The sequence below is a fragment of the Oceanobacillus sojae genome, from assembly GCF_007991515.1.
In the GTDB taxonomy this organism is placed as follows: Bacteria; Bacillota; Bacilli; order Bacillales; family Amphibacillaceae; genus Oceanobacillus; species Oceanobacillus sojae.
Map to the genome: position 1 here is coordinate 173,015 of NZ_BJYM01000004.1, position 57,671 is coordinate 230,685.

The window sequence follows — 57,671 nt, forward strand, 5'->3', positions numbered from 1 at the left end:
ATGATTCGCAAACATTGTACTTTTTGATCTCAAATAAAACATTGTTTGCGGACTATTTGATCGCCCTTATTCACTGAAATGTATACGATCCAATGGCCAGTAGACGAATCTTGCTTTTCCAACAACCTCATCCATTGGTACAACGCCAATAATCCGGCTGTCTGTTGAGTTGCTCCTGTTATCGCCCATCACGAAAACACTGTCCTCAGGAACTACTTCATACCCCTCTTCTAATTCTTCCAACTTAAAATCATTCGTATAGATCTGATCGTTTAGAAAAGGCTCATCTATAGGCTCTCCATCTATATATAATACATTATCCTTTACTTCTACATGCTCTCCAGGCAAACCAATTACACGCTTGATAAAATCATTTTGCTCAGGAGCATGAAAAACAACAATATCAAAACGATCCGGTTCCCCGAGTGTATAAGTAATTTTATTAACAATCATTTGATCGCGGTCATGCAGGGTTGGAAGCATGGAAGGCCCTTCTACAACGATAGGCGCAAATAAAAACATCCGTACGATGAATACAAAACCAACAGCAATCAGTATTGCTTTTATCCATTCCAACCATTCATTTTTTTTCTTTTTTTGCTCTTTCTCTGTCATCTGACTTCCTCCGATAACTTCAGTCTACTTTTTATTGTAGCTAGTAACCATTAGATAAACAACTTCTAAGTATTATTAATTTTTCTGAAGAGAAAAGAAAAATTGATAAACTGTTCTTTAAAAGGTGCTGGATAAGCACAATATTATCTAAACTCTATTTAGCATCTGCTCTGATTATATTTTCCTTTACAATGAAAAAGAGCTACTGTCAATATTGACATAGCCCCTTTTTATTAGTTTCATATTTCTCACTCGTTGATTAACGACGTTCTTTAATACGAGCTGCTTTTCCACGAAGGTTACGCAGATAGTAAAGCTTCGCACGACGTACGATACCGCGACGAGAAACTTCAATTTTATCAACTCTTGGTGAATGTAATGGGAAAGTACGTTCAACACCAACACCGTAGGAAATTTTTCTTACTGTGAATGTTTCGCTGATTCCACCGTTTTGACGCTTAATTACAACACCTTCAAAAACCTGGATACGTTCGCGAGTACCCTCAACAACCTTAACGTGAACCTTTAAAGTATCACCAGGCCGAAAATCAGGATGATCTGTACGTAATTGATCTTTTGTTACATCAGCAATAATTTGTTGCATGATTTTCACTCCTTCCAAACTAATGCTCATGCCCTCATTTGAACAGCGGAACATCGTTCTACATGCTTATACGCATATAAGCACAATTAATAATATAGCATATCCTATCGTAAAGCACAACTATTTTTAGTCATTTTTTATTTCCTGAAGTATTTTTTTATCTGCTTCATTCAGCTCATGATTTTCTAATAAATCAGGCCGTCTTTGGGCAGTCCGCTTCAAGGATTCCTTCCTTCTCCAGGCTTCAATATTGGCGTGGTTTCCTGATAATAATACATCTGGAACCTTCATTCCGCGAAAATCAGATGGACGGGTATAATGAGGGTGCTCCAATAATCCAGTCGAAAAAGAATCCTGTTGTGCTGACTCTTCATTCCCCAACGCTTCTGGTAACAGCCGGACAACACTGTCAATAATAACCATTGCCCCTAACTCTCCACCTGTCAGAACATAATCCCCAATAGAAATTTCATCTGTTACAAGGTGTCCACGAATCCGTTCATCGTAACCTTCATAATGCCCGCAGATAAAAATAAGATGATCTTCCTTTGCCAGTTCCTCTGCTTTTCTCTGTGTGTATGTCTCTCCTTGAGGACACAATAAAACCACACGGGGTTGTGATGCTTTTTCTTTTCTCACTGCTTCAACAGCATCAAACACAGGCTGCGGGGTCAGTACCATACCAGCTCCCCCGCCATAAGGATAATCATCCACCTTCTTATGTTTATGAGTGGAGTAGTTACGGAAATCAACAAGCTGATATGAAAATTGTTCCTTCTCTTTTGCTTTTTTTAAAATAGAACTCTCCATAACACCATGAAACATCTCTGGAAAAAGGGTCAGAATATCAATATGCATCTAATCTAACATCCCTTCCATTAATTCCACGGAAATTGTACCTGTTTCGATATCTACGTTTTTAACTACATCTTCAATATAAGGCAATAACAAATCTTTCTTACCGGGTCTCTGTACTACCCATACATCATTTGCTCCAGGAGACAATATTTCTTTTATTTTCCCTAAAGACTCACCTTCCGTTGTCTCAACCCTGCATCCGATAATTTCATGATAATAATAAGCATCTTCTTCCAATTCTTCAGCCTGATCCTTATCAATATACAAATTCATACCCTTCCACTTTTCAACATCATTAATATTTGAATATCCTTTAAATGTAATCAAATCAAATCCTTTATGGATACGGTGTGAATCAATCGTTAAAATGATATCCTTTTGTTCAGATGTAATAATCACTTCATTTCCTGGTGTAAAACGCTCTTCAAAATCTGTGATTCGCAAAACCTTTACCTCGCCGCGAATTCCATGTGTATTAACGATTTTACCAATTTTTAATTTCTCTGTATTCATATCTCTCACCTATTCTACTCATCAATTCGGATAACTTTATCATCTTTAATTACGATAGCCTGCTCTTTCATAATATGATTCCAATCAGAACCGACTTCGACCTCAACAAGAGCTTCAACCTCTTTTTCAACGATTTCGCTACCCATTTTTAACTCATCCAGCTGTTCTATTTTAAAATCCAATAGCTTCATTTTTTCCTGTCGATTTTTAATTTCCTGGTTAAACCGTGTTTCCATATCTGAACGAACATTAACACTTTTATTTTTTAATTTTCGTATTTCAAATTGGAGTTGTTGACACTCTTGTTCAAGACGTAATTTATGATTATTAAAATTCTGGCGGATCTTTTCTTTACTATCTTCTGTCACTACTAGCTTGATGGGAACTTTTTTTATTAATTTCATTCAGATTCAGCTCCTGCCTGATAGATTCGAGTAACAAATGTGTAAAAAAGGGAAAGTTGAGCCCCTAAAAGCAGGGTCAGCTTTCCCTTTACCAGTTTATTCAAAAAGACCGGATATATCAGCTTTTTGAATACGAACCTTACATAATATCCAAAAAAATGCGTTTATTACCACCAGTGTTCGCTGCATATACAACCGTACGTATCGCTTTAGCAATACGTCCATTTTTGCCAATGACTTTTCCGACATCATCTGGATGAACTGTTAAATGATAAATAACCTTCGAATCTTCTTCGGTTACTTTAATAACAATATCATCTGGATAATCTACTAATGAGGTAACAATCGATTTAATCAGGGCTTTCATGATATCACACTACTTATTTAGAATTTTTTTGTTCGTGAAATTTTTTCATGATGCCTTCGTTAGAGAATAAATTACGTACTGTATCGCTAGGTTTTGCACCTTTTGTCATCCAATCAAGTGCTTTTTCCTCATCTATTTTAACTTCAACCGGATTCACTACAGGATTGTACGTACCGATTTGTTCGATAGAACGTCCATCACGTGGAGAACGAGAGTCCGCTACTACAATACGATAGAATGGATTTCTTTTTGAACCCATACGTTTTAAACGAATTTTTACTGCCATGCTTTGCACCTCCAATAATTATGTTATCACAAGAATTGATTTTAACAGATAGTTTTTAGTCTGTAAAGTATTTTTCCATTACAAGCATATTTTATTATAAAAATACGCAAGAATCAACCCTTACATGAAAGGAAATTTAAATCCGCCTTTACCTTTTTTCCCTTTTTGCATATTGGTCATTTGCTTCATCATTTTTTTCATCTCTGAAAATTGCTTTAATAGGCGGTTTACAGCCGCAACAGATGTTCCTGAACCTTTTGCAATACGTTTTCTTCTGCTTCCATTAATGATAGCAGGATCTTGACGTTCTTTCTTCGTCATGGATTGAATAATTGCTTCTACTTCTGTTAATTGACTTTCATCTAATTGCGCATTTTTCAACCCTTTCATTTTGTTAGCACCAGGAATCATTGCCATTAAGTCATCCAGCGGTCCCATTTGGCGAACCTGTCCCATTTGCTCCAAGAAATCATCAAATGTAAAGGACATCGTACGCATTTTTTCTTCTAATTCTTTTGCCTGCTTCTCATCAACATTAGTTTGTGCCTTTTCAATTAAGGAGAGAACATCACCCATGCCCAGAATTCTGGACGCCATGCGCTCAGGATGAAAAGCCTCTAATTGATCCAGTTTTTCACCCATCCCGGCAAATTTAATCGGCTTATCTGTAACTGCTTTGATAGAAAGTGCAGCGCCCCCGCGGGTATCTCCATCTAATTTTGTAAGAACTACTCCTGTAATATCAAGCTGTTCATTAAAGCTCTCTGCTACATTGACAGCATCTTGTCCCGTCATAGAGTCAACCACTAAGAAAATTTCATCCGGTTTGACATCTGTTTTAATCTGCTGCAATTCTTCCATAAGATTCTCATCAACATGAAGACGGCCTGCTGTATCAATAATGACATAATCATTATGATCTTCTTTTGCCTTGGCAATCGCCTGATTGGCAATATCAACAGGATTCGCCTCTATACCTAATGAAAACACAGGCATATCCAGCTGTGTTCCAAGTGTTTCCAGCTGTTTAATTGCCGCCGGACGATAGACATCACATGCAACTAATAAAGGATTGCGATTGTGCTTCTTACGTAAATGGTTAGCCAGCTTTCCGGTTGTCGTCGTTTTACCGGCACCTTGTAAACCAACCATCATAATAACAGTTGGTGGACGGTCGGCTACTGCAATTTTACTTTGTTCTCCGCCCATTAAATTTGTTAATTCATCTTTTACAACTTTAATAACCTGCTGTCCCGGAGTTAAGCTCTCCATCACTTCTTGCCCGACAGCTCTTTCTTTTATCCTGGCAATTAACTGTTTTACAACTTTGAAGTTTACGTCTGCTTCTAAAAGTGCCAGGCGGACTTCTCTTGTCATCTCTTTTACATCTTGCTCAGAGACCTTACCCTTACCAGTAATTTTCTTTATCGTACCCTGGAGACGGTCCGCTAATCCTTCAAATGCCATAGAAGGTATCCCCCTAATCTAAATCTTGTAATTGTTGAACATACTTCTTTACTTCCGGGCTTGTTACAGCTTCCGAAAGCTTTGAGATAATTTGCGTACGTTTTTCAAACTTCGAAAAAAGATGAAGCTTATCCTCATAGGACTCTAACATTTTTTCCGTTCTTTTAATATTATCATATACAGCTTGTCTGGAAACTTCAAAGAGCTCGGAAATTTCGCCTAAAGAATAATCTTCGAGATAATACATTTCCATATAACTGCGCTGTTTTGGTGTTAACAGCGGTTGATAAAAGTCAAACAAATAATTTATCCGATTCGTCTTTTCCAGCACCGGGTACACCTCTTGTTAAGTGATTTTCCTTTACATTTATCATATCCAACAAAATCAGCAATTGTCAAGTAGACGAGCAGCTGTCGCCTATTTGTCTTCCTCTACTTCTTCATTTATTCCTAAATCAGAAAACAGCCCATATACAAATGCATCTGCATCAAATTGCTGCAGGTCGTCAATTCCTTCACCTAAACCGACAAATTTCACAGGAATCTGCAGTTCATTACGAATAGCTAACACAATTCCTCCTTTGGCAGTACCATCTAATTTTGTTAATACAATGCCTGTTACATCTGTTGCTTCTGAAAAAGTGCGTGCCTGCGTTAATGCATTCTGGCCTGTAGTCGCGTCCAAAACAAGCAGAACCTCATGGGGCGCACCAGGAATCTCACGTTCGATTACACGTTTTACCTTGGCAAGCTCATTCATCAGGTTTACTTTATTTTGAAGTCTTCCGGCAGTGTCACAAATCAGAACATCCGCTTCACGGGATTTAGCAGCCTTAATTCCATCATAAATCACTGCTGCCGGATCGCTTCCTTCACTATGCTTAATCACCGGAACATCGGCGCGCTCTCCCCAAACCTCCAGCTGTTCAATTGCTCCGGCACGGAAGGTATCCCCAGCTGCTAAAATGACGTTCTTGCCGCCTGCTTTCAACTGGTGCGCAAGCTTACCGATGCTCGTTGTCTTCCCGACACCATTAACACCAACAACAAGAATAACCTGCAATCCCTCTCCATCCAGCTGTAAATGCTGGATGGACTTATCTTCTTCACCATAATAAATTTCTACGAGTTTCTCCGAGATAACATCCTTTATCTCAGAAGAATCCTTAATTTTTTGACGTTTCACTTCCATTTTCAGTTCCTCGACAAGATCCATAACTGTCGAAACACCTACATCTGCTGTAATTAAAACCTCTTCTAACTCTTCAAAGAAGTCCTCGTCTACTTTACGATAACGCGCAATTAAGTCATTTATTTTCCCTGAGAAGGTATTTCTTGTCTTCGCCATACCTTCTTGATATTTCTCAGAAACTTCCTTTGTCTCTTCATTTTGCTTAAAACGAGCTTTAAGCTTATCCATAAATCCCATATTGATATCCCCCTACGATTGAATCAATTCTTTTGTATCCTCTAAACGGACAGAAACAAGTCTTGATACGCCTGATTCCTGCATTGTTACACCATAAAGAACATCGGCTTCCTCCATGGTCCCTTTACGATGTGTTATTACGATAAACTGCGTCTCACTGCTGAATTTCTTCACATACTTAGCAAAACGCACTACATTTGCTTCATCTAACGCTGCTTCTACTTCATCCAATATGCAGAAAGGAACTGGCCGGACACGCAAAATAGAAAAGAGAAGTGCAATTGCAGTTAAGGCCCGCTCTCCTCCTGATAAAAGACTTAAATGCTGCAGTTTTTTACCTGGCGGCTGTGCGATAATGTCTACGCCGGTTTCTAATAAATTTTTAGGATCTGTTAATTTCAACTCTGCGTGACCTCCGCCGAATAAATGCATAAATACTTGGGAGAACTCTTCCTTTATTTTTGAAAAGGTTGACTCAAATCTTTCTTTCATTTCCGTGTCCATCTCTCCAATAACAGTATATAGCGTTCTCTTTCCTTCTACAAGGTCATCTCTTTGTTCCTTTAAAAACTGATATCTTTCAGAGATACGATCGTATTCACCAATAGCTCCCAGATTAATCGTGCCTAATTGGTTGATTTTATCTTTTAAGCTGCTGACAACTGTTTTTGCCTCTTCCATGTTTTCAACCTTAGGATAATCCCGTTTCGCCATCTCATATGTCATCGTATACTCTTTTTCAAGCTGATGCAGACGGTTATCAAGCTCTACATCCATGCGATTGGATTTCACTTCCTGCTTTTGGTAATGCTCATTTGTAATGGCATACTGCTTCTGGGCTTCTTTCAGCTTCTCTTCAAGAGTCTGCTGGATATCGGAGCTTTCTTTTCTTTTTTTTCGGAGCCTTTCAATGCTTTCAGTTATTTCTTGTTTGGAGCTTCTGGTGCGAATAATTTTTTCTTCTATTTCTTCCTCGGTCTCTTCTTGATTTTTAATTGCTGTTATTGTTTCAAGCTCTTCTTCTACCTGCTTCTTTTCAAGCACAGCCCGTTCAAGCTGTGTCTGCAACGCTTTTGTATTAGCCTGCTGATATTTAAAACGTTCTTCCTGCTCTGCTAATGCTACTTTAATTTCGTAGAATGAATCCTGTAATTTTGCACGTGTTTCTTTTAATTTTGATTCTTCTTCTGTTAAATCATCTACTTCTTTTTGTACAATTTGAAGCTGCTTACTAATTTTTTCTAATTCCTTTGTCAGCACTTCATTTCGGTCTTCTAATTCTGTATGACTCTTTTCATTCTGCTTTTTATCCATATCATAGATGGATAAATTATCATTTATAGATGTCAGTTTTGCCTGCAGCGTTTGAAAATCAGCTTGACTGTCCTGAACATCTTTTTGCATTTTCTGTACAGCTTGTTCAGTGAGATTTATTTTTTCATCTAATTCCCTTAAATAATCTCTTTTTTGTTGTACGCCTTTTTCGAACTGCTCTGTTTTTTGCTTGTATTCCCCTAATCTCATGTGCAGCTCTTGTAAATCTTTTTCACGGGTAAACAGAGATTGATTTTGCTTCTTCTGCGCCCCCCCTGACATAGACCCGCCCGGATGCACCATATCTCCATCTAAGGTCACAATCCGGTATCTCCTATGCAGTTTTATTGCAATATCATTCGCATCACGTAATGTTTTGGCAATGACAACATTTCCGATTAAATGCTGTACAGCTTTTGCATATTTTTTTGCCTTTGGGCGTACTAATTCAGAAGCAATCCCGATAAAGCCGGGATGATTTTTTAATTCCTGCTTTCCTTCACTTGATAAAAAGCGCGGCTGGATAGACTGCAGCGGCAGAAATGTTGCCCGTCCGCTATTGTTTTTTTTCAGCCAATTAATAGCTGCTCTTGCTGCCTGATCTGATTCCACAACAATATGCTGTGCCTGGCCTCCTAATACTGTTTCAATCGCTGTAATATAGTCCTTAGGGACATCAATCAGTTCAATTACTGCTCCTTCAATATCGGTTAATTTCCCTTCTTCTCTTGCCCGTAAAACCTGACGGACACCCTGAAAGAAGCCTTGGAAATCTTCCTTCATTTCTTCAAGCATTTCTTTTTTTGATTTTACCTTTTCAATATATTGATAACCTTGATAAAGCTTTGATTGTGCATCTTCGTATTTTGCCCGTTCCGACTGCATTTCAAGCTTTAACGTCTTTAGTTTCTGATTTTTAGCTTCTAAATTTTTCTGATGTGACTGCAGAATTGCTTCTACTGACGTTTGTTTATCCTCCAGCTCATTTCTTTCCGTGAGCATGCCTTTAAACTTCATTGATTGCGAAACATTTTTAGCATCAATTTGTTCCTGCTGCCGATTGACTGATTGCTTTTCATTTCGGTAAGCTGCCTGCTGATTCAATAATTCAATATACTCCGCCTTTAAATCCTCAATTCGATTTGCAACGTCTTCCGGGCTTATTGCTAAATTCTTTTCTATTTCTTTTTTTTGGGTTAAGGTATCTGTTTTTTCTGCTTCCAGCTGCTCCAGCTTGTTCTGCTCTTTTGCTTTTTGCTCCTCGAGCACTTTTACATTAGAGATAACCCGATCTAATTGCTGAGCAAGTTTTTCTTTATTTTCGTCTGCATGCTTGGAGCGTTCTTCAAATAACTGTTTTTTGCCTTCAAACTTCTCCAATCGTTCTGTTACATCTAATAAGTTTGACTGCTGCAGTTCTATCTCTGCTTCATACTGCTGTGCGAGTTCTTTTTCTTTACCTAAATCTTCTTCGATAAGACGAATTGTTTCCGATTGCTCTTTCTGTTTCCTCTCATTCACTGCTAAATTTTCTAAAACCTGCTGCCATTCATTATGAATCTGCTCCATTTCGGTAATTAACACTGAAATCTCTGTTTCTTGAAGCTCGGCCTGTAAGGTCTGATATTCTTTTGCTTTTTTAGATTGCTGTTCAAGCGGCTCCAGCTGCTGTTCTATTTCATGAACAATATCCTCGACACGGTTCAGATTTTCCTGTGTTTCAGCCAGTTTATATTCGGCTTTTTTCTTACGCTGTTTATATTTTAAAACGCCTGCTGCTTCTTCAAAAATGACACGGCGCTCCTCCGCTTTTGAGCTGAGAATCTCTTCTACCCTGCCCTGACTGATGATAGAAAAAGCTTCTCTGCCCAGCCCCGAGTCAATAAACAAATCAACAATATCCTTCAGACGGCACGCCTGCTTATTTATATAAAATTCGCTTTCTCCAGAACGGTAAACTCTCCTGGTCACACTGACTTCCTCATAATCCAGCGGCACACGCTGGTCTTTATTATCTAATACAAGTGTTACTTCAGCGATATTTAAAGGAGATCTTGAGTCGCTCCCCTGGAATATAATATCTTCCATTTTTGATCCGCGAAGGGATTTCATAGATTGTTCTCCCAGCACCCAGCGTATCGCATCCGTAATATTACTTTTCCCGCTGCCATTTGGGCCTACTACCGCTGTCACACCAGGTACGAAATCTACACTAATACGCTCTGCAAAGGATTTAAATCCAACACTTTCTAATCGCTTTAAATGCATAATCATTCTCCTAAAACTTACTAATCTTTATAGTTATTAAATCTATCGTACATGTTCAAAAAGTCGGTAAATCAGAAACTAGAAGACCACAAAATACTTATCATTCGGAACTCGGACTGTAGTTATCGATATTATCCGGTTAATGAAATGAGTTTTGATGGTAATACACTAACTAACGTAGTATTATTCTGTAGCGGTCTCCTTAACATGAGAACATCGATGTAGTTACTCGTCCATCCGAAATCATTTGATGACTTTTTGTACAACTTCTTATATGATTGTCTTTCAAATTCTATGTAGAACATAATATGTTTTTCTATCATTTCCCGAATTCTTTAGCTAATATATTTTATCATATTATGTCACTTTAGCCTATGTGTTGCACGCTATTAATTAAGAAACCGGTCTTTAACGATTTAGAAAAATTATGCTATAATAAATTCTGAACTAGGGACAGATATAAGGAGGACATCATGCAATTAGAACAGCCAAGTATAGAAAATATGGAATACATGCTTCAAGAATTAGCTGAAAAGCTGCAAGTAGTAAATCGTTCTATTATGGATGCAGAGGATTACAATATCGAAAAATATGAAGATTTAAAATGGATGTATGATATGGTCGTAAGTAAAGGCCGTTTAAGCGCCTCAGAAACGCAAGCTTTTATTAATGAATTAGCGGCTATACGAAAATAAAGATTTAGTAAAAAACGTTACGCAAGAACAAGCAACCAAATTACTCTTGCGTAACGTTTTTTGAGTTTTTTTCAAGATAAGGAACTCTTTTTTATTTTGGAAGTTTTTTCTCCAATGCTGCTTTCGCTGCCTTTTGCTCTGCTTCTTTTTTCGTTCTTCCATTCCCTTTTCCTGCCGGTTCTCCCTGAATCATAACCTGGGCAATAAACTCTTTATGATGAGAAGGACCCTGCTCACTAATAATTTGATATTCAATTTTTCTGTCTTTCTGCTGCTGGACAATTTCCTGCAGATGGCTTTTATAATCCATCACACTTGTTGATGTATCTACTGTTAATGTGGGGAAAATATGTGTGTTCAAAAAGTTCAGCACTGCATCAAAGCCTTGATCCAAATAGAGTGCTCCTAAAAAGGCCTCAAAAGCATCGGCTAAAATTGCCGGTCTTTGTCTCCCACCGGTCTTATCTTCTCCCTTCCCTAAAAGGATGTACTGTCCAAAGTTAGATTGCTTTGCGAAGACAGTTAAAGATGCTTCACAAACAATGGCCGCCCGTAATTTGGTCATTTCTCCTTCAGGCATATCGGGATTATTTCTATACAAATATTGTGAAACAGCTAATTCAAGCACTGCATCACCTAAAAATTCCAGCCGTTCATTATCCTTCAGCTTACTTTTTTTATATTCATTGACATAAGAAGAATGTGTAAATGCTTCTTTTAATAAATCCTTTTGTTGAAAGGTTATTCCTAATTCCTGTTCCAGCTGACTTAAGTCCATATTAACCTCCTTTATTGTGTAAGAAAAAACAAGAAAATTATTTGGTCTTTAAAATACTGGTGTTCTTGCCGAGGGGATGTCCGCTGCGGAAAGTCGCTTTCCGCGGGCAACGCCTCAGCCCCCGGAAAGCGTAGTGTATTTCTGGGGCCTAAGATTAATCACCCCATGAAATCCGTTGCGGCGGCTATCTCCAGCATTTTTTATACTTCTTTATACTTGCTTATTCTTATAAATATTTACTTCCTCATAAACAATACAAGGAAAGCCTCTTTCAAAGAAGCTTTCCCCTTAGCCATTTATTCATTAAGATTTGCTGTTTATGTAATCCACAGCATCACCTACTGTATTAATCTTTTCAGCATCTTCATCAGCGATTTCAATATCAAACTCGTCTTCTAATTCCATAACAAGCTCAACAACGTCTAATGAATCTGCTTCAAGGTCATCTTTAAATGAAGCTTCTAAAACTACTTTTTCTTCGTCTACATCAAGACGATCAGCAATAATTGACTTTACTTGTTCAAATACGTCTGCCATTCCCGTTCACCTCCTTTCAAGAATATACCATTATTTTTTGTTTTTATTTTTGTTCTGCAATTGTATTACATCACCATTCCACCGTCAATATGAATGGTCTGCCCTGTAATATAATTCGCATCCTCGCTTGCTAAAAAGCGGACAACTCTTGCTACATCTTCCGGTTTTCCTAAACGCTCAAGTGGTACCAATTGTAATAAAGATTCTTGCTGTTCTTCACTTAATTGATCGGTCATATCTGTAGAAATAAAACCTGGAGCAACGGCATTCACCAAGATATTGCGGGAGGCCAGCTCCTTTGCTGTCGTTTTAGTCAAACCGATTACACCGGCTTTTGCTGCAACATAGTTAGCCTGTCCAGGATTTCCACTCACTCCGACAATAGATGCAACATTAATAATACGTCCTGCTTTTTGTTTCATCATTTGACGGCTGACTGCTTTTGTACACAAGAATGTACCTTTAAGATTTGTTTGAATCACCTGATCAAATTCATCTTCCTTCATTCGCATCAACAAATTATCTTTGGTAATCCCGGCATTGTTAACCAGAATATCTATCGAACCGAATTCTTTAATTGCCTGCTTCATTAATTGCTTTACAGACTCTTCATCAGCAACATTTGCCTGAATTTTAACTGCTTTTACACCAAGATCCTGGATTTCTCCCACAACCTCTTCGGCTTTTGCTTCACTTCCTGAGTAATTTACAATAATATTGGCTCCATTTTTAGCCAGCTCCAAAGCAATTGCTCTGCCAATTCCCCTGGAAGCTCCTGTTACTACTGCTGTTTGACCTTGTAACATTATTCTTCCTCCTTATACCAGCGAATAAACGCTTCGAGTGATTCCTGATCCTGGACAGCAAACGTTTTTGTTTTCCGGTCAATTTTCTTTAATAATCCGCACAATACTTTACCTGTACCCACTTCAACAAATGCATCAATATCTTCTTTTAACATATTTTGAACAGATTCTTCAAATCGAACTGGTGAGTATAGCTGCTGTACTAATAGTTCTTTAATTGTTTCCTTCGAAGTGACTGCTCCTGCAGAAACATTTGCATAAACAGGTATTTTGGCATCTTCTAAAGCTGTGTCGCTTAAATAAGCTGCAAAACCTTCGTTCGCCTGCTTCATCAATCTGGAATGGAATGGGCCACTTACATTTAGCGGAAGTACACGTTTTGCTCCAGCCTCTTTTAATAATACTGTTGCTTGTTCAACTCCTGAAACGGAACCAGAGATAACGATTTGACCCGGACAGTTTAAATTTGCCATATCTACAATTTCATCCGTTACTTGATTCAGAGCTTCCTGGACTTTGTCCTGATCAAGACCTAAAACAGCAGCCATCGTTCCTTGCCCTTTAGGAAATGCCTGCTCCATTAAACGGCCTCTTACTTTAACTAGCCGGATGGCATCTTGCCACTTGATTGCACCAGCTGCCACAAGTGCGCTGTACTCTCCTAAACTATGTCCGACAACCATAGAAGGCTGAATGCCGTTTTCCTCTAAAAGCTGAGAAACAGCAACACTGGATAGCAATAATGCAGGCTGTGTGTTTTCTGTCTCTGTTAATGTTTCTTTAGGACCCTCAAACATCAGGGTCTGTAAATCCATATCCAGAACTTCATTTGCTTCTTTGTACAATTCTTTCACCTGCGGGTAAGCATCATACAAGTCTTTCCCCATACCTACTGCTTGCGACCCTTGACCCGGGAACATAAATGCAATACGTTTCATTTATTTCTCCTCCTCGTTATTCATCATCTCAATCGTTTCTTGAATCGTTGCTGTTACATTATTGTCAACCATATAAACAGCTTGTTTTACAGCATTTGTTACCGCTCTGCTTTTTGAGGAGCCATGCGCTTTAATAACAGGCGCACGGAGCCCAAATAAGCCGGCACCGCCATATTCCGAGTAATCTAAACGATCCTTTATGCCTTTCAAGTCTTTTTTAACAAGCGTCGCAGCAATTTTTGTCTTCGTAGAGGACATAAACGCACCTTTTAAAAGTGAAAAGATAGTTTCAGCAACACCCTCCATTGTTTTTAATGCTACATTTCCGCTAAACCCATCTGTAACAACAACATCGGCAACACCGTTTAATATATCTCTCGCCTCTACATTACCAACAAAATGGATTGGAGCATTTTCTAAAAGCTGAAATGCCTTTTTAGTTAAATCATTCCCTTTTCCATCTTCAGTGCCTACATTTAATAATCCAACCCGAGGGCTTTTGATATTTCTTACCCTCTCTACATATATCGAACCCATAATAGCATATTGAAGCAGATGCTCTGGTTTCGCATCCACATTTGCTCCAACGTCCAGCATCAGGAACCCTTGTCCATCTACAGTGGGGAAAGTAGGACTTAACGCTGGACGGTCAATTCCAGGTATACGCCCCACGACAAATAAACCAGCGCTCATTAAAGCTCCTGTATTACCAGCAGAAATACAGGCGTCTGCTTCGCCATCTTTGACAGCCTTCGCCATTAATACAAGAGAAGAATTCTTTTTGCGGCGTACAGCTTTCACAGGCTCGTCCTCTGATGTAATTTTTTCATCTGTATGTATTATTTTGATTTGTCGATTATCCGTTAAAATTGGTTTAATCTGTTTCTCATCACCATAAAGTGTTATTTGTAAATCCTTATTTTCTTTTACAGCATCCATTGCACCTAAAACAATTTCTTTTGGTGCATGGTCGCCTCCCATTGCATCAATTGCTAATCGCATTCATCTATTCTCCTTTACTTTCACTGGAATGAAACATGAAAAATTCACCCGTAAGTACAGGTTCATTATTTACGAAGCTGTTTACTTCTACAATCGTGTGTCCGCGGTTATCCTTGCCTTTAACAACAGCTTTTGCAACCACTCGCTCTCCTTCTTTCACCTGTCTTTTAAAGCGCAGGTTAGACTTGGCTGTCAAAGCAAGTTCATCGTTAATTACAGCTACTGCCAATGAATTAGCCTGGGCAAACAGATGATGCCCTCTGGCAATCTTATTTCTGGAAAAAACAAACTCTGATGTTATATCAAGCATAGATATTGCCCGCTGATCCAATTCCAAATCTATGATATCTCCAATTACTTCTTCGACTGGCAAGGCTTTTACAGTCTCATTCCATTGCTTTGTAGCAACATACTTTATCCGTTCACGGAGTTCAGGAATAGATAGCTCCATACGGTCCAGCCGGATTGTTTGTATACTCACCTGAAAATCCTTCGCAAGCTGCTCATCTGTTACAAATGGAGAGTCTTCTATTTTTTCTCTTAATAACGATTGTCGTTCTGCTTTTGAGCGTCTCATTTTTACCATCAAACTTTCATTTAATATTTTTCAGAGAGTCAATTCAATTTATCAAAGTATAATTATCCGTCATTCCCCTATGGAAGTTCGAAGGAAACAATGCGTATAAATGGGGAAAACAGTCAGTTTATCTCCTGATTAGCTCAGGTTTCCGCAGGGAAAGAACCCAACCCCCATCAGAGGGAAGCATCGCTTTATGACTTGGTACTAATAGTAATATATAATAGCAGCCTTTTTTATGCAAGTAATCTATTAATTAATCGGTACACAAAGTAATACATTTTAACAGAAAGAAATCACTGTTGAGTAAACACATTCCCGGAGAAAATTCATAATAATAATGGTGTTTCATGCCTAATAGGTCAAAATTAAATTTCTAATATAGAGTCTGTCGTAAGATGATTCTTCACGATAGCCCGACTATACTTTTATTTAGTCCAATTTTTCCAAAAGACCTTCTTCATCTGCTAATATTTCTTTCAATTGCTGATAGTCTTTGGTTTGCAGTAAATTGTTCTCAACAATATTTTGGGCATCCTGCCGTGCGGTTTCCAGTGCTCGGTAGTCGTGCACCATATCAGCTACTTTAAATTCCGGCATACCGCTTTGTTTTCTGCCAAAGAAATCTCCCGGTCCGCGTAACTGCAGGTCTTGTTCAGACAGCTCAAATCCGTCACTTGTTTCTGACATGATGCGCATACGCTCCTTGCCGACCTCTCCTTTAGGCTCTGCAATCAGAATACAATAGCTTTGTTTATCTCCTCTTCCTACTCGTCCCCGAAGCTGATGCAGCTGTGATAAGCCGAAACGCTCGGCATCATAGATAACCATCACCGTAGCATTGGGAACATTTACCCCTACTTCAACAACAGTAGTTGATACTAAAACTTTTACTTTATTATCAGCAAAATCACGCATAACCTCATCTTTTTCTGCCGAAGATAAACGGCCGTGCATTAAACCAATTTCCATTTCATTATCGTAATAAGCTGATAACTGATGGTACAGATCAACAGCATTTTGAATATCTAATTTATCCGATTCTTCGATTAGAGGACTTATAATATATGCCTGCTCACCCTGTTTAACCCGCTCTTGAATAAAATCAAGAATCCGCTCAAACATATTTTCCTTGACCCATAATGTTTCTATCTCTTTTCTCCCGGAAGGAAGCTGATTAATGATAGAAACGTCCATATCACCGAAAGTTGTAATTGCAAGTGTCCGGGGAATTGGTGTAGCTGTCATAAATAATACATCAGGGTCCAGTCCTTTATCCCGCAATGTTCTGCGCTGCGCAACACCAAAGCGATGCTGCTCATCAACAATTGCTAAGCCGAGATTTTTAAACAGGACATCTTCTTGGATAAGTGCATGTGTGCCGATTACGATATCTATTTCCTGATTTTCAATTTTCTGTGTCAGCTCTTTGCGTTTCTTCCCTTTCACAGATCCGGTCAGCAAAGCAATGCTCGCTCTTTCCCCCAGCATAGACTGAAAAGATTGATAATGCTGTTCTGCTAAAATTTCTGTGGGTACCATTAATGCCCCCTGCTTGCCTGCAGTAACAGCAGCGTATAAACAAATTGCTGCCACAGCCGTTTTCCCAGAACCAACATCACCCTGGAGGAGCCGATTCATTCGATAGGCACTCTTCATATCTTTTAAAATCTCTGTCAACGCTTTTTGCTGTGCCTCTGTGAGGGTGAAAGGGAATGAGGCGATAAAACTATCTACCTTGTCCGTCTGAAACGCTTGAGCATTTCCTTTTGTTGATTCACGATTTATTTTTCTAATTAATTGCATTTTCAACTGAAACAGTAAAAATTCTTCATAAATAAACCTGCGCCGTGCATGTTTTAAAGCAACTCTGCTCTCGGGAAAATGCATCGTTTTTACTGCTTCTTTCCGTTTCGGAAGCTTATAATTTTCTAGATAAGAGACAGGAAGAATCTCCGTTACATCTTCTTCATGTGAGTCAAAGATCTGCTTTAAAAGCTTGTGAAATTTATAGGAAGTCAACTCTCCCTTCAACGAATAGACAGGAGTAATCGAATCATTTTCTTCCATTTTCCCTATTTTATATTTGCTGACTGTAATTTGCAGCCGGTGAGCATCCCATTTTCCTGTTAAGGTAATATCTTGTCCTTGCTGAATCTGTTTTTTTGCAAATGCCCGGTTAAACATAATTGCTTTGACAGCAATACCTTCCACTTCTATTGTAAAACTTAGCCTGGACTTTTTCTTTCCAAAAAAAGTAAGAGAAGGATCGTAAATGACCTTCCCTTTAATCGTGACCTTCTCATCATGCACCAGCTCTTGCAAAGGTTTTTCTTCATAGATATCGTATCGATATGGGAAATATTCTAATATATCGTCAGTTTCATAAATATGCATTAAAGCAAGCTGTTCTGCTAACTTTTCGCCAACACCTTTAACTTCTAATATCGATTTGTTCATTTCCAACATCCTTTTCTAAAACTAAAAGCGCAAGCTGCGCCTATTTAAAAGCAAAGAGATTGCTCCCTCCATTTTCGGAGATGATTCGACTTTGGCCGAATTTTCTTTGCTCTTGAGGTATAGGAAGCATCCCCTTTTAAAGGGGTGCCAAAGTTATGCTTCAGCCTGTTTTCAACTACATTCCGTCATTTTGAACCGATGTTGACTTTCACCCAAGAACATAAGTGAGATAGTTTTAACAAGGCGAATAATCCCAATGGTTTCGATGGGACATCATATTTCTATCAGCTAGACAGTTACGCCAAAGATTTTTTCTTTCAAAAACCGCCCTGTCGGTGTATCAGCCAGGCCGCCTTCTCCAGTCTCACGCAGAGATGAAGGCATTTGCTTTCCGATTCGGTACATTGCACCAATCACTTCATCACATGGGATACGGCTTTCTACACCTGCTAATGCCAAATCAGCTGATACAATAGCTAGAGATGATCCTGCTGCATTTCTCTTCACACATGGGACTTCCACTAAACCCGCAACCGGGTCACACACTAAACCGAGCATATTTTTTAATGTAATTGCAAAAGCATGAGATGATTGTTTGGGCGTGCCTCCTGCCATCTCTACAATAGCCGCTGACGCCATTGCTCCTGCAGATCCTACCTCAGCCTGACATCCGCCTGCTGCACCAGAAATAAAAGCATTATTTGCCACTACAAAGCCAAAGGCCCCTGAAGTGAATAGATAGCGTATCATTTCTTCTCTCGTCGGATTTAACTGCTCTTTTACTGCAAATAATGTGCCTGGTACACAACCTGCACTTCCCGCCGTTGGTGTAGCACAAATAATCCCCATAGCAGCATTTACTTCATTTGTCCCCATGGCTTTACTGACAGCATCCATCATTAAATTACCGGAAAGAGGAGTCTTCTCCTTCATATATTTTTGTACTTTAACAGCGTCCCCTCCGGTGAGTCCCGTCACTGATTGGACACCTTTTAGGGCATCCTCAATAGCTTTTTCCATAACGACAAGATTTTTTTCCATTTCTGAAAAAACTTCTTCCCTTGACTTCTCTTTAACATCCATTTCTTGACGTATCATCACTTCTGAAATCGGAATATTCTCTTTTTCTGCCATCTCTATTAATTCTGCCACTGTTCTAAACATAATCTTCCCCCTTTCTCCTTTTTAACTAACAATCTTTGCAATAGAGGTAATATGGTCAGCTGCCTGAAGCTCCTGCAGTATAGCGTCATCTACATTCTGGTCTACTTCAATAACCATCAGTGCCTCTTTACCAACATCTTTGCGATTTACTTCCATATGACCAATATTCAATTCATGTTTCGCTAAGATCTTTGTTACGGATGCAATCGCTCCAAAACGATCATTATGCATTATTAGAATAGCCGGATGATTTCCGGATAACCTGAGTTCAAAACCGTTTAGTTCTGTAATCTCCACTTTACCGCCACCAATGGATATCCCCATCAGTTCCTGCTGTTCGCTGTCATCTCCAATTATCATGCGAACCGTATTCGGATGATTTGCCGATGCACTATCTTCAATGAATTCAATCTCCAGTCCTTTTTCTTGAGCCAGCTGCAATGCTTTACTAATTTGGGGATCATCCGTTTCCATCCCTAAAAGACCGCCAACAAGTGCAAAATCTGTTCCATGCCCCCGATAGGTTTTAGCAAAAGATTCATAAAGGTGTATTTTCGCCCATTTAGGCTGTCTGCCAAAAAGATTCCTGGCTGCTTTGCCAATACGCGCAGCTCCAGCTGTATGTGAACTTGAAGGTCCAACCATAACCGGACCGATAATATCGAATACGGAATTATATTTCATAGAATAACACCGTCCTATAATTATTTAAGCCTACTAATATTATTATAACAAAAATCCGGGATTGATTCACAATTTAATCAAAAAAAGCAATCATGCGTTCGAATACCTTATAAAAAATTAATACAGAACAAAGCCCAGCCTGATTATATACATCAAGCTGGGCTTTGTATCGATTAAAAAGGTTATAAACTATTCTTTAAGCTGGGAGCATTTCTCCCAACCTTCAAACATTGTAGTTTTATTCTTATTCAACAGAAAATATATAAGAATAGATTGGCTGTTCTCCCTGATGAACTTCCACTTCCAGTTCATCGTATTTCTCTTCTACATAGGATTCTAACGCCTCGACATCTTCTTCTGATACATCTTCTCCTGAAAGAATTGTTAATATCTCGCTGTCATCAGAAATCATTTTGTCAATAAGGTCCCGGGCTGCTTGTTGTTTATCCTTATGTGTTGTTACAATCTTACCCTCATCTATCCCCATAAAATGTCCTTTAGCAATATCAATCCCATCAATTTGAGTATCTCTTACTGCATAAGTGACCTGCCCGCTTCGTACTTGTTTACCTGCTTCTTCCATAGCAGATTTATTCTCATCTAAAGATGCTTCTGGATGGAAAACAAGCATAGCACTAATACCCTGAGGGATTGTTTTTGTCGGTACAACCTTGACATGGCCACCAGCCAGTTCGGCTGCCTGCTCGGCTGCCATTAGGATATTTTTATTGTTAGGAAGGATAATAATTTTTTCAGCATTTGCTTTTTCTATCGCATCAGTAATGTCTTTTGTACTCGGATTCATTGTTTGTCCACCTTCAATTACCACTGCAACTCCAAGATTCTCAAATAGCTCCTTCAGCCCATTTCCCATTGCCACAGTAACAATGCCGTAAGCAGATTTTTCTTTTTGCTTTTCATTTTTATCTCCAACGATAGCTGTATGCTGTTCACGCATATTTTCGATTTTTAAATTAATCAGGCTGCCGTACTGCTGGGCCAGGTTTAAGCATGTCCCCGGTGATTCTGCATGTACATGGACTTTTACAATATTTTCATCAGAAACAACCAGAAGGGAGTCGCCCCATTCGCTTAACTCATTACGAAAAGCCGTTTCATCAAATGGGTGCTGTTTTAATTTTTCATCCTCTAATTTCACCATAAACTCTGTACAGTATCCATATACAATATCTTCTGTATTCATAAAGTCCTGTGTTACTTTATGATGCTCAGCGTTAACCATTTCTTCCATTTTATTATCAGCATCAGATTCTTCCGGCAGTTCTTCTCCTTTTAAAGCAGCCAAAAATCCTTCATAGATGGTCACTAAGCCTTGTCCACCAGAATCAACTACGCCTACTTCTTTTAGAACTGGCAATAAGTCCGGTGTACGCTTTAATGATGCTTTTGCTTCTTTTAATATTTCTTCCATAAATTCAATGATATCTAAATCATGATCTACGATTTCAACTGCTTTGTTTCCTGAGTCTTTTGCTACGGTTAGAATCGTACCTTCTACAGGCTTCATAACCGCTTTATAAGCTGTATTAACAGCGCCTTCGAAAGCCTCGGCAAAATCTTTCACATAGAGTTCTTCTTTACCTTCGCACGCTCTTGCAAAGCCTCGAAAAATCTGTGATAAAATAACACCGGAATTTCCTCTGGCTCCCATCAATAGTCCTTTTGCAAATGCACTTGTAACTTCATAAACTTTATCAGTATCCAGTTTTTTCACTTCATTTGCTCCAGAAGTAATTGTTAAATTCATATTTGTTCCGGTATCCCCGTCAGGAACAGGGAATACATTTAAAGCGTCAATTTTTTGTGCATTATTTGAAAGATGGTATGCTCCTGTCAGCACCATCTGCGATAATAACGCCGCATCAATTTTCTCGACTACCACATCTTCTCCTCCTTCTGCTCTATTCTTTTTCTACTCGAACACCTTGAATAAATATATTTACCGAATCAATTTCTAAGCCAAGAGATTGACTAAGCGTATATTTCACTTGTGATTGGACATTATGCGCCACTTCAGAAATTTTTGTCCCATAGCTTACAATAATGTACAAATCAATATGTAGCTTTCCGTCTTCTTGACGAACAACAATTCCCTTGGAATAATTTTCTTTACGCAATATCTCTGCAATATTATCTTTAATTTGGCTTTTAGAAGCCATTCCTACAATTCCATAGCATTCAACAGCTGTCCCACCAGCTATTGTTGCAATAACATCTGTTGTTATTGTAACGAGTCCATCGTTTGTATGTAACTCTATTGACATAACTACAGCTCCTTTTATTACGAATTATGATTCATCAAATAATATATAGTATCATCTTTTCAGACTTTACGTCTTGATATTTTCAATTTCTCAACTATTTATGCTTAAGATTATACTATACGCTCTGTTATTTTAAAAGTAAGCCTGCGAGAATCGGGAAACCTGCGTCTCCGCTATTCCCTATAAGTTTTTCTTCATGAAGAAAAACTCCACTATTACAATGGATTATTTTTATTCATCTGTCAAGCAATTTTTCTTTATTACTTACTCAACTTTCGCACCCGAGAATAAACATCTATGCCTTACCATCCCAGGATGAACATGTTCTTCATTATCCTGCTTGTATTTTGTTAAATCATCTTACTATTGAAATGGAGATTGTGTATAGCTCCTGCAACCAACCACTACGCTTTCTGACGTACAAATGTTTTCGATGGGGCAAGTAATCGTGACGGGACATTTTTAATATGCACCACGAAAAAGATGTTCTTTACTGTTCTAAATTCTATTTGCTCCGTTGTATTAAACAGTATAGAATCCCCTGCTAGCGAAAGCGGACCGTTTTAACTCCTGAGGGATTAGCATCATCTGAAGATCCACTTTTGCCAAGTGCTCTTCTTGGCAAGAGTTAGCTGAAGAGTATACCCCCGGGAAAGAAAAACGGTCCACCGCAGCGGTGGCCTTACATGTTACCTTCTTTCTAGCAAGAGTTTATGCTTTGTCAAGAGATAGATGGAAGGAATGATCAGTACCTATCACTACGATAAGCAAGTTATTTTTTAGGTGCGAAAGTAGAGTTACTTATTTAACAAAACAACATTTCAAAAGAGTAAAATAAAATGTTTTGAAATCTATTTGCTTTAGCTTCTCCTTCGATAATAAAAAGATTCAATTGCAATATTGGGTGAGTTATGATAAATTAAGTTAGTGGTATACTGATTTTGGAATGTAAGGAGGGAATAGCATGGCTAGAAAATGTGTTGTAACTGGACGCCAAACACGTAGTGGTAACCAACGTTCTCACGCTATGAATTCCAACAAGCGTAATTGGAAAGCAAATGTACAAAAAGTACGTATCATGGTAGATGGAAAACCGAAGAAAGTATATGTATCTGCTCGTGCATTAAAATCAGGCAAAGTAGAACGTGTATAATATACGAAAATATGTGCATATGCCCTAAAAACACCATAATTACATGGTGTTTTTTTGTTGTCTGGTCAAACCTATCCTAAAAAACGAGCTTTTGCCATCTGTGACAAAAGCTCGTTTACTATTACTTTTCTTTTTTGAATACACCAATGATGACTTTTACAAACCCGCCTACAAACTTAGGAAGCTTAATCGTATAGAATTTCATTTATAAAGGCCCTCCCTGTTTAACCATCCTGTTTGCTTCTAGTTAAACTGCATCAAAACTCTTTACTAGTATTAGTATGCCTTTACAGAAAGAAAAAGTACCTTTTTTTTGACTAAGCTCATTAGATATGCATAAAGAAGATCCCCAATGTATGGTCTGGTTCTCTAATGGATATAAAAATCCTGACAAAGTTAATCCGGCAACCTCCGGAGTAAATGATAAAAAAGAAATATAGGAATATCCCTCAGGCTCAATGGAATAAACACCTGGTTCAAACATTTCCATATAATTTCCTTGATCAATAATAACAGCACGCTTTCCCTGCTTTAATAATGGATATAGCAATTGAATATTCATTAATGCATGATCCAGTCTGCCTCCGGTTACACCAAAAAGATAAAATTCACTTGCTTCTTTCTCTATTCCCATATCAATAGCAATCTCTAAATCTGTCTGATTCTTCATCACTGGATGTTTATCAAAAACCTTTGCATACTTTTCGATTATAGAGTACTCATTTTCAGAGACAGAATCAAAATCTCCCAGTGCGACGTCAATAGTTATTCCTTGTTCTGCTAAATAAAGCGCTCCCCGGTCAGCACCAATCCAAAAATCCATTTTTTCCTGATAGTCTAAAAGAGTGGGTAGTTGCCCTTTAGGACCGTTACCCACAATGCCAACACGTTTCATTATTTCTTCGCACTCTTGCGAATCAAGTCAATAGCTTCTTTTCGATTACTCTGGTTAAAAACAGCACTTCCAGCAACTAATACATCTGCACCATTTTCGGTACAGATAGGAGCAGTTTCCTCATTAACTCCTCCATCAATCTCAATTTCAAAATCCAAGCCCATTTCTTCACGCCATGCTGCAATTTGAGCAATTTTAGGAACTACCTCTTTAATAAAAGATTGACCTCCAAAGCCTGGATTTACTGTCATTAATAATACAAGATCCACTTCTGTTAAAACAGGTTTAATCATTTCTGCCGGTGTTCCCGGATTAATTACTACTCCCGGCTTTACACCATGAGAACGGATTAATTGTAATGTCCGGTGCAGATGTACACATGCCTCCTGATGAACGGTGATGATGGAAGCACTTTTAGCAAATTGCGGTATATATGCATCCGGATTTTCTATCATTAAATGGACATCTAACGGCAAATTCGTAATTGGCTTAATGGCATCTGCTATTAAAGGACCGATTGTAATATTAGGAACGAAATGTCCATCCATCACATCAACATGAATGTAATCAGCTCCGGCTTTCTCCACCTCTTTAATCTCTTCTCCAAGCTTTGCAAAATCCGCTGATAAAATAGAAGGTGCTATTTTTGTCATCATTAATACCTCGGCTTTCTTGTTTTAATTTCTTCCAAAAAACGTAAATAATGATTATATCGGAATTCAGCTATAGTACCATCATCAACAGCTGCTTTAACGGCACATTTAGGTTCTTTATCATGCAGACAGCCTCTGAACTTGCAATCTGACATATGAAGCCTTATTTCCGGAAAACAAACACCTAAATCCTCGGACTCTAAATCAGAAAACTCTAATGCGCTAAATCCTGGTGTATCAGCTACAAGACCTTCTCCGATTGTCAAAAGCTCAACATGTCTTGTTGTATGCTTGCCCCTCCCGAGACTTTTAGAAATCTCCGCCGTTTCTATAAACAAATTAGGATCGAGCGTATTTAACAGGGTTGATTTCCCTACTCCGGACTGGCCAGCAAATACGGAAACTTTATCTTTGAAATAAGGTATTACTTCAGAGATCCACTCAGGCTCTTTCGAAGATAATAATTTCACTTCATAGCCAATATGCTGGTAGGCTGCTTGATATTCCTGAATTCTGGCTGTTTCCTGAGGTGTCGTTAAATCCATTTTTGTAATAAAAATTAAAGGCTGAATATGCTTGGACTCTACAAGGACAAGAAACCGGTCAAGTAATAACGGATTAAAATCCGGTGAAGTAGCTGCATTGACAATACATACCTGATCAATATTAGCAATAGGAGGCCGAATAAGCTCATTCGACCTGTCTTTTATTTTCATAATATAACCTTCATCTTCGTTACGGATTTCAAATTCTACATAATCACCTACTAACGGAGAGATTTTTTTATTTCTAAAAAGGCCTCTCCCCTTGCAGGCATAAATTCCTTCATTTGACTGTACGTAGTAGAAGCCGCTTAATGCCTTAATAATTCTGCCTACTGCCATCTACTCTTCCTCTCCCTCATAGGATACAGTCCTTTCAGCAACTACCTCATCATCTCTGGTAATTCGATACTCTGCATCAGTTCCCTGTGCAATGGTCAGTGTAAACCTTACCTCTGTATCTTCTGTGATGGTCTGTTCTTCATATACATCTGAGATGTCGTTATTGGCATCACCGATATAAATTCGGACTATTTGTTCTCCAGACTCCTGGTTTTCAGTATCTTCTTCATTTCCTTCATCTGTATTTTCACTGTCTTCGTTTCCATCATCGGTATTTTCTTCGTTTGTCTCATCATTTTGATCTTCTTCATTATTTTCATCACCAGATGATTCTTCTCCAGCTCCGGGGTCTTCTTCATCCAATGTGTACGGAACCGTAAAAGAAACAGAGTGAGACCGCGGCGGTTCTTCTTCTGGTCCAAGAGAGAAATAAACATCTACTGTTGATCCTTTTTCTACCTCCGTTCCAGATTCAGGAGATTGACTGCTGACCAGCCCTTCCTCGACACTATCGGAATGCTCCTCATGCTGATTTATGCTTAATTCATTACGATCTAAATAAGCCTTTACTTCCTCTTCATTCATTCCTGTCAAATTATTCAGGCTCACCATTTCTGGTCCAGCGCTGACTTCAAAAATTACTTTTGTATCAGCTGGCACTACAGATGCCCCCGGATCCGGCTGGACTTGGGAGATGATCTCACCGACCGGCTGATCAGAATTTCTTTCAAATGGCGTGATATCGTCAAATCCTTCCTGATTCAGCTGTGTTTTAACTTCTTCAAAATCTTCTCCGACATAATCATCAAATTCCACTTGTTCAGGCCCTTGGCTGACAAACAGGGTTATCGTTGCCCCTTCTTTGACCGTTCTTCCGGCAACAGGATCTGTTCTTTCAACATATCCTGATTCAACCTCATCCGAATTGACCTCTTCTATTTCAACGATCAGGTTCTGGCTTTCCAGCGCATCTCTCGCCTCATCAGCCGGCTGATTGACAAAATCGTCTATCGTAACATCTTTTGGCTGCATAGCATACACAATAGCAGCAGTGCCGATAGCAATAAGCAATAGTAAGATCAGAGAAATCCAGATTATTTTTTTCTTTTTACTGGAAGGCTTCTTTTTATCCTTCTTTTTCTTATTTTTTTTCTTCTCATTACTTTCTTCAGGGTAGCTTTTTGTCGGTTCCGTATCTGCCTGATGGACAATTGTCTGGCCTGCTTCATCCTCCGAAGACAAATCTTCATCTGTAATAATCGGAATTGCTTTTGTCTCATCGCCATCTTCATCCGGAATCTTAAATGGCTCTTCATTTAATTTTTCAGGTGAAAGTGCCGTCTCCAGAGCTGCCTCAAACTGATAGACATCCGCATAGCGGTAAAATGGATTTTTTGCTGTTGCCTGTAACACAATATTCTCCACACTCTGCGGGATATCCGGGTTAATCTCTTTAACAGACGGCGTATCATTTTGTAAATGCTTTAAAGCAATGGACACAGGAGACTGTCCGGAAAAAGGAAGCTTTCCTGTTAATAATTCAAATAGTACAATCCCTAAAGAATAGACATCGGATTTTTTTGTTGCCATACCGCCCCGAGCCTGCTCTGGTGACAAATAATGAACAGAACCCAAAATAGAATTTGTTTGTGTTAATGCTGTAGCACTAAGAGCCATAGCAATCCCAAAGTCTGTTACCTTTGCCTGGCCAAAACGATCAATTAATATATTCTGAGGCTTAATGTCACGATGAATAATATCATTCTCATGTGCCTGTGCAATCGCAGAAGAAATCTGCTTCATAATATCCAGAGCAAGTGGAACCTCTACTGGTCCAAATTGTTGGATATATTCCTTTAAAGTCATTCCCTCCACATATTCCATAACCATATACAGTGTTTGGTCTTCCTCACCCACGTCATAGATATTTACAATATTCGGGTGGGAAAGAGAGCTTGCAGATTGTGCCTCACGGTCAAAACGGGCAATAAACTCCTGATCATGGATATAGTCAGTCCGCAATGCTTTAACTGCTACATCACGGTCAAGAATAGTATCTCTGGCAAGGAAGACATTCGCCATGCCTCCTCCGCCAATTTTTCTTTCGATTTTATAACGGTCATTTAATAAGTGTCCCTTTTTCATGCAGGTTCACCTGCCTCCGAGTCTGAACCGTCATGTGCTATTAATATAAGCGAAATATTATCTTCTCCACCGCGCTCGTTCGCTAAATCAATAAGTTCTTGACCTATCTCATTCATCCCTTTATCTGCTGTAATAAATTGTGCTAATTCAGTTTGACTCAGCTTATCAGATAAACCATCTGAGCATAATAATAATCGATCTCCGGCATCCCATGTCAGAGTTTTTATGTCTGTATCCACTTGAGCCTCTGTTCCTAGCGCACGGATAATATAATTTTTATAGGGGTGAACTTCAGCGTCCCCCTCTGTTATCTCGCCTCTTTTAACAAGCTCATTAACAAAGGAATGATCTTCCGTCACCTGTTCAACATGCTCGCCTCTGGCAATGTACAAACGACTGTCTCCAATATGGGCAATGGTAAGCGAACTGCCTGACATAACTGCAGCAACAAGTGTCGTTCCCATTCCTTCCAGTTGTTTGTTTTCTTGAGATTTCCGAAAAATTTGCTCATTCGTTTCTTTTATTATATTTTGAAGCCATTGTTCAATATCGTTTGGATTTTGAACTGTTTCTGTTTCTTCCCATCTTTTTTTCATATTTTCCACAGCCAGCATACTTGCTACATCCCCGGCTTTGTGACCACCCATGCCATCAGCTATAATCGCAATGGGCTGGCTGGTTTTATTTTCAAAAATACCGCCTGCATCTTCATTATGGTTGCGAACTTGGCCGCAATGCGTTAAGAAAAGCCCTTCCAAGAGCTGCTCCCCCCTTTACAGATCCAAATATATCCTTTTCAAACATTTATTATTACTTTGTTATTAAGTGCTTTTCAATAAAAATGTTATTACGAATTTCTCATTTTTTGAATAAATATTTCTATCCTTAATTATTGCACAATCTTCCGCATAATAAAACTATGCAGTGTACAAGTTGAATAATATATTTAAACTTCTTTCATATGCGTTAACTATAAAAGGGCTTAAATTATCCACTATCCGTTTGAAGCTTGGTATTCACGGCCGATTTTCCTTAATAAGAATTGCTCACTTATTCCGCTTAATCCGTGTAAGGAAAAATCCATCTGTCTGAAAATCCTGAGGAAACAGCTGTAAACCTTCCGGCGACCAGCCTGGAGCATGCTGTAATGGTTCGGAAAGCTCTTCCCTGAACGAGAAATCTATGCCAAAAGCTGGATTATTTTCTAAAAATGTTTGAACAACTTGATTATTCTCCAATTTATCAACTGTACAAGTACTGTAAATAAGCAGCCCCTCAGGCTTAAGCAGTTTGGCTGCAGACTGGATAATATCCAGTTGTATCGTTGCAAGCCGTTCAATATCAGACGCCTGCTTTTCATACTTAATCTCAGGCTTCCCATTAATTACACCTAATCCTGAACAAGGGGCGTCGATAAGAATCCTGTCAAAGCTCTCCTCTTCATACTGCTCATAAAGGTTCCTGGCATCGCCTTGAAAAGCAGATATAGCATGCAAATCCAATACAGCTGCCTTTTCTTCTATCAATTTCACTTTTTTCTTATGCAAATCATAGGCATGAATTTCACCTTGATCCGCCATTTTTTCAGCAATGTGCGTAGCTTTTCCACCTGGAGCACTGCAAGTATCCAGCACTTTCATACCCGGCTTTAGCTTTAAGGACTCTGCTGCAAGCATAGAGCTTTGATCCTGTATGGTTATAAATCCCTCCTGCAACAGATTCGTTTTAAATATATTTCCTTTTTGAATCAGAATGCCCTGCTGTGAAAACTGTGATGCAGTTACAGTAAAGCCTTGCTTTTCTAATTGCTCCATAACAGCTTCACGATCCATTTTCATAGGCTGAACCCGGATAGACATTGGAAAATGCCTTAAATTCTCGCGGCACATTGCTTCTGTCCGCTCCTTGCCATACATTTCTGTCCATCTTTTTACAAGCCATACAGGATGGCTTGTCTCTATCGAAATCCGCTCTACAGGGTCCTTTATTAAAGTTAAATCTGGAAGACCGTTACGTCGAATGCTGCGTAATATACCATTTACAAATGAAGCTATTCCCTTATGTCCTCGGATTTTAGCAATTTCAACAGACTCATGAACCACTGCGTGATCTGGAACTTTTTCCAAATAAACCATCTGGTAAACAGACATTCTTAAAAGCTGTTTTACCCATAAATCTAATTTCTTTTTATTTTTCATAAAATGCGATATATAGTAATCAATCGTTATTTGATTCTGTACAGTTCCATAAACAACCTCTGTCAGTAATCTTTTATCCTTTTCGTTCAAATCCTTTTGCTGTAATTCATGATTTAAAAGCAGATTGCTGAAACCTTTATCTTTTTCAATCCGAATAAGAATGTCGAGCATTGTTTGTCTCAATTGATATTTCATAATTATATTATTCTCCTAGTATTACACCAATTTGAATCCTGTCCTGTGAAGCCTGTAAGTAATCTTTTACTTTCATACGTTTCTTTCCGGCAGGTTGAATTTCTTTTATTTTAAGACTTGTTTGTTCCCCGCACTGAACAGTAAAGGATTCACTATCCTTGGCTATAATTTCACCTGCCGGGCTTGTTGAATTTGACTCAGAAACTTCTTCTCCCCACCAGATTTTCATTACTTTATCTTCATAGGTTGTAAATGCAACCGGCCAGGGGTGAAGCCCTCTTATTTGATTGTAAATCTCACCTGCTGGTCTATCCCAGTCAATTTTTTCCTGCTCACGTTTTATATTTGATGCAAAGGTTGCTAATTCGTCCTCTTGCTTTTTTGGTGTTATTTTATCTGCAAATAAGTCAGGCAATGTTTCAATCAGCAAGTCTGAACCGGCGGTGGCCAGCTTATCATGCAGTGTACCGACATGATCTGTGTCTTCTATCTCTACCTCCACCTGAGTAAGGATATCACCTGCATCTAATTTTTCTGCCATATACATAATCGTTACTCCTGTTTTATTCTTACCCTGTATAATAGAATAATGAATTGGTGCGCCGCCACGCAGCTCAGGAAGCAGGGAAGCATGGACATTGATTGCCCCAAAAGGTGCTATCTTAAGCACTTCTTTAGGAAGAATTTGCCCATAAGCTGCAGTGATAATCAAATCCGGTTTGGCATCTGCAAGTGCTTGGAAATCATTCTTTAGCTTTTCTGGCTGAAATACTTCTATCCCATGCTTTAAAGCTTCCACCTTAACCGGTGGAGGAGTAATGATTTTCTTTCTTCCTTTAGGTCTGTCCGGCTGCGTAACAACAAGAACTACATCATATTTATTTTCAATTATTTTTTGTAAAACAGGGACAGCAAAATCCGGCGTCCCCATAAAAACGATCCGTTTCATCATACTTACCTCATTTCCTTACATCATGTAATAGGGCTGCATATCAATAAACAGCTGCAAAGATTGTTTTCGAATCTCATCAGCATAAGCCGATTGAATATGCTCTAAATAACTTATTAATTCCGGTTCATTCTTGTATTTTATCATGCACTGGTACCGATATCTATCTTTTATCCGTGCAATAGTAGAAGGCGTTGGTCCCATGATAGTTGTACCCGGAGATACAACCTCACTAAGCTGCTTAACAATCTCTCCTGTAACCTGGACTGCCCGCACATGATTTTCATGTGACACAGTAATCAGCACAAGAAATACAAACGGTGGATATTGAAATGCTTTCCGAACGGCCATTTCATGCTGATAAAAATCAAGAAAATTATGCTTTGCAGCGTAGGTCACGCTATAATGCTCCGGTGTATAGGTCTGAACAATCACATTTCCTGTAAGCTCATGTCTTCCTGCTCTGCCACTCACTTGTGTCAATAATTGAAAAGTACGCTCCGAAGCACGGAAATCAGGAAGATGCAGCATCGAATCTGCAGATAGAACGCCGACTAAGGTGACATCCTTAAAATCAAGACCTTTTGCAATCATTTGCGTCCCTAATAAAATATCAGCTTTCTTCTCAGAAAACTGTTTTAATAATTTTTCATGTGCTCCTTTTTTTCTGGTTGTATCCACGTCCATTCGAATCACACGGGCTTCCGGTAAAAGCTTTGCCAAGGATTCTTCTACCTTTTGCGTCCCTGTTCCAAAATACCGGATAGAATCACTCCCGCAGGATGGACAGCTTTCAGGAACTGCCTGTTCATAAGAGCAATAATGACATTTAAGTCGATGGCTGTTCTTGTGATAGGTTAAAGCAATGTCACAATGTGGACATTCAGATACGTGCCCGCAATCACGGCACATCACAAATGTGGAATAGCCTCTGCGGTTCAGCAGCAGGACAATTTGTTCTCCCCGTTCTATACAAGCCTTCATATTCTCCATCAGAGAGGCAGAGAACATTGTCCGGTTTCCTGCATGCAGCTCTTTGCGCATATCAACAATCTCTACACTCGGCATTTGCTGATAATTTGTACGGTGGCTGAGCGTTAAAAGCTTGTAAACTCCCTTTTTAGCTCTGGCAAAGCTTTCTAAAGAAGGAGTCGCACTGCCCAGCACTACGGGGCAATGATGACTATTCGCCCGTTCAATCGCTACTTCCCGGGCATGATACCTTGGCTGATCCTCCTGCTTATATGTTGTTTCATGCTCTTCATCAATAATAAAAATACCTATGTTGGAGAATGGAGCAAATATCGCTGAACGAGCTCCAACAACAACTTGAACCTGTTTCTGCTGAATTTTTCTCCATTCATCATATTTTTCTCCAGCGGAAAGCCCACTATGCATTACAGCTACATTTGACCCAAAGCGGCCTTTAAAGCGGCGGACCATTTGCGGTGTTAACGAAATTTCCGGGACAAGAACGATGGCCTCCTGCCCTTTTGAAATAACATGCTGAATAGATTGTAAATATATTTCTGTTTTACCGCTTCCGGTCACACCGTGCAATAGAAATACATTATCCTCTTTTTCATCTATAGATGCGATAATTGGATCCATAGCAGCAGCCTGTTCATCCGTAAGCTTGAAGGCTTCTGTTTGTTCAATAGACTGATTTTTATAGGGATCGCGGAATACCTCCTGTTGAAATGTCTTAACAATCCCTTTTGACACTAATGCTTTAACAGTCTGTGATGAGGTGCCCATGATTTGAATTAATTTCGCCTGTTCAATCGGCTCCGAATTTTCTATAAAATATTGGATTAGCTCTTTTTGTTTCTTTGCTTGCTTCGATAAATCCTCCAGTGCCTCCATAGCATGCATTTCTGAAACATCTAACTGGACCATTGTCTGCTTTTTTTTTGTAATTCTCGACTTCACATGATAATAAATAGTGATATGCCCTGCTTCTATTTGTTTTTGTAAATAATAATAGCTGATAGAAGATGCTGTAAATTCTTCGAAGGGTATCGATTCTCTTCCTGCAAATAAATCTTCTAATTCAGGACTGAGGAATTCATCTGTCTCTCGAACTAAATCTTTTGTATACTGTGATTTTAATACTTGAGGCAGCATTGTCTGAAACACAGTAATATACAGACTAAGCGTTTTTTTTGCTACAGATTTGCCAAGCTGAAGCAGCTCTTCTGTCAATACAGGTGTGATATCTAAAACCTCATGCAGTTCTTTTAATTTTGTTAAGTTTGTCTCATTCTTCAGCTGTACAACAAATCCCATGATTTTCCGCGGTCCAAAAGGTACAGTGACCCGCATACCAGGAGTAATTATTTCATGATATCTCTCTGGAACCAGATAATCGTATGTTTGATTTGTTGCACTTGATGGAACATCAACTATGACACTTGCAATTTTCAAATGGAATCATCCTTCATATCTTGTAAAATACAGTCTAAAAGCTGTACAGCTATCTCTTTTTTTGTCGCCTGCTGCAAATCAGTGACAGATTCCTTTTTATTAATATAGGTAACAATATTCGTGTCCCCTTCAAATCCTGCACCCTGGCGGCTGACATCATTGACAACGATAGCATCTAAATTTTTCTTTTTCAGCTTCCCTAATCCATATTCAATAGGGGTATCTGTTTCGGCAGCAAATCCAACCAGAAATTGATTTTCTTTTCTTTCACCAAGTTTTTTCAGGATATCTTTTGTTCGTTCTAAAGTGATGACATCATCGCCCTCTTGTTTTTTCATCTTTGAGGTATGTACCTCTTTCGGGCGATAATCTGCTACGGCAGCAGCCTTAATAACAATATCCTTGTCTGCAAACTGGTCGTTCATCACATGATACATTTCCTCGGCAGAAACCACATCAATTCGCGTAATAGCGGGGTGCTGTGCATCTATTGTAACTGGTCCGGCAACTAACGTAACATCTGCACCGCGTTCAGCCGCTGCTTCAGCTAAGGCAAAGCCCATCTTTCCTGAGGAACGGTTCGTAAAAAAACGGACCGGATCAATCATTTCCTTTGTCGGTCCGGCAGATATAAGTACTTTTTGCCCCTGCATATCAAGTGCTTTCTGCTGATGACGTTCCATTGCAGTGATAATTTCCTGCGGCTCCTCCAGGCGGCCTTTGCCAACATATCCGCAGGCTAAATAACCATCACCCGGCTCGATGAAATGATAACCCCACTTTTCAAGCTGCTTCATATTTTGAATGACAGCAGGATGTCCATACATATGAACATTCATTGCCGGGGCAATATATACGTCTGCCTGTGTAGCCAGCATTGTTGTCGAGAGCATATCATCAGCTTGTCCATGAGCTAATTTCGCAATAATATTTGCTGTTGCCGGTGCAATAATTGCAATATCCGCCCAATCGGCTAAATCAATATGGGCTATTTTCTTTGGATTTTTTTCATCAAAGGTATCCGTATATACCGGGTTTCTCGTCAAAGCTTGAAAGGTTAACGGTGTAACAAATTCGGTTGCACTTTCTGTCATAATAACCTTCACTTCTGCTCCAAGCTGCGTCAATTTACTTGCCAGAGCACTCACTTTATAAACAGCAATACCACCAGAAACTCCCAGAAGTATTTTTTTCTGATTGAGCATGGAAAAACTTCCTCTCTTTGGTTTATTTTTCACATATTTATACTTTAAAAATCACTTTATTTAAATCTCTGTGTATTTTTTGATGGGTATGCCTGCTGTATAAAAAAACTTAATCTATCCCGCTTCATTTTGAGGCATATTCCAATCTGTATTTTTATCTTCTCTATACATAGTTATAACATATTATCAGCTTCTTCTGCCGAATAAAGGCTTGTAGAAAAACTCCAATAAAAGAAAAAAAGAAGCATCGCAAAAAGAAAAACCTCTGCATCGCGAAAATTCTTGTATAAAGAATTTCACACTGTGCAAAGGCTCTTTTCAATTTGATATCTTAAGTTTTATTTCTTAATATACAGTTTTCCAGCTTCAATTTCTTCCAATGCTTTCCCAACAAATTTATGTGATTTTGGATGTTCTACTAAAACATCATTTGTTTCACTCAGTTCCCTGGCTCTTCTTGCTGATAAAGTAACTAGGCTGTACTTTGATTTAATTTTTGTTTGCAATGAATCAATAGAAGGTTCTAACATCATGATAACTCATCCTCCAAAATTTGCTTGTATTGTTTAGCGATTCTTTCACGCTTTAAGTGCTCACTTTTAATAATTGCTTTTACTTTGTCTACTGCTGTCTCAACCTTATCGTTCACAACAACATAATCATAAGCATCCATCATTTCTATTTCATTACGTGCTTCTTTCAGACGGTTAAGGACGAGTTCCTGCGATTCCGTGCCACGATTAACGATACGATTTTTCAACTCTTCTAAACTAGGAGGGAATAGGAAGATAAATACACCTTGAGGGAAATTTTTCTTCACCTGCATCGCTCCCTGCACCTCTATTTCAAGAAAAACATCAAATCCTTTTTCAATGGTTTCCTCTACATATTGTCTGGGAGTCCCGTAATAATTATTTACATATTGAGCGTATTCTAAAAGCTCTCCTTCTTCAATCAGCTTTTCAAATTCTTCCCGCGATTTATAGAAGTAATCGACACCATCAACTTCACCAGTTCTTTTATCTCTGGTGGTCATGGAAATAGAATATTGAAGATCCATTTCTTCCTCAAATAATTTTTTGCGTACTGTACCCTTCCCGACACCTGATGGGCCGGATAAAATGAATAAAATGCCTTTCTCTTTAATCAAACCATTTCCTCCTAATTTCCAGCTTCGTTATTCGTCTGCAATTTCATCGTTGGTAACAAGCCGTTGGCCTACCGTTTCAGGCTGCACTGCAGATAATACAACATGATCGCTATCTGTTATTATAACAGCTCTGGTACGTCGTCCATATGTTGCATCCACTAATTTATTATTATCTCTGGCTACGGTAATAATTCTTTTCACTGGTGCTGATTCCGGAGACACGATAGAAATAATGCGGTTTGCGGAAACAACATTACCAAAGCCAATGTTTATTAAACTTAAATTCAATTTTTTTCCCCCTAGCATTTCTTCTCTATCTATAATAGTACCATTATACTGTATCTTTATTGAATTTTATACTATAAACTTTTTTGTTACAAGAGCTAAACCAAGAAATAGGAAAATAGAGTGATGTCTTCGGGCTTTGTATTGCTTGTTTATCCATGTTATGAAATTCTTTCTATATAGGTTAAATTAAACAATTCAACTTTCGCACCTAAGAGCAAGCGTCTATACCTTCCTATTCCAGAATGAACATGTTCTTCAATATCCCGCTTGCATGTTGTTAAATCATCTTTTTATTGAAAGGAAGTTTGTGTATATCGCCTGATGGAGTTGGATGAAATACTCGCTTTTTGTTCAGTTGTATTAAACAGTATGGTATCTCCTTCTAGCGGAGGCGGTGCCTTACACGTTACCTTCTTTCTAGATAGAGTTTATGCTTTATCAAGAGATAGATGGACGGAACACTCAACACCTATCACTATGACAAGCAAGTTATTTGTAATGTGCGAAAGTTGAGTTATATAAATAAAACAGCTATCCCAATCTGCTGAAAATGATACCGCATGGATGGAATAGCTGTTTCATTCTATTTTACAATGAACCTTTATTTTGTTTTCATATTGGCCCTTCACCTAAACCAATGGTTACTATAAGCTGCCAATTATATTTGTAACACTAGTTAGCGGATGAAAAACACGGAGGCTCCTGCAGGAAAGCGTAGTGTTTTTCATCCGCGGTTACAATGGGTCATAATTACACCTATTAAATTTTGGTGTTGGTTCTTTATTTTTTAGTAAATCCAAATAAAACGGTTGGCAATGCTCCCAGTCCGACAATAAGCAGCCAATCAATTGCTGACAAGGTTACTGTATGGAAAATCGGCTGGAGCGGCGGGAAGTAAATAACGACTAATAGCAACAGCATCGATGATAGTACAGCTAAAATAAGATAACGGTTTTCAAATAAATTTCTAGCAAAAATTGATTTCTCACTCCGGCAATCAAACACATGAATTAATTGTGCCACAACAAGAGTTGAAAAAGCGATGGTCTGAGCATAGACAAGATTACTTGGGTCATTTTGGTAGGCAACAATAAATGCAATTAAAGTTACAACCCCTATTAATATTCCCCTGCTGATAATCTTATAGCCAAGTCCTCGGGAGAAAATTCCTTCACGTGGATTTCGAGGACCCCGTTTCATCACGTCCTCCTCAGCCTGATCCACTCCTAATGCCATTGCCGGCAGCCCGTCCGTCACTAAATTCACCCATAGAATTTGCACTGGCACCAACGGCAGCGGCAGACCAAGCAGCATGGCAAAAAGCATCACTAGAATTTCTCCAACATTGGAAGCCAACAGGTAGCGGATAAACTTACGAATATTTTCATAAATATTTCTGCCTTCTTGAATAGCAGATTTGATTGTCGCAAAGTTATCATCCATTAAAACAAGAGATGAAGCTTCTTTCGTTACGTCCGTCCCGCTTATCCCCATTGCAATCCCTATATCACTTGCTTTCATTGCAGGTGCATCATTCACGCCATCCCCTGTCATCGCAACAATATGTCCTTTTTCCTGGAAGGCATTTACAATACGAAGTTTATGCTCTGGTGTTACACGTGCAAAAACGTACGTTTCTTCAATCTTATCCACCAATTCAGCATCTGACATTTGTGTTAATTCTTTTCCTTCCAGTACCTTCCCTCTCTCTGGAAGAATCTCTAAATGATTAGCAATAGCTTTGGCTGTATGTGCATGGTCGCCAGTTATCATAACGGTTTTAATTCCTGCTTCTTTACATTCACGAACAGCTGCTTTTACTTCTTTTCTCGGGGGATCCATCAGCCCGTATAAGCCAATTAACGTCAAATCCTCTTCCAATAATGCAGAATCCAGTGAATCAGAGGAAGATAATACCCGAAAACCAATCGCAATAGTACGAAGTGCCTTTTCAGCCATAGATACCATTGCCTGCTCCGTTTTTTTACTCTGTTCTTTTGTTAAAACAGTCTTCCCATCCTCGGTTTGAATGTAGGAAGATTTTGGAAGTAAAATATCAGGTGCCCCTTTTGTAATTAATAAGCGCATTCCGTTTTCATCTTCTATGACAATACTCATCCGTTTCCGATTGGAATCAAATGGTATTTCTTTCACAATCCGAAAAGGCTGCTTATCATTTTCATGGAAGCCATATTTATACGCAGCAACGAGCAGCGCGCCATCTGTCGGATCTCCATCTACAACGTTTTTTCCTTTTTTCAAAGAAATAGATGCATGGTTACAAAGCATCCCATAGAGCAGCATCGATTTCAAACTTGAATGAGTATCTTCTATCTTTTTTTGATTGTATAGAAAGTCCCCTTGAGTCTGATATCCATCACCCGTGACATATAAAGTTTTTCCGTTTATATATATTTCCTTTACAGTCATTTGGTTTTCGGTCATTGTCCCTGTTTTATCCGAGCAAATAACTGAAGCGCATCCTAATGTCTCTACTGCCGAAAGCTTTCTTACAATTGCCTTCTTTTTAATCATTCTCTGAACACCAAGAGATAATGCAACTGTAACAATAGCTGGCAAACCTTCAGGAATAGCGGCTACTGCCAAAGATATACCTGCTAAAAACATTTCATACATAGGATGCCCTTGGAAAATACCAGCTCCGACAACAAGTATCGTCAAGAATAAGGCAACAACAATTAATATTTTCCCTAACTCCGCCAATTTCATTTCCAGTGGTGTAATGGTCTTTTTGGTATTATCAAGCAATGTAGCAATCTGTCCCATTACAGTTTTCATTCCTGTACCGACAACAATACCCTCTCCTGATCCACGTGTAACAAGTGTCCCCATAAAGGCCATATTTACTTGATCCTGTGCTTCTAAACCATCCATTCTGATTTCTTTTGTATGTTTAGCAACAGGAAGTGATTCTCCTGTCAAAGCGGATTCTTCCGTTTCCAAACTGGTTGTTTGAATGACTCTGACATCTGCTGGAATTCTATCCCCGCTTGCAAATCTGACGACATCCCCTACAACTACCTCTTTCGATGGAATCTTCACCCATTGCCCGTCCCGTTTTACGCTGGCTATCGGGGCAGACAGCTCTTTCAGTTTTTCCAACGAATTTTCTGCTTTTTGTTCTTGAAAATAGCCGATAATCCCATTAATTAATACAATAACCATAATAGCTATTGCATCAATATACTCTCCTAATAATCCAGCAATTAACGTTGCAGCTAATAAAATTAATACCATAAAATCCTGGAATTGTTTTAGGAATAAAATCCATCCGGGTATTTTTTTCTTCGCTGCTAAAACATTTTCACCATACTGCTGACGTCTTTTCGCAACCTGCTTCTCCCCTAACCCGACATCTGCTTTTACCTGCAATGTCTCTTCTAATTTTTTTTGATTGAGCTGATACCATTTCATTATACATTCCTCCGGCAGACATGAATTGTACAAGCACTTAATCCATTTCTATGCCCGAACTTCTAAAAAGATGCTATAATTGCCGATGAGGTGATCACATATGCCATTTGACGGTATTGTAACAAGAGCGGTTACGGAAGAATTAGCAGCAAAATTAGAAAGAGGAAAAATTAATAAAATCTATCAGCCATCAGAAACAGAGATTGTCATGACAGTCCGCAGTCAATCTATAAATCACAGTCTGCTTTTTTCTGTCCACCCTACGTATGCCCGATTTCATATAACAAATGATTCTTATACAAATCCAAAAGAGCCTCCTATGTTTTGTATGGTGCTAAGAAAGCACTTGGCCGGGAGTGTTATTGAAAGGATTGAGCAAAAAGGGATGGAACGGATTGTGACATTTACTATCCGAACCCGTAATGAAATAGGTGACATCAGTTATAAACAATTAATTATGGAGCTGATGGGTAAGCACAGTAATCTTATTTTAGTAGATCAGGAAAAAGGACATATTATTGACAGCCTGAAGCATGTTTCTTTATCACAAAATCGCCACCGGACAATTTTACCCGGACAGACCTATCAATTGCCGCCTGACCAGCACAAATTTTCTATTTTAGATACAGACAGTGCATCGATAGTGAGAAAGTTAGATTTTAACGCAGGTAAAATGGATAAGCAGCTCCTCGGTTTATTAGAAGGCTTTTCTCCATTTGTTACAAAAAAAATGATTGAAAGTGTCAATCTTGGGTCCAACCAGGACTATGAGAATATGCTTTCTCATGTGCAAAAACAATTACAGGGAAATAATTATCAGCCCGCTATTTATCAGGAACCAAAGGAAGATTTTCATGTGCTGGCTCTCCCAGATGAAAAGGCAGATACTGTATTTGAAGAAGTCAACACAATGCTCGATGCATTTTATTCAGGAAAAGCTGAACGGGACCGTGTCAAGCAGCAAGCAAAGGACCTCTATCGTTTTATTAAAAATGAACAGGATAAAAATGTTCGGAAGCTGAAAAAGCATCGGCAAACCGTTGAAAAATCAGAACGGGCAGACCATTATCAAAAAATGGGTGAGCTTTTAACAGCACATATGCACCTGGTAAAGCCGAATCAAAAAGAAATCTCAGTCGTAGATTATTATGATCCGGATCAGCAGGAAATAACAATCCCTTTAAATCCAAATAAATCACCAAGTGCAAATGCACAGAATTATTTTAAAACCTATCAAAAGCTGAAAAATTCCCGTAAAATTATAGAAACGGAAATCAAACGAACCAATGAAGAAATTGCTTATTTTGATCAATTGCTGCAGCAGCTGGATGTAGCAAGTACAGATGATATTGAAGAAATTCGTGAGGAACTCAGAGAAGAAGGATACTTGCGCAAGCAGCGTTCTTCTAAAAAAGCAAAAAAACCGCAGAAGCCCGCGCCGGAAACCTACCAGTCTTCTGACGGCATAACTATTTTAGTCGGTAAAAATAACAAACAGAATGAATATGCTACAATGCGCCTGGCTCACCGTGATGATGTGTGGCTGCATACAAAAGATATTCCAGGTTCACATGTTATCATCCGGGACAAAGAACCGAGTGAAAAAACTTTAGAGGAAGCCGCTATTTTAGCTGCCTACTTTAGCAAATCACAGCAATCTTCCTCTGTTCCGGTAGATTATACGTTAATCCGTCACGTTAAAAAGCCAAATGGTTCGAAGCCTGGTTACGTGACATATGATAACCAAAAAACATTGTTTGTTACACCGGCAAAAGATATTGTGGATCAATTACGGGTAAAATAAAAAGACTTGAAAAGGGGTTAAACAAATGAAACTTGTCGGAATATCAGGTGCTCCCGCCGGTGACAAAACTGCAATCGCAGTTAACCAGGTCTTAGTCCATGCCCGGCATTTCGATTCGAGCCTAAAAACAGAATTAATCGACATAAGGGATTATGAAATTGACTTTTTTAATGGCGCTCCCTTAGCAGATTATAATGATGATACCTGGAATATTGTTAAAAAGATTTCATCTGCTGATTTTCTCGTTTTTGGTACGCCGATTTATCAAGCATCCATATCAGGAGCGCTAAAAAATCTACTGGACCATTTGCCGGAATTTGTCTTCAAACGTAAAGTAACAGGCATGGTTGCAACTGGATGGTCAGACAAACATTTTCTTGTTATGGAATATCATCTAAGATCAATTCTGTCTTATTTTAAAGGTCTCGTTCCATCGGGAAATGTCTTTGTTCATAATAGTGCTTTTAATATGGATAGTGATGAAATTATTGATGAACGTGTGCTGGAAAGACTTCAAGCTCTTGCGGAGGAAATGGTTTCTTTGCAGCAGGGGATGAAGAACTATTAATTAGACCAGTCAATGAAAATTCCTGCAAAAGATTTTTCATTTTATTTATAGGAAGTACTTCCTATTACAAAAAACTCCAATCTCATAGGATTGGAGTTTTTTGTAATATGCTTTTTAAATCGCTGTCGGTTTCAATTCTACTTCAATATTGCCTCTTGTGGCTTTCGAATATGGGCAAAATTGATGCGCTGCTTCTGCCAGGTCTTCTGCTTCTTCCTGACTGACGCCTTCAATTTTAATATGGAGAGTGGCTCCGATTTTAAAGCCATCATCTGAAGGATCTTTCATGAAATGAACCTCTGCTGTTGTTTCTGAAGTAATATTTTTACCTTTATTGGATGCCATTAAATTAAGTGCACCATCATAACATGCCGCATAACCGGCGGCAAATAGCTGTTCTGGGTTGGAGCCTTTTTCGCCTGATTTATTGCCAGCCGGATTGACTAAGTTAACATCAATAATCCCGTCATCTGATTTCACATGGCCGTCTCTTCCATTTTGTGCTGTTGCTTTTGAACTGAAAATAATGTTACTCATCGAAATCACTGCTCCTTTATAATTTAATCTAAAGGTACTATTTCCTTTATTTCATTCCTTTAAACCTTTTTTTCTAAAGTTACTCTATTTTTAATCTGCAATAAAATCATAGTTCTCCAATAGATTAAGAAAATGATCAACCTGCGGGAGCTGACGGATTCCTTCTTGAAAACAGACCCAGGTATCACGTGTCACTGCTTCTTTTTCTAAAAATAAAGGAATATATGGGTAATGCTCTTTGAGATGGTTCGAGACACTTCCTGGTAGTACAGCCATTCCTATACCCTGCTTCATAAATTGTTTACAGGTTTCAATTTGATCCACTGTCATCTTTTTTTGCGGTTTTATATAATTTTGCTGTTCAAATAACCAGCTGTCGACAAGTTCATGCATGCTGTCATCGCTTTTAAAAGAGATTATTGGTCTTTCTTTTATACCGTGCTCCGGAAAAGGTTCTGTATCAAAAATATAAAGGGGATCATCAAACAAATGCATTGATGTAGTCTCTTTTAATTTATCACCGCGAATAATACATACATGATATTGCTTATGGTTTTTTCTGATATCCTCACTGATTCCCGTTACTAAATCAACAGCTACCTTTGGATAGGCAGCCGTATATTCTCCTAAAATATCCGGCAGATAACGTTGACTGATTAATGAAGAACAAGCAATTGATAGTGTCCCCTTTATTTCTTCTCCAGTCTCTGCTAAACGATTTTTAAATAGATGCTCCTTCTCCACCATTTCTTTTGCATGCTGAATAACCCGTTCCCCGGCAGGGGTTGGTAATAATCGCTTTGATGTCCGTATAAATATCGTTTCTCCAAAATAGTTTTCCATGTATTTTAAGCGTTGTGTAACTGCCGGCTGGGAAATGAGAATAGCTTTTGCTGTTCCCCGTATTGTGCCAATTTCATAGAGTTTTAACAGGATTTCATAATCATCCATCCGCATAGGAAAAACCTCCAATAAGTATTAATTATCATTTTTGATTAAAATATAGTATTTTACTTATTTCATTATAGCATATAGTATTTAATTAAGAAGATTTTCTTTACTTTATATAGAGAAACGGAAGGAAGTATGTTATATGGATAAGAAGCTTTTAAACAAAGAGTTATTCTCCAAAAGAGAAGATGCTTATGTCAATAGCAGTACACACAGTAATCCAGCAGCTCTACAGAAAATTTCAGATTGGTTAAAACCAACTAAAGAACAAATTATTTTAGATATTGCTACAGGTGGAGGCCAGGTCGCAAAAACATTAGCTCCATCCGCCAAACAAGTTATTGCAACAGATTTAACACCAGCAATGTTATCAAATGTCCGAAACAGCATAAATGAAAACGACAACATTTTATTTATTATCGCGGATGCCGAAGAACTACCTTTTCTTGATAATTCTATGGATATTGTCACCTGCCGTATCGCAGCACACCACTTTCCACATCCTGAAAAGTTTATTCATGAAGCATATCGTGTTTTAAAACCTGGAGGAAAATGTCTATTTGTTGATAATGTCGCTTCCGAGAATGAAGCAGAAGATCAATTTTTAAATCAGCTGGAAGAAATGCGTGATCCAAGTCATGAGCGTGCCAAAAAGATTTCTGAATGGAAGGCACTTTTTTCAAAATGCCAGTTTACTTTGATTCAGGATGACATACGGATAAAAGAACTTCCTTTCCAAGACTGGCTTAATCGTACGGTGGATACGGTGGAAGTAAAACAGCAAGTGATTCATTTTATACAAACAGCAGATAAAAAGCTGCAAAAGTATATACGTTTACAGAAAAAAGAAGATGACATTCATTCCTTTGCCATTGATGAGTGGATTAGTATGTGGGGAAAATAGTAATGAAAAAAGGATATGCTGCCTCCCCGGCCTCATATCCTTTTTTCATCTTATAACTTACTTCTCCAGGCAAGAACGGTTTCTTTTTCTGTTTCTGTAAGCTTGTTTTCTTCTATAAGTAGCTCCAATAACTGATCAAAGCCAGTAATAGAATGATAGCACAAACCAGCCTCTGTAAAAGCTTCCTCTGCTCTTGGAAGTCCATAAGTGAAAATGGAATATACTGCAGTAATTTCAGCACCTTCCTGCTCCAGTGCCTGTGCAGATTGAATGGAGGATCCGCCGGTGGAAATCAGATCCTCAATAACGAGTACCTTTTTCCCTTCTACAGATGCGCCCTCGATTTGATTGCCTTTTCCGTGTCCTTTTGGTTTAGAACGTACATATACCATTGGTAAATCCAATTCTTCCGCTAACCAGGCAGCATGCGGTATACCGGCAGTTGCACAGCCGGCAATTACTTCCGGTTTTGTTTCACTATTTTTCACCATTTCTGCAAATGCTTTAACAATTTTTTTGCGGACAGCAGGATAACTCATGGTTAAACGATTGTCACAATAAATGGGTGATTTTAACCCGGATGTCCATGTGAAATAATTATCTACATTTAATTGTACTGCCTCAATTGCTAATAAATCTTTTGTTACATTATTCTCCATGCTGCCACTCCTTCAATACTTGTTCATATGCTTTTCTAGGATTTTCTGCTTTGGTAATGCTTCTGCCGACAACAAGAAAATCACTGCCAAGTGCTTTTGCTTTTCCAGGTGTTGCCACGCGTTTCTGGTCATCCTGGGAAGAATCTGCTAAACGGATCCCGGGTGTTATTGATAAGAAATCCTTTCCGCAATGTTTTTTTATCACGGGTACCTCATGAACAGAGCTGACCACCCCGTCCGCCCCGGCTTCTTTTGCTAAAGATGCAAAGCGGATAACGTTCTCTTCAATATTCCCCTGTAAACCAAGCTCCTGATCTAATACGTCGTTATCCATTGAAGTAAGGATAGTCACTGCCATCAGCTTTGTCGATGAGCCAGCCAGCCCCTGCTTTGCCTGGTAGATCATTTCTTTTCCGCCGATCGCATGTGTTGTTACTAAATCCACATTTAAAGGAGCAATATTTTTCATTGCCTGATGAACCGTATTTGGAATATCATGAAGCTTTAAATCAAGAAAGATTGGATGATTATCCGCCTGCAGCTTTTCAATAATTGCCGGACCCTCACGATAAAAAAGCTCCATCCCTACCTTTACGGGGACTCCCGCTAAATCATTTTCTCTTAAAAAACATTCCGTATCTGCCCACGTTGGAAAATCTAATGCGACATAGATGCTCATACTACTGCACCCCTTCTTTCAATAACATCTTGCACCGAAGTATATTGATATTTTATTAATGTTTCTGGAAGTGCATCAATAATGTCTACACAGGCAAAAGGATTTTGGAAATTTGCTGTACCGACTGCTACTGCATCTGCACCGGCCTGCAAAAATTCTAAAACATCCTCCGCTGTAGAAATTCCTCCCATGCCGATAATCGGGATAGATACCTGCTGCCGTACTTCATAAATCATCCGGATAGCAATTGGTTTAATCGCCGGTCCGGATAATCCGCCTGTCTGATTAGCAATTAGCGGTTTTCCAGTAGGCAGGTGAAGCTTCATACCAGTCAGTGTATTAATCATTGATAATCCATCTGCTCCAGCTTCTTCTACAGCTTTTGCCATTTCTGCAATATTTGTCACATTAGGTGACAGCTTTACGTAGACAGGAAGATTACTCGCTTCTTTTACTGCTGCAGTAACCTTCTTAGCCATATCCGGATCTGTCCCAAACTGAATACCGCCTTCTTTTACATTCGGACAGGATATATTTAATTCTAATGCATTCACATCATTTGTTTCGTTAAATGCTCTGGCTACAAAAATATATTCTTCTAAAGAGCTCCCTGCAACATTTGCAATAATAGAAGTATCATATTCTGCAAGTCTTGGAACCTCATTTGCAATAATCCGCTCTACACCAGGATTTTGCAGACCGATAGCATTTAACATGCCAGATGACGTTTCTGCAACCCTTGGCGTAGGATTGCCAAAGCGTTCAAATTGGGTTGCTGCCTTCATGATAATGGCGCCTAAACGGCTTAAGTCATAGAATTCACTGTACTCCTTGCCAAATCCAAAGCAGCCTGATGCCGGCATTATTGGGTTTTTTAACGTTAGTCCAGGTAATTTGACCTCCAGGTTCATAAGATAACCTCCTGTGCAGAAAATACTGGTCCATCACTGCAAATCTTTTTATAGCTGTTATCCACTGTCGGCAGTACACATGCCATACACGCACCAACACCGCAGCCCATTCTCTCTTCCAGAGATACCTTACCTTTCGAGTCTTGTAACTCTGTTGTCACTGCACGCAGCATCGGCAGCGGTCCACAGCTGAAATACTGATCAAATGCACCGACCTCAGGGAATACATGTGTTACAAAGCCCTGATGTCCGTAAGAACCATCATTTGTTACCACATATGTTTCAGCTATTTTCTTAAATGCTTCTTCATAAAAGACATAGTCCTTTGACTGAAATCCCAACACAGCAACAAGCTCCACATTTTTTTCACTTAAGCGTTTTGCAAGGTGGTAGATAGGAGGAATTCCAATTCCTCCACCTATTAACAGTACACGCCCGCCTTCTGATACATCATCTATAGAGAAGCCATTTCCATTTGGTCCAAGCGCATCAACGGTCATTCCCGGCTGATAAGCCGCTAAAGCTTTTGTTCCACCACCAACTATCTTGAATAAGATGGTAACTGTCCCCTCTTGCCTGTCTACTTTTGCAATAGAGATAGGCCTTCTTAATGTAAAGCCCGGAACAAGCAGATGCAAGAATTGCCCTGGCACCGTTTGTTGACTGACCTCTGGCTGATATAATTTCATTTCAACCGTTTCTTTAGCAATGGTTTCAACGGATAATACCTTCATTTCATGTCTTTTCTTCATCATGGTGTCACCTTTTGCTGACTGATTGGTTTTGCAGTAAATGTGGTAGAGTCGATGACGTTAATAATCGCATTAACAGTATCTAGATTGGTTAAACTTGCGATACCATGCTCTACAGCTTCACGACGGATTAAAAAGCCGTCTGATCTTGGCTTTTGCCCGGAATTAAGTGTATTAATAACAAATTGTACTTTTCCTTCCTCGATGATAGAAAGTACATTCGGTTCATCTAGTCCGACCTTGCCTACCTCAACAACCGGAATATCTCCTTCTTCACGGATATATGCTGCTGTTCCCTGTGTTGCATAGAGTAGAAAGCCAAGCTGATGGAATCGTTCTGCTACTTCCAGCATTTCTGCCTTGTCTTTATCAGCAACTGTTAATAATACGCCGCCTTCTTGCGGAACTTTTAATCCGGAAGCAATAAGTCCTTTATACAACGCTTTTTCTAATGTTTTATCATAGCCGATTGCTTCTCCGGTAGATTTCATTTCTGGTCCAAGAATCGTATCCACACTGCGCAGCTTTTCAAAAGAGAATACTGGAATTTTCACTGAAACAAGATCCTGCTCAGGTAAAATGCCAGTTTCATAGCCCATATCGGCTAATTTTTCACCCAGGATACATTTCGTCGCAATGTTTGCCATTGTTACGCCGGTAATTTTACTTAAGAAAGGAATTGTTCTGCTCGCTCTTGGATTTACTTCAAGTACGTAAACATCTTCATCACGGATAATGAACTGGATATTGATTAACCCTTTCACATTCAGTGCTTGTGAAATTTTTACCGCTGCATCTAAACATTTTTCTTTAACAGCTTCACTTAAACGCTGTGGAGGATATACGGCCATAGAGTCACCAGAGTGGACACCTGCACGTTCGATATGCTCCATAATTCCTGGAACAATGGTTGTTTCTCCATCACAAATTGCGTCTACTTCCGCTTCCATTCCTGTCAGATACTTGTCAATTAAAATTGGATGTGCTGAGTCAATGTTATCAGACTTCGCTAAATAGTTTTCCAGCTCTTTTTCGCTATAAACAATTTCCATGCGGCTCCCGCCAATTACATAAGAAGGACGGACAAGGACCGGATAGCCGATTTGGTTTGCTGTTTCGATTGCCTGATCTAATTTCGGTACTGCTTTCCCTTGTGGACGAAGCAAATCAAGCTCATCCAATAAAATTTCAAATTTATCGCGATCTTCTGCCCGGTCTATTGCTTCCAGACCAGTACCTAAAATTTTCACGCCGCGGCGTTCCAATCCGTCAGCAAGATTAATTGCTGTCTGCCCGCCAAACTGTACGATAACGCCTTCTGGTTTTTCCAGTTCAACTACATGCATGACATCCTCTAATGTGAGCGGCTCAAAATAAAGCTTATCGGAAATAGTAAAATCTGTAGATACTGTTTCCGGGTTATTATTCATAATAATCGCTTCATAGCCGAGCTCTTTAATCGCAAAGACAGAATGTACAGTTGCATAATCGAACTCAATCCCTTGCCCAATTCGGATTGGGCCGGAGCCGAGCACCAGGATTTTTTTACGCTCAGATACTTCTGATTCATTTTCCGTTTCATAAGTACTGTAGAAATATGGTGTTTCCGATTCGAATTCTGCTGCACACGTGTCTACCATTTTATAAACTGGGAAGATATTTTCTGTTTTTCTTAATGCGTATACCTCATCAAGAGAGGTGTTCCAGATTCGGGCAATTTGAGCATCAGCTATTCCTAATTGTTTTGCTTGTTTTAACACAGCAGTATCATTTTTATTTTCACTTAATGTTTTTTCAGTTTCAATAATTTTATTTAAGCTGTTTAAGAAAAAGCGGTCAATTTTTGTCATTTCAAAGATTTCATCAACAGTATAGCCGCGGCGCAGGGCTTCAGCTAAAAGAAAAATTCGTTCATCATCTGCACGCTTCAAGCGTTTATTCAATGTTTCTTTATCTAATTCTACCGCTTTTGCCAGGTGAAGCTCCTCTGTACCCATTTCCAGCGAACGTACACCTTTAAGTAATGATTCTTCCAGATTACGGCCAATCGCCATAACCTCTCCTGTTGCTTTCATTTGCGTCCCTAAACGGCGGTCGCCTGAGGTGAATTTATCAAATGGAAAACGCGGAAATTTCGTTACCACATAGTCTAATGCCGGTTCGAACATGGAATATGTTTTACCGGTAATTGGATTTGTTATTTCATCCAGTGTATAGCCGACTGCGATTTTCGCTGCAATCTTTGCAATTGGATATCCTGTTGCTTTGGAAGCCAGAGCAGATGAACGGCTGACACGCGGGTTTACTTCAATTATATAGTATTGGAAGCTGTACGGATCCAGTGCCAGCTGGACATTACAGCCTCCTTCAATTTCTAGCGCACGGATAATTTTTAAGGAAGCATTGCGTAACATATGATATTCACGGTCACTTAATGTCTGTGACGGTGCAACTACAATAGAGTCTCCTGTATGTATGCCGACAGGATCGATATTTTCCATATTACAAACAACAATGGCCTGGTCCTTATGGTCGCGCATTACTTCATATTCAATCTCTTTAAAACCGGCAATATTACGCTCGATTAAGCACTGGTTAACCGGAGAGAGCACAAGGCCGTTATGTGTAATTTCTCTAAGTTCCTGCTCATTGTAGCACATTCCTCCGCCTGTACCGCCGAGTGTATATGCAGGTCGTACAATCAATGGATAACCAATTAAATTGGCAAATTCTACAGCTTCGTCCACTGTATGTACTATCTCACTTTCAGGCACCGGCTCATTTAATTCATTCATCAAGTTACGGAATAACTCTCTATCCTCCGCCTTTTGAATGGACTCTGGCGCTGTTCCTAAGAGTTGCACATGATGATCTTCTAAAATTCCCTTTCGTACAAGCTCCATTGCAAGGTTCAAGCCCGTCTGTCCGCCAAGCGTAGGCAGAATAGCGTCCGGCTGCTCTTTACGAATAATTTTTGTTAAAAACTCTTCTGTTAAAGGTTCCATATATACTTTATCTGCAACCGTATTATCGGTCATGATCGTTGCCGGGTTAGAGTTAGCCAGGATAACATAGTATCCTTCTTCTCTTAATGCTTGACAAGCCTGTGTTCCAGAATAATCAAACTCAGCTGCTTGTCCGATAACAATTGGACCAGATCCAATTACGAGAATTTTTTGAATATCAGTACGTTTAGGCATTAATATGAACCTCCTGCTTCTTCTCTTGTTGCTTCATAAGCTCTAAAAATTCATCAAACAAATAATTTGTATCCTCTGGTCCTGGAGATGCTTCTGGATGATACTGCACCGAGAACGCAGGATAAATAGTATGTCTTACACCTTCTACTGTTCCATCATTGATTGCGATTTGTGTTAATTCAAGCTCCGTATTTTTTAACGTAGCCGGATTCACTGCATAACTATGGTTTTGAGAGGTAAGGTACGTTTTATCATTTTCTAAATCTTTTACCGGATGATTCGCACCTCGATGTCCAAACTTCATCTTTTCGGTATCTGCTCCACAGGCTAACGACAGAAGCTGATGCCCAAGGCAGATCCCAAATATCGGCACCTTGCCAAGAATTCCTTTCACCATTTCAATTGCCTCTGGTACATCCTTTGGATCTCCAGGGCCGTTAGTCAGCATAATCCCGTCTGGACGAAGGCGGAGAATATCCTCTGCACTGTAGTTATAAGGAACAACTGTAATTTGGCAATCGCGTTTTGTCAGCTCGCGCAGAATACCATGCTTTGCACCAAAATCTACTAATACAACCCGACGTCCTCTCCCCGGAACAACATATGGCTTGCCAGTAGAAGTTTTCTTTACTTGGTCTCTTGGAAATTCTGTATTTCTTAGTTCTTCCACTGTTTTTTCTATATCTTCTTCCGCTGACACAATAGCTGCTTTCATCGTTCCATGCTTCCGGATGATTCGCGTTAATTTTCTTGTGTCAATTCCAGAAATACCAGGGATATTATTAGCTTTCAAGAAGCTGTCTATGGTCTCTTCATTCCGAAAATTAGAAGGCTGTTCACTGTATTCTTTAACAATCAACCCATGAATAAAAGGTGTAATTGTTTCGAAGTCATCCCGATTTATCCCGTAGTTCCCAATCAAAGGATAAGTCATTGTTACAAACTGACCGCAATAGCTTGGATCAGTAATAACCTCCTGATATCCCGTCATACCAGTGTTAAAAACAATCTCTCCTTTAGAAACATTTTCACTTCCAAAGCCATATCCCTCAAAAACTGTTCCATCCTCCAGGATTAAATTACGTTTACGCATGGTTACCCTCCTCAAATACAACTTTACCGCCTACAATTGTTATGACAGGGAATCCTGTTACCTCCCAGCCATGGAAAGGAGTATTTTTCCCTTTAGATGCAAATTGATAACGATCAATCTTAGCTGTTTTTTCCAAATCAACAATTGTTAAGTCCGCAGGAGCGCCTTCTTTCATTGTTCCATAAGGAAGTCCGAAAACATCAGCCGGTTTTTTTGTCATTCTATCGATTAATTCATGTAAGTTTAAAACATTTTTCTGTACTAAATGTGTGTATAGCAATGGAAAAGCTGTCTCTAATCCAACGATACCGAATGGAGCTTCTAAAAATCCATTTGCCTTTTCTTCTTCGCCATGAGGAGCATGGTCTGTCGCAATAAAATCAAGGGTTCCATCTAAAAGCCCTTCAATCAGTGCTGCTTGATCATCCCTTCCTCTTAAAGGCGGGTTCATCTTGAAGTTAGCATCATTTTCAAGAATATCTGTTTCATTCAAAATCAGATGATGCGGTGAAACCTCTGCAGTTACTTTAATTCCTGCTTTTTTTGCATCACGGATCACACGGACAGATTCCTTTGTGCTGACATGGCATACATGATAATGACAATCAGCTGCTTCTGCTAATAATACATCTCTGGCAATTTGTACAGATTCACTTAAAGATGGAATTCCAGGAAGGTTCAGCCTCTTGCTCACTTCTCCATCATGTGTCACCCCGCCATAAACAAGGGAATTATCCTCACAATGAGCAACAATTGCTGCACCGCATGCAGCTGCTTCCTTCATTGCCTGAAACATTTGATTAGCTGTCTGAATACCTACTCCGTCATCTGTAAAAGCAAATGCGCCATGTTCGAACAGCTCTTTAATATTTGTACGTTCTTCTCCTTTTAAACCTTTAGTGATGGAAGCATATGGAAGAACGCGAACTACTCCATCTGCCTTAATTTTTTGCAGCAGCTGGTCTAACGTATCTGCATTATCAGGGACCGGGTTCGTGTTTGGCATAGAGCAAACTGTTGTGAATCCGCCTCTCGCTGCAGACTGTGTTCCCGTTGTAATCGTTTCTTTATATTCACCACCCGGTTCACGTAAATGAATATGTACGTCGATAAAACCTGGTGATACAAGGTTATTTTTTGCGTCGATGGTTTGATCAGCCTGTTCAGTTATCTCAGAAGCTATTTCCCGTATTTTGCCGTCTTCGATTAAAATCTCACAGTTTACCAGTTCATTAGATGATGTTAAGCGCTTGGCGTTTGTTAATTTCGTTTTCATTAATAATCCCCCATTCTTTTAGTACATGCATTAAAATGGCCATTCTCACATAGACGCCATTTTCCATTTGTTTAAAAATACGTGATTGTTTACTTTCTACAAGCTTTGTATCAATCTCTACCCCTCTGTTAATCGGGGCAGGGTGCATAATAATGGCATGCTTCTTCATTTTTGCTGCTCTTTCCATTGTTAGTCCATAGAGAGAAAGATAATCGAAGGTCTCTGCCTTGTGAATATGACGCTCATGCTGGATTCTTAATAACATAACAACATCTGCAATTTCGACTGCCTCATCCATTGTAATGTACGGGAAGTGCAGAGAATCGTCTTCAAAGCCCGGTGCTGCGCTCAAGAAAACATCTGCTCCTAATTTTTCCAGAGCCAGTGCGTTTGATCTGGCAACACGACTATGTTTTATATCCCCAGCGATAACAACCTTTCTCCTTTTCACATTACCGAATTCCTGGTACATAGTTAATAAATCCAGCATACATTGTGTAGGGTGCTCTTCTTTCCCTGAACCAGCGTTAATAACAGGGATACGCAGTTGTCCTTCTTCTTCTATTTCATCTATCCAATAATCAGAAGGATGACGGACAATTAATACATCTGCACCAATAGCTTCAAAGGTCTTGGATGTATCATATAATGATTCTCCTTTTACAAGACTGGATGCTTCTGTATGCAAATCTAACATTTCCAGTCCCAATTTTTTCTGGGCAACTTCAAAACTCATTTTTGTTCTTGTACTGGGTTCAAAGAATAGATTTGCAGCAAATAGCTGTTTATTAATCGTAATTGGTGACTTTCTTATCGATTCAGCTTCTTTAAGAATGTGATTAATCGTTTCTCCCGATAATTGCTGCATGGAAATAAAATGTTTCACGTCCCATCTTCCCTTCTTTGCTATCATTTTTTTTATAAAATTGTACAAAAAAACTCCCTGCAAAGGTTGCAGAGAGCTAGACGAATGCCCTAATTAAGCATCCGCTTTACTAAACAACCTTTCAAATCTCTCTGGATTTGATTAAAAGTTATCATGTATTCTTTTCATAAATAGAAACAAGGTCAATCTGGTCTTCTTCACTCAGCTGGACAACAACTATTTCTTGTTCAGCCGTAGGAATATTCTTACCCACATAGTCAGCCCGAATAGGCAGCTCACGATGGCCACGGTCTACTAAAGCACCAAGCTGAATCGTTGCCGGTCTGCCGACATCCATTACTGCATCCATTGCCGCACGGACTGTTCTGCCTGTATAAAGAACATCATCAATCAGGATTACCTGCTTGTTTGTTATATCCATATCAATAGAAACTGAATTGATTTGCGGATCCTCGTGATTACTTTTTTTCTCCAAATCATCCCGGTACATTGTAATATCTAATTCACCAAAAGGAACATCAATCGATTCAATCTGTTTTATTTTTTCCTGAATAATTTTCGCCAGCGGAACGCCTCTTGTTTTGATTCCAATTAAAACAAGGTTCTCTCCACCTTTATTCTTTTCCAGAATCTCATGAGACATTCTGGTCAATGCTCTGTTTATTGCAGCCGCATCAAGAATCTCTGTTTTTTTCTTCATCCCGGTTCCGCTCCTTCCGTATAAAAAAGCCCTTTTCCTGTTGATGGAAAAGGGCATACGCATACCTTAAGCAAACTTGCTGACGTATCCTTCCTAGCCTCACAGGACTATTGTTAAAGGTCTTCATTTATTCTTATTTAGTATGTCAGAATGTGACGAATCTGTCAATACATTTTGCGGATTTGGTCGAGTGCCTCTGTAAAGACAGCAGGCGGTGCAGCTTCAAATTCCATCCATTCCTCTGTCCTTGGATGTATAAAAGCAATTTGCTTCGCATGCAGAGCCTGACCATGTACATCTAATGATTTACGCTGTCCATATTTAGGATCTCCCACAAGCGGAAAACCAATATATTGCATATGAACACGTATTTGATGTGTTCTTCCCGTCTCCAGCTGACATTCAACATAGGTATACTTAGGAAAGCGTTCCAGCACCCGGAAATGTGTAACAGCTGGTTTTCCACTATCAACAACTCCCATTTTTTGACGGTCTTTCGGGTCTCTGCCGATAGGTGCATCAATCAATCCAGTCTCATGACCAATTTCTCCATGCACAATTGCTTCGTATATTCTTTTTAACTGTTTTTCCTGCAGCTGTTTTGATAAATGCTGATGTGCGAAATCATTTTTAGCTACAACTAACAGTCCGCTTGTATCCATATCAATCCGGTGCACAATTCCCGGGCGTTCCACACCATTAATACCTGACAGATCTGTACAATGGTATAATAACGCATGTACTAATGTTCCTGTACGGTGTCCTGCAGAAGGATGTACAACCATTCCTTTTTCTTTATTAATCACCAGCAGGTCCTCATCCTCGTAGACAATATCCAAAGGAATATTCTCCGGATCGAGTACAAGCGGCTTTGTTTCTGGAATTTCCCAACTAATCATTTCACCTGATTGGCATTTTTGATTTGCCTTGACTATTTCATCATTCACCTTTACATTGCCTTCTTCAATCCAGCTTTGAATTTGTGAACGCGAATGTTCATGCAGTAAATCAGAAAGAATTTTATCAACTCTTTTTTTATGCTCTGTTTCCGTTACTGTGTGCTGGTTTACTGTCATTTTTTCTCTTTGCCCCGCTTTCTTTCATCCAATATAATTGCAATGATTACCATAATAACTCCTATGGTTAGTGAAGCATCAGCAACGTTGAATATCGGAAAGTTATAATTGAAAATATAGAAGTTTGCAAAATCAACCACTTCTTGAAATAAAATGCGATCAATAAAATTCCCAACCGCTCCTCCTATTAATACACCAACTCCTGCAGCAATCAGGAAATCTTGTTTTCCATGTGTATGTAAAAAGTATATTAATCCGGCAATAACAATTACTGTTATGATATAAAATAGCCACATTTGTCCTTCTAAAATGCCCCATGCTGCTCCAGAATTACGATGGGAGGTAATATAGAAGAAATCATTAATAATTGGTATTGATTCACCTATTTCCATTTTCGTAGCAACAAGCCATTTTGTCCATTGATCTATTCCAATTAAGACAAGTGCAATCAGATAGTATCTCCACATGTTCATTTCTCCAATCTAAGGAAGTCTTTTTTATCTTATCCTTTATGCTGGTAATTTTCAAGAAACAACCATAGGGAAAAGTGCTCTTGCCAAAGAGATGTCCGCTGCGACGGTTTTCGATGGGACGAGTAATCGCAAAAGCTCTTCGGTGGAACGAGTAATCGCAGTCCCAGTCCCAGGAAGTCGCTTTCCGCGGACAACGTTTAGCCTCCTCGGAAGAAAACCGCTTCCTGATCAGGTCTTCACCGGTTGCTTTTCCCACAGGAGTTGACTTCCATTCACTCCCATCTATATGAAAATATGTTTCTTTTTCTTTCTTACAAAGAATTTATACTAATTCTAGCGGAGTGTATTTCTGGAGCCTAAGATTACTCCCCCATCAAACCCGTCGGAGCGGTTATCTCCAGCATTTTTTATACTTTCTTATTCTAAAAAAAGCCAGCCCTATTTTCAAGACTGACTTTTTTTAGTATTTTAATTTGTATAATTTTCTTTTACAACACTGGCACATCTTGCACAAAGTGTCGGGTGGTCTTTATCTTCACCTACTGTTTCAGAAACAACCCAGCAGCGTTCACATGTTTCGCCGGGATGCTTTTCAACTGCAACCTCTACATAATCATATTCTTTTCCGATGCCTTTTTCACTTGCAATAACTGCTTCAGAAACAATGAAGTACTGATGCAGATCAGCTACATTTTCAAGCACCTGCTTTGTCTCTTCATCAAGAGGAGCTAATGTGATTTTTGCTTCTAATGATTTCCCGATAACCTTCTCTGCTCTGGCTTCTTCAAGAGCTTTCAGAACATCGTCTCTCACTTCCATAAAGTGATCCCATTTCCCGACAATACCTTCTGAATCTGCAACCTTACGCGGTTCAGGAATATCAGTAAAGTGGACGGTTTCCGCTTCTACTCCCGGAATGTATTCCCATACTTCCTCAGCTGTATGAGGAATAATTGGAGCAAGGACTTGCACAAGTGTTGTCAGGATTTCATAATAGCCTGTCTGAATACTGCGGCGACGCGGATGGTCAGCAGCTTCAATATATAGAATATCCTTCGCAAAATCTAAATAGAAGGAGCTTAAATCAACTGCACAGAAATTATGAACCTGATTAATCACCGGTGCAAACTCAAAGTGCTCATAATTGTCACGTGCGCCTTTTAACACTTGCTGCAGGCGATAAAGCATATAGCGGTCTACTTCCTGCAGGTCTTCATCCTTCACCCGGTCTTTAGCAGGATCAAAATCTGCAAGATTCGCTAATAAGAAACGGAAGGTATTTCGGATTTTACGATAGCTTTCAGATGTTTGTTTTAAAATATCATCAGAAATACGTACATCTGCCTGATAATCAACACTTGCAACCCAAAGTCTTAAAATATCTGATCCTAATTGTTTTTGTACTTTAGAAGGAACAATAACATTACCCAATGATTTACTCATCTTACGGCCGTTTCCATCAAGTACAAAACCATGGCTGATGATATTTTTATATGGTGCTTTCCCTGTCACTGCCACAGATGTAGATAATGATGAGTTAAACCAGCCGCGATACTGATCGCTGCCTTCTAAAT

Annotated in this window: 55 protein-coding genes (1 of these 55 cut by a window edge); 5 read left to right on the forward strand and 50 right to left on the reverse strand. The window is 39.1% G+C overall.

The annotated features are described in order from the left end of the window. Positions 1-66: 66 nt before the first annotated feature. From lepB to smc, 11 genes are all read right to left on the reverse strand, one after another. The gene (lepB, locus tag OSO01_RS06180; protein WP_147209564.1) at positions 67-615 is read right to left on the reverse strand and encodes a signal peptidase I; all 549 of its coding nucleotides are present in this window, start codon (positions 613-615) and stop codon (positions 67-69) included. A gap of 259 nt (positions 616-874) precedes the next feature. Beyond that, positions 875-1,219 (reverse strand): 50S ribosomal protein L19, encoded by a 345-nt coding sequence (gene rplS, locus OSO01_RS06185; RefSeq protein ID WP_077601146.1) that lies wholly within the window; start codon positions 1,217-1,219, stop codon positions 875-877. Between the two features lie 126 nt (positions 1,220-1,345). Further along, complete coding sequence (gene trmD / locus OSO01_RS06190; RefSeq protein WP_147209565.1) at positions 1,346-2,077, reverse strand: tRNA (guanosine(37)-N1)-methyltransferase TrmD; 732 nt, start codon at positions 2,075-2,077, stop codon at positions 1,346-1,348. Next, positions 2,078-2,590: a ribosome maturation factor RimM gene (gene rimM, locus OSO01_RS06195; RefSeq protein WP_147209566.1), complete on the reverse strand. Its 513-nt coding sequence runs from the start codon at positions 2,588-2,590 to the stop codon at positions 2,078-2,080. Between the two features lie 14 nt (positions 2,591-2,604). After that, positions 2,605-2,994, reverse strand: coding sequence for a YlqD family protein (locus OSO01_RS06200; RefSeq protein WP_147209567.1), 390 nt, complete (start codon positions 2,992-2,994; stop codon positions 2,605-2,607). Between the two features lie 139 nt (positions 2,995-3,133). Then, entirely contained in the window at positions 3,134-3,361 is a 228-nt protein-coding gene (locus OSO01_RS06205) for a KH domain-containing protein (protein ID WP_147209568.1), read from the reverse strand. A 13-nt stretch (positions 3,362-3,374) separates the two neighbouring features. After that, positions 3,375-3,647 (reverse strand): 30S ribosomal protein S16, encoded by a 273-nt coding sequence (gene rpsP, locus OSO01_RS06210; protein ID WP_040980064.1) that lies wholly within the window; start codon positions 3,645-3,647, stop codon positions 3,375-3,377. Positions 3,648-3,767: 120 nt separating this feature from the next. After that, positions 3,768-5,114 carry a signal recognition particle protein gene (ffh, locus tag OSO01_RS06215; RefSeq protein ID WP_147209569.1) on the reverse strand — a complete coding sequence of 449 codons (1,347 nt, stop codon included), beginning with the start codon at positions 5,112-5,114 and terminating at the stop codon, positions 3,768-3,770. Between the two features lie 13 nt (positions 5,115-5,127). Beyond that, positions 5,128-5,445 carry a putative DNA-binding protein gene (locus tag OSO01_RS06220; protein ID WP_147209570.1) on the reverse strand — a complete coding sequence of 106 codons (318 nt, stop codon included), beginning with the start codon at positions 5,443-5,445 and terminating at the stop codon, positions 5,128-5,130. Between the two features lie 87 nt (positions 5,446-5,532). Then, positions 5,533-6,543, reverse strand: coding sequence for a signal recognition particle-docking protein FtsY (gene ftsY, locus OSO01_RS06225; RefSeq protein ID WP_147209571.1), 1,011 nt, complete (start codon positions 6,541-6,543; stop codon positions 5,533-5,535). Between the two features lie 12 nt (positions 6,544-6,555). Further along, the gene (gene smc, locus OSO01_RS06230) at positions 6,556-10,125 is read right to left on the reverse strand and encodes a chromosome segregation protein SMC (RefSeq protein WP_147209572.1); all 3,570 of its coding nucleotides are present in this window, start codon (positions 10,123-10,125) and stop codon (positions 6,556-6,558) included. Positions 10,126-10,598: 473 nt separating this feature from the next. Between smc and OSO01_RS06235 the strand changes: the two genes are divergently transcribed. Continuing rightward, positions 10,599-10,820 (forward strand): DUF1128 domain-containing protein, encoded by a 222-nt coding sequence (locus OSO01_RS06235; protein WP_147209573.1) that lies wholly within the window; start codon positions 10,599-10,601, stop codon positions 10,818-10,820. A gap of 91 nt (positions 10,821-10,911) precedes the next feature. Here the strand turns inward: OSO01_RS06235 and rnc are convergent, their stop codons facing one another. The 11 genes from rnc to OSO01_RS06290 form a co-directional block, all read right to left on the reverse strand. Next, positions 10,912-11,598 (reverse strand): ribonuclease III, encoded by a 687-nt coding sequence (gene rnc / locus OSO01_RS06240; protein ID WP_147209574.1) that lies wholly within the window; start codon positions 11,596-11,598, stop codon positions 10,912-10,914. A gap of 303 nt (positions 11,599-11,901) precedes the next feature. After that, positions 11,902-12,135 carry an acyl carrier protein gene (gene acpP / locus OSO01_RS06245; protein WP_077601135.1) on the reverse strand — a complete coding sequence of 78 codons (234 nt, stop codon included), beginning with the start codon at positions 12,133-12,135 and terminating at the stop codon, positions 11,902-11,904. Positions 12,136-12,200: 65 nt separating this feature from the next. Further along, on the reverse strand, positions 12,201-12,941 hold the full coding sequence (gene fabG / locus OSO01_RS06250) for a 3-oxoacyl-[acyl-carrier-protein] reductase (RefSeq protein ID WP_147209575.1): 741 nt from the start codon (positions 12,939-12,941) through the stop codon (positions 12,201-12,203). Then, positions 12,941-13,879: an ACP S-malonyltransferase gene (gene fabD / locus OSO01_RS06255; protein WP_147209576.1), complete on the reverse strand. Its 939-nt coding sequence runs from the start codon at positions 13,877-13,879 to the stop codon at positions 12,941-12,943. The genes fabG and fabD overlap by 1 nt, the downstream gene beginning before the upstream one ends. After that, on the reverse strand, positions 13,880-14,881 hold the full coding sequence (gene plsX, locus OSO01_RS06260) for a phosphate acyltransferase PlsX (protein WP_147209577.1): 1,002 nt from the start codon (positions 14,879-14,881) through the stop codon (positions 13,880-13,882). 4 nt (positions 14,882-14,885) lie between these two features. Continuing rightward, positions 14,886-15,458 (reverse strand): transcription factor FapR, encoded by a 573-nt coding sequence (gene fapR / locus OSO01_RS06265; RefSeq protein WP_147209681.1) that lies wholly within the window; start codon positions 15,456-15,458, stop codon positions 14,886-14,888. A gap of 432 nt (positions 15,459-15,890) precedes the next feature. Further along, positions 15,891-17,918, reverse strand: coding sequence for an ATP-dependent DNA helicase RecG (gene recG, locus OSO01_RS06270; protein ID WP_147209578.1), 2,028 nt, complete (start codon positions 17,916-17,918; stop codon positions 15,891-15,893). 288 nt (positions 17,919-18,206) lie between these two features. Beyond that, positions 18,207-19,082 (reverse strand): L-serine ammonia-lyase, iron-sulfur-dependent, subunit alpha, encoded by an 876-nt coding sequence (gene sdaAA / locus OSO01_RS06275; protein ID WP_147209579.1) that lies wholly within the window; start codon positions 19,080-19,082, stop codon positions 18,207-18,209. Between the two features lie 21 nt (positions 19,083-19,103). Next, the gene (gene sdaAB, locus OSO01_RS06280; RefSeq protein ID WP_147209580.1) at positions 19,104-19,766 is read right to left on the reverse strand and encodes an L-serine ammonia-lyase, iron-sulfur-dependent subunit beta; all 663 of its coding nucleotides are present in this window, start codon (positions 19,764-19,766) and stop codon (positions 19,104-19,106) included. 244 nt (positions 19,767-20,010) lie between these two features. After that, positions 20,011-21,669: a DAK2 domain-containing protein gene (locus OSO01_RS06285; RefSeq protein WP_147209581.1), complete on the reverse strand. Its 1,659-nt coding sequence runs from the start codon at positions 21,667-21,669 to the stop codon at positions 20,011-20,013. A 19-nt stretch (positions 21,670-21,688) separates the two neighbouring features. Further along, positions 21,689-22,051: an Asp23/Gls24 family envelope stress response protein gene (locus tag OSO01_RS06290; RefSeq protein WP_077601127.1), complete on the reverse strand. Its 363-nt coding sequence runs from the start codon at positions 22,049-22,051 to the stop codon at positions 21,689-21,691. A 964-nt stretch (positions 22,052-23,015) separates the two neighbouring features. Here OSO01_RS06290 and rpmB point away from each other — a divergent pair. Further along, a complete protein-coding gene (rpmB, locus tag OSO01_RS06295; RefSeq protein WP_010649390.1) occupies positions 23,016-23,204 on the forward strand; it encodes a 50S ribosomal protein L28 in 189 nt (62 codons plus the stop codon). A gap of 121 nt (positions 23,205-23,325) precedes the next feature. Here the strand turns inward: rpmB and spoVM are convergent, their stop codons facing one another. The 14 genes from spoVM to OSO01_RS06365 form a co-directional block, all read right to left on the reverse strand. After that, positions 23,326-23,409, reverse strand: a complete 84-nt coding sequence (gene spoVM / locus OSO01_RS06300) for a stage V sporulation protein SpoVM (RefSeq protein WP_042535106.1) — start codon at positions 23,407-23,409, stop codon at positions 23,326-23,328. A gap of 42 nt (positions 23,410-23,451) precedes the next feature. Continuing rightward, positions 23,452-24,099: a thiamine diphosphokinase gene (locus OSO01_RS06305; protein ID WP_147209582.1), complete on the reverse strand. Its 648-nt coding sequence runs from the start codon at positions 24,097-24,099 to the stop codon at positions 23,452-23,454. Then, a complete protein-coding gene (gene rpe, locus OSO01_RS06310; RefSeq protein ID WP_147209682.1) occupies positions 24,099-24,752 on the reverse strand; it encodes a ribulose-phosphate 3-epimerase in 654 nt (217 codons plus the stop codon). The genes OSO01_RS06305 and rpe overlap by 1 nt, the downstream gene beginning before the upstream one ends. A 2-nt stretch (positions 24,753-24,754) precedes the next feature. Next, a complete protein-coding gene (gene rsgA / locus OSO01_RS06315) occupies positions 24,755-25,636 on the reverse strand; it encodes a ribosome small subunit-dependent GTPase A (protein ID WP_147209583.1) in 882 nt (293 codons plus the stop codon). Further along, on the reverse strand, positions 25,637-27,781 hold the full coding sequence (pknB, locus tag OSO01_RS06320) for a Stk1 family PASTA domain-containing Ser/Thr kinase (RefSeq protein ID WP_147209584.1): 2,145 nt from the start codon (positions 27,779-27,781) through the stop codon (positions 25,637-25,639). It abuts the gene before it with no gap. Next, the gene (locus tag OSO01_RS06325) at positions 27,778-28,539 is read right to left on the reverse strand and encodes a Stp1/IreP family PP2C-type Ser/Thr phosphatase (protein ID WP_147209585.1); all 762 of its coding nucleotides are present in this window, start codon (positions 28,537-28,539) and stop codon (positions 27,778-27,780) included. Before OSO01_RS06325 ends, pknB begins: the two co-directional genes overlap by 4 nt. A 288-nt stretch (positions 28,540-28,827) precedes the next feature. After that, positions 28,828-30,174, reverse strand: coding sequence for a 16S rRNA (cytosine(967)-C(5))-methyltransferase RsmB (rsmB, locus tag OSO01_RS06330; RefSeq protein WP_147209586.1), 1,347 nt, complete (start codon positions 30,172-30,174; stop codon positions 28,828-28,830). A 7-nt stretch (positions 30,175-30,181) separates the two neighbouring features. After that, on the reverse strand, positions 30,182-31,123 hold the full coding sequence (gene fmt, locus OSO01_RS06335; protein ID WP_147209683.1) for a methionyl-tRNA formyltransferase: 942 nt from the start codon (positions 31,121-31,123) through the stop codon (positions 30,182-30,184). An 18-nt stretch (positions 31,124-31,141) separates the two neighbouring features. Next, positions 31,142-33,550 carry a primosomal protein N' gene (priA, locus tag OSO01_RS06340; protein ID WP_147209587.1) on the reverse strand — a complete coding sequence of 803 codons (2,409 nt, stop codon included), beginning with the start codon at positions 33,548-33,550 and terminating at the stop codon, positions 31,142-31,144. Beyond that, positions 33,547-34,755: a bifunctional phosphopantothenoylcysteine decarboxylase/phosphopantothenate--cysteine ligase CoaBC gene (gene coaBC / locus OSO01_RS06345; protein WP_147209588.1), complete on the reverse strand. Its 1,209-nt coding sequence runs from the start codon at positions 34,753-34,755 to the stop codon at positions 33,547-33,549. The genes priA and coaBC overlap by 4 nt, the downstream gene beginning before the upstream one ends. A 338-nt stretch (positions 34,756-35,093) precedes the next feature. Next, positions 35,094-35,288 carry a DNA-directed RNA polymerase subunit omega gene (gene rpoZ, locus OSO01_RS06350; RefSeq protein WP_147209589.1) on the reverse strand — a complete coding sequence of 65 codons (195 nt, stop codon included), beginning with the start codon at positions 35,286-35,288 and terminating at the stop codon, positions 35,094-35,096. Next, positions 35,285-35,905: a guanylate kinase gene (gene gmk / locus OSO01_RS06355; protein ID WP_147209590.1), complete on the reverse strand. Its 621-nt coding sequence runs from the start codon at positions 35,903-35,905 to the stop codon at positions 35,285-35,287. The genes rpoZ and gmk overlap by 4 nt, the downstream gene beginning before the upstream one ends. Before the next feature lie 27 nt (positions 35,906-35,932). Continuing rightward, on the reverse strand, positions 35,933-36,193 hold the full coding sequence (gene remA / locus OSO01_RS06360; protein ID WP_042535126.1) for an extracellular matrix/biofilm regulator RemA: 261 nt from the start codon (positions 36,191-36,193) through the stop codon (positions 35,933-35,935). Between the two features lie 780 nt (positions 36,194-36,973). Next, the gene (locus OSO01_RS06365; protein ID WP_147209591.1) at positions 36,974-39,628 is read right to left on the reverse strand and encodes a cation-translocating P-type ATPase; all 2,655 of its coding nucleotides are present in this window, start codon (positions 39,626-39,628) and stop codon (positions 36,974-36,976) included. Positions 39,629-39,728: 100 nt separating this feature from the next. On the opposite strand from OSO01_RS06365, the gene OSO01_RS06370 reads away from it, so the two are divergent. Together OSO01_RS06370 and OSO01_RS06375 are read left to right on the forward strand one after the other, a co-directional pair. After that, positions 39,729-41,432, forward strand: coding sequence for an Rqc2 family fibronectin-binding protein (locus OSO01_RS06370; protein ID WP_147209592.1), 1,704 nt, complete (start codon positions 39,729-39,731; stop codon positions 41,430-41,432). 25 nt (positions 41,433-41,457) lie between these two features. After that, positions 41,458-42,000, forward strand: a complete 543-nt coding sequence (locus OSO01_RS06375; RefSeq protein ID WP_147209593.1) for an NADPH-dependent FMN reductase — start codon at positions 41,458-41,460, stop codon at positions 41,998-42,000. Positions 42,001-42,114: 114 nt separating this feature from the next. Here the strand turns inward: OSO01_RS06375 and OSO01_RS06380 are convergent, their stop codons facing one another. Both OSO01_RS06380 and OSO01_RS06385 read right to left on the reverse strand, forming a co-directional pair. Next, positions 42,115-42,537: an organic hydroperoxide resistance protein gene (locus OSO01_RS06380; RefSeq protein WP_147209594.1), complete on the reverse strand. Its 423-nt coding sequence runs from the start codon at positions 42,535-42,537 to the stop codon at positions 42,115-42,117. 90 nt (positions 42,538-42,627) lie between these two features. Further along, on the reverse strand, positions 42,628-43,494 hold the full coding sequence (locus tag OSO01_RS06385) for a LysR family transcriptional regulator (RefSeq protein WP_147209595.1): 867 nt from the start codon (positions 43,492-43,494) through the stop codon (positions 42,628-42,630). A gap of 136 nt (positions 43,495-43,630) precedes the next feature. On the opposite strand from OSO01_RS06385, the gene OSO01_RS06390 reads away from it, so the two are divergent. Beyond that, the gene (locus tag OSO01_RS06390) at positions 43,631-44,392 is read left to right on the forward strand and encodes a class I SAM-dependent methyltransferase (RefSeq protein ID WP_147209596.1); all 762 of its coding nucleotides are present in this window, start codon (positions 43,631-43,633) and stop codon (positions 44,390-44,392) included. Between the two features lie 50 nt (positions 44,393-44,442). On the opposite strand, the gene pyrE is transcribed toward OSO01_RS06390, so the two are convergent. From pyrE to ileS, 12 genes are all read right to left on the reverse strand, one after another. Then, complete coding sequence (gene pyrE, locus OSO01_RS06395) at positions 44,443-45,051, reverse strand: orotate phosphoribosyltransferase (protein ID WP_147209597.1); 609 nt, start codon at positions 45,049-45,051, stop codon at positions 44,443-44,445. Beyond that, positions 45,041-45,730 (reverse strand): orotidine-5'-phosphate decarboxylase, encoded by a 690-nt coding sequence (gene pyrF / locus OSO01_RS06400; RefSeq protein ID WP_147209598.1) that lies wholly within the window; start codon positions 45,728-45,730, stop codon positions 45,041-45,043. Before pyrF ends, pyrE begins: the two co-directional genes overlap by 11 nt. Then, positions 45,727-46,641, reverse strand: a complete 915-nt coding sequence (locus OSO01_RS06405) for a dihydroorotate dehydrogenase (RefSeq protein WP_147209599.1) — start codon at positions 46,639-46,641, stop codon at positions 45,727-45,729. Before OSO01_RS06405 ends, pyrF begins: the two co-directional genes overlap by 4 nt. Beyond that, the gene (locus tag OSO01_RS06410; RefSeq protein WP_147209684.1) at positions 46,638-47,393 is read right to left on the reverse strand and encodes a dihydroorotate dehydrogenase electron transfer subunit; all 756 of its coding nucleotides are present in this window, start codon (positions 47,391-47,393) and stop codon (positions 46,638-46,640) included. The genes OSO01_RS06405 and OSO01_RS06410 overlap by 4 nt, the downstream gene beginning before the upstream one ends. Then, complete coding sequence (carB, locus tag OSO01_RS06415) at positions 47,393-50,593, reverse strand: carbamoyl-phosphate synthase large subunit (protein ID WP_147209600.1); 3,201 nt, start codon at positions 50,591-50,593, stop codon at positions 47,393-47,395. Before carB ends, OSO01_RS06410 begins: the two co-directional genes overlap by 1 nt. Beyond that, positions 50,586-51,686 carry a carbamoyl phosphate synthase small subunit gene (locus OSO01_RS06420; protein ID WP_147209601.1) on the reverse strand — a complete coding sequence of 367 codons (1,101 nt, stop codon included), beginning with the start codon at positions 51,684-51,686 and terminating at the stop codon, positions 50,586-50,588. Before OSO01_RS06420 ends, carB begins: the two co-directional genes overlap by 8 nt. Further along, the gene (pyrC, locus tag OSO01_RS06425; RefSeq protein WP_147209602.1) at positions 51,679-52,962 is read right to left on the reverse strand and encodes a dihydroorotase; all 1,284 of its coding nucleotides are present in this window, start codon (positions 52,960-52,962) and stop codon (positions 51,679-51,681) included. The genes OSO01_RS06420 and pyrC overlap by 8 nt, the downstream gene beginning before the upstream one ends. After that, the gene (locus OSO01_RS06430; protein WP_147209603.1) at positions 52,919-53,848 is read right to left on the reverse strand and encodes an aspartate carbamoyltransferase catalytic subunit; all 930 of its coding nucleotides are present in this window, start codon (positions 53,846-53,848) and stop codon (positions 52,919-52,921) included. The genes pyrC and OSO01_RS06430 overlap by 44 nt, the downstream gene beginning before the upstream one ends. 151 nt (positions 53,849-53,999) lie before the next feature. Further along, positions 54,000-54,548 carry a bifunctional pyr operon transcriptional regulator/uracil phosphoribosyltransferase PyrR gene (gene pyrR, locus OSO01_RS06435; RefSeq protein ID WP_147209604.1) on the reverse strand — a complete coding sequence of 183 codons (549 nt, stop codon included), beginning with the start codon at positions 54,546-54,548 and terminating at the stop codon, positions 54,000-54,002. A 164-nt stretch (positions 54,549-54,712) separates the two neighbouring features. Next, positions 54,713-55,624, reverse strand: a complete 912-nt coding sequence (locus OSO01_RS06440; RefSeq protein WP_147209605.1) for an RluA family pseudouridine synthase — start codon at positions 55,622-55,624, stop codon at positions 54,713-54,715. Continuing rightward, a complete protein-coding gene (gene lspA, locus OSO01_RS06445; RefSeq protein WP_147209606.1) occupies positions 55,621-56,091 on the reverse strand; it encodes a signal peptidase II in 471 nt (156 codons plus the stop codon). The genes OSO01_RS06440 and lspA overlap by 4 nt, the downstream gene beginning before the upstream one ends. 474 nt (positions 56,092-56,565) lie before the next feature. Next, on the reverse strand, positions 56,566-57,671 hold the 3' portion of the coding sequence (gene ileS / locus OSO01_RS06450) for an isoleucine--tRNA ligase (RefSeq protein WP_147209607.1). 1,651 nt of this gene lie beyond the right edge of the window; only the last 1,106 of its 2,757 coding nucleotides appear in the window; its start codon lies beyond the right edge, outside the window; it ends in the stop codon at positions 56,566-56,568.

Bases quoted from the DNA above. Each gene is read 5' to 3' on its own strand.
- lepB (WP_147209564.1), bottom strand. From the start codon at position 615: ATGACAGAGAAAGAGCAAAAAAAGAAAAAAAATGAATGGTTGGAATGG.
- rplS (WP_077601146.1), bottom strand. From the start codon at position 1,219: ATGCAACAAATTATTGCTGATGTAACAAAAGATCAATTACGTACAGAT.
- trmD (WP_147209565.1), bottom strand. From the start codon at position 2,077: ATGCATATTGATATTCTGACCCTTTTTCCAGAGATGTTTCATGGTGTT.
- rimM (WP_147209566.1), bottom strand. From the start codon at position 2,590: ATGAATACAGAGAAATTAAAAATTGGTAAAATCGTTAATACACATGGA.
- OSO01_RS06200 (WP_147209567.1), bottom strand. From the start codon at position 2,994: ATGAAATTAATAAAAAAAGTTCCCATCAAGCTAGTAGTGACAGAAGAT.
- OSO01_RS06205 (WP_147209568.1), bottom strand. From the start codon at position 3,361: ATGAAAGCCCTGATTAAATCGATTGTTACCTCATTAGTAGATTATCCA.
- rpsP (WP_040980064.1), bottom strand. From the start codon at position 3,647: ATGGCAGTAAAAATTCGTTTAAAACGTATGGGTTCAAAAAGAAATCCA.
- ffh (WP_147209569.1), bottom strand. From the start codon at position 5,114: ATGGCATTTGAAGGATTAGCGGACCGTCTCCAGGGTACGATAAAGAAA.
- ftsY (WP_147209571.1), bottom strand. From the start codon at position 6,543: ATGGGATTTATGGATAAGCTTAAAGCTCGTTTTAAGCAAAATGAAGAG.
- smc (WP_147209572.1), bottom strand. From the start codon at position 10,125: ATGCATTTAAAGCGATTAGAAAGTGTTGGATTTAAATCCTTTGCAGAG.
- OSO01_RS06235 (WP_147209573.1), top strand. From the start codon at position 10,599: ATGCAATTAGAACAGCCAAGTATAGAAAATATGGAATACATGCTTCAA.
- rnc (WP_147209574.1), bottom strand. From the start codon at position 11,598: ATGGACTTAAGTCAGCTGGAACAGGAATTAGGAATAACCTTTCAACAA.
- acpP (WP_077601135.1), bottom strand. From the start codon at position 12,135: ATGGCAGACGTATTTGAACAAGTAAAGTCAATTATTGCTGATCGTCTT.
- fabG (WP_147209575.1), bottom strand. From the start codon at position 12,941: ATGTTACAAGGTCAAACAGCAGTAGTAACAGGAGCTTCCAGGGGAATT.
- fabD (WP_147209576.1), bottom strand. From the start codon at position 13,879: ATGAAACGTATTGCATTTATGTTCCCGGGTCAAGGGTCGCAAGCAGTA.
- plsX (WP_147209577.1), bottom strand. From the start codon at position 14,881: ATGCGATTAGCAATTGATGCAATGGGAGGCGACCATGCACCAAAAGAA.
- fapR (WP_147209681.1), bottom strand. From the start codon at position 15,458: ATGAGACGCTCAAAAGCAGAACGACAATCGTTATTAAGAGAAAAAATA.
- recG (WP_147209578.1), bottom strand. From the start codon at position 17,918: ATGAACAAATCGATATTAGAAGTTAAAGGTGTTGGCGAAAAGTTAGCA.
- sdaAA (WP_147209579.1), bottom strand. From the start codon at position 19,082: ATGTTTAGAACAGTGGCAGAATTAATAGAGATGGCAGAAAAAGAGAAT.
- sdaAB (WP_147209580.1), bottom strand. From the start codon at position 19,766: ATGAAATATAATTCCGTATTCGATATTATCGGTCCGGTTATGGTTGGA.
- OSO01_RS06290 (WP_077601127.1), bottom strand. From the start codon at position 22,051: ATGTCAATAGAGTTACATACAAACGATGGACTCGTTACAATAACAACA.
- rpmB (WP_010649390.1), top strand. From the start codon at position 23,016: ATGGCTAGAAAATGTGTTGTAACTGGACGCCAAACACGTAGTGGTAAC.
- spoVM (WP_042535106.1), bottom strand. From the start codon at position 23,409: ATGAAATTCTATACGATTAAGCTTCCTAAGTTTGTAGGCGGGTTTGTA.
- OSO01_RS06305 (WP_147209582.1), bottom strand. From the start codon at position 24,099: ATGAAACGTGTTGGCATTGTGGGTAACGGTCCTAAAGGGCAACTACCC.
- rpe (WP_147209682.1), bottom strand. From the start codon at position 24,752: ATGACAAAAATAGCACCTTCTATTTTATCAGCGGATTTTGCAAAGCTT.
- rsgA (WP_147209583.1), bottom strand. From the start codon at position 25,636: ATGGCAGTAGGCAGAATTATTAAGGCATTAAGCGGCTTCTACTACGTA.
- pknB (WP_147209584.1), bottom strand. From the start codon at position 27,781: ATGAAAAAGGGACACTTATTAAATGACCGTTATAAAATCGAAAGAAAA.
- rsmB (WP_147209586.1), bottom strand. From the start codon at position 30,174: ATGAAATATCAATTGAGACAAACAATGCTCGACATTCTTATTCGGATT.
- fmt (WP_147209683.1), bottom strand. From the start codon at position 31,123: ATGAAACGGATCGTTTTTATGGGGACGCCGGATTTTGCTGTCCCTGTT.
- coaBC (WP_147209588.1), bottom strand. From the start codon at position 34,755: ATGCTCAATCAGAAAAAAATACTTCTGGGAGTTTCTGGTGGTATTGCT.
- rpoZ (WP_147209589.1), bottom strand. From the start codon at position 35,288: ATGATGTTAGAACCTTCTATTGATTCATTGCAAACAAAAATTAAATCA.
- OSO01_RS06365 (WP_147209591.1), bottom strand. From the start codon at position 39,628: ATGAAATGGTATCAGCTCAATCAAAAAAAATTAGAAGAGACATTGCAG.
- OSO01_RS06370 (WP_147209592.1), top strand. From the start codon at position 39,729: ATGCCATTTGACGGTATTGTAACAAGAGCGGTTACGGAAGAATTAGCA.
- OSO01_RS06375 (WP_147209593.1), top strand. From the start codon at position 41,458: ATGAAACTTGTCGGAATATCAGGTGCTCCCGCCGGTGACAAAACTGCA.
- OSO01_RS06380 (WP_147209594.1), bottom strand. From the start codon at position 42,537: ATGAGTAACATTATTTTCAGTTCAAAAGCAACAGCACAAAATGGAAGA.
- OSO01_RS06385 (WP_147209595.1), bottom strand. From the start codon at position 43,494: ATGCGGATGGATGATTATGAAATCCTGTTAAAACTCTATGAAATTGGC.
- OSO01_RS06390 (WP_147209596.1), top strand. From the start codon at position 43,631: ATGGATAAGAAGCTTTTAAACAAAGAGTTATTCTCCAAAAGAGAAGAT.
- pyrE (WP_147209597.1), bottom strand. From the start codon at position 45,051: ATGGAGAATAATGTAACAAAAGATTTATTAGCAATTGAGGCAGTACAA.
- pyrF (WP_147209598.1), bottom strand. From the start codon at position 45,730: ATGAGCATCTATGTCGCATTAGATTTTCCAACGTGGGCAGATACGGAA.
- OSO01_RS06405 (WP_147209599.1), bottom strand. From the start codon at position 46,641: ATGAACCTGGAGGTCAAATTACCTGGACTAACGTTAAAAAACCCAATA.
- OSO01_RS06410 (WP_147209684.1), bottom strand. From the start codon at position 47,393: ATGAAGAAAAGACATGAAATGAAGGTATTATCCGTTGAAACCATTGCT.
- carB (WP_147209600.1), bottom strand. From the start codon at position 50,593: ATGCCTAAACGTACTGATATTCAAAAAATTCTCGTAATTGGATCTGGT.
- OSO01_RS06420 (WP_147209601.1), bottom strand. From the start codon at position 51,686: ATGCGTAAACGTAATTTAATCCTGGAGGATGGAACAGTTTTTGAGGGA.
- pyrC (WP_147209602.1), bottom strand. From the start codon at position 52,962: ATGAAAACGAAATTAACAAACGCCAAGCGCTTAACATCATCTAATGAA.
- pyrR (WP_147209604.1), bottom strand. From the start codon at position 54,548: ATGAAGAAAAAAACAGAGATTCTTGATGCGGCTGCAATAAACAGAGCA.
- OSO01_RS06440 (WP_147209605.1), bottom strand. From the start codon at position 55,624: ATGACAGTAAACCAGCACACAGTAACGGAAACAGAGCATAAAAAAAGA.
- lspA (WP_147209606.1), bottom strand. From the start codon at position 56,091: ATGTGGAGATACTATCTGATTGCACTTGTCTTAATTGGAATAGATCAA.